The following is a 55,882-nucleotide window of genomic DNA, read 5'->3' on the forward strand; positions in this document are numbered from 1 at the left end:
GGACGCTCGACCTTGATGACGTCGGCGCCGAACCACGCCAGAAGCTGGGTGCAGGTCGGACCCGACTGAACATGGGTAAAGTCCAGAACCCGCACGCCTTCGAGTGCCTTGCCCATGCAGTCTCTCCCTGTTGAGCCGCAGGCATACGGAGCCTGGCGGCGTGGCCAAACCGTTCGTCATTGAAGCGAGCAGGAGTGGAGGGCGCGGACGGTTGATCCCCGCGGGCTTCTGGGCGGCTATCGAAGCCAACCCTTTATTTCCAAAATCCGCTGATCACCTTTTTCCGTTCTCGCATATTGCTTGCCGCATTGTGTTGCATACTCCTGGACAAAACCCAGCCTGACCAATTCGCCGAGTACCGGCCTCACAATGGCCGGCTTCAAGCTTGCCGCCTTCGTGATGGTCAGCAGCGAGACTGGAGGTGTCGTGGCCTCGGGACCCGGCATGGCACGCAGCGTGTTCAGCATGGTCCAATTGACGGATGTCGGAGAGATCACACACGCCTCCCTTGGTGCGCTGGGGATCGCTGCCTTTCGCAGTCCGTGTTGCAATCGGCTCTGGCATGCCAGATCCAATGCGATCAGGCTAAAACCTCAAGCTCACTTGAGGTCAAGAAGAATTTTGGGGCAGCGAATCGGCCTGATCGGGCCTAAGGCGCATCCGGTCCCCGAGGCTCCAATTTCGGCGTTGGTGTGCATGTGGGATCGAGCCGAGTTCAGTCACTCTTGCGCAACGGCAAGCGCTTTCCTTCAGGCTCCCTGTCCGAGGCGCCGGTCACAGGACGATGGAGAGAACTCCGCTTTGAAATGGGAGGGAAAGCGGTTGTCCACTGTTGTGGCAATGGCACTGGGGAGAGCCTGCATGGTTTCATCCGCTTCGATGCCGCATATCGTCCTGCTGGGCGATTCGATCTTCGACAATTCCGCCTATGTGGAAGGCGGACCGGACGTGGCGGCACAGCTTCGCTTGCGTCTGCCGTCAGGCTGGCGCGCGACTCTCCGAGCGGAAGACGGTGCCGTGACCAGCAGCGTAGCGCGACAAGTCCAGCAATGTCCTCCTGACGCAACCCATCTCATCGTGAGCGTGGGCGGCAACGATGCGTTGCGCCACTCCGGACTCCTGGATGAGGGTGCGCGGTCGGTTGCCGCGGTGGTCAACAGGTTGGGCGAGGTACGGGAGCGGTTCCAAAACGACTATCGGGCGATGCTCGACGCCGTCTTGGCTTCGCGCTTGCCGACGGCCGTGTGCACGATCTACGACGCGCGCTACCCCGACCCGCTTCGGCAACGATTGGTCACTACCGGCCTGACCATCTTCAACGATGTCATCACCCGTGAAGCATTCGTACGGGGCTTGCCGCTGATCGACTTGCGCCTGATCTGCGACAAGGCAGAGGACTACGCAAATCCAATTGAGCCGTCCGTCCAAGGTGGTGTGAAAATCGCCGCCGCCATCGCCGCTCTGACCACCTCCCACCATTGGTCACAACGACGATCGACCGTTTTTGCGTCCTGACGGGGGCAACCGCCATCCATGCCGGGATCGACGTTACGGGCTCGAAGGCTCTGTTGCGGCGTTTGCGAATGAGCGGAGATCACGTGGAACGTCAGCCGGATCGGCGTCTGGGGTTGATGCGGTGATGCGCGGTGCAAGGAGCCCGTTCAAGGAACGGCACTTCACGGTCGCGGTGATCTTGTGGGCGGTGCGCCGGTGCCTGCGGTTCGCGATCCGCTACCGCGATCTCGAACGGATGCTGGCCGACCATCCTCGGCCAGACCGGCAACGCCGCCCCCTGGTTCGGCTGAGGCGCCTCGAGTCCATTGCATACCTTGGGGGAGGGTCAGTACAGCGCGCTCAGCCGGCAGCGAACTGGGGGCGCGATGATGTGGCGGGTCATGGTGGAGGTGACGGGCGAGGACGGCGCGAAGGACGTTCGCGCTCCCCGTTGCTGAGTCCATTACAGGGGAAGACGCTCCCCTTCCGCGGCGGTCAAGGCCCCCGCCGTCTTCGCCTGTTTCGCCATGGCGCGGTCCAGAACGCGCCGGAGCTGGCGCGGCGTCACCGGCTTGCGGACCACCTCCAGCCCGTGCGCGGCGGCGTCCGTCTCGCACTCCGGGCCGGCTTCCCCGGTCAGGATCATCGCGGGCACGTCCCATCCGGCCATGGCGCGGACGCGCACCACCGCTTCCGTCCCGACGCGCCCTTCACGCAGGCGGTAATCGACCAGCATCACGTCGGGCATGCGCCCGTCGGCTTCGATCTTCGCCACCGCCTCGTCGGTGGAACCGGCGATCCGTACCTCATAGCCCCATTCGCGGAACATGTCGCGCAACCCCAGCAGGACGATGGCGTCGTCGTCCACCAGCAGGGCGTGCGGAGCCTCGGCGCCGCCGGTGAAGGCGGAGGCGGTCATCGGCGGGGGAGGCGGCGCCGTCTCCACCGCGGCCAGCGGAACGGTGATGGCGAAGACGGAACCGCGATCCGGCTGGGATTTCACCTCCACGGGGTGGTCGAGGATCGTCGACAGCCGCTGCACGATGGCGAGGCCGAGGCCGAGGCCGCGCGCCCGGTCCCGTTCCGGGTTGTTGATCTGATGGAATTCCGCAAAGATCTGAGTCAACTGGTCGGGCGGAATACCGATCCCGGTGTCGCTGACCTCGATCCGCACCCGGCCGTCCTGCGTCTTGCCGTCCTGCGTCTTGCCGTCCTGCGTCTTGCCGCCCTGTGTCCGCACGGCGATCTGCACCGCCCCGCGTTCCGTGTATTTGACGGCGTTCTCCAGCAGGTTTCGCACCATGCGGCCCAGCAGCACGCGGTCGCTGAGCACCGTTGCCGCGCGGTCCTGCACGATGCGGAAGGCCAGCTTCTTGCTCTCGAGGATCGGCGCGTAGGAGGCGGCGATCTCATCGAGCAGGCTGTTCAGGGCGAAGGGCTCCAAACGCGGATCGACCGCCCCGGCGTCCAGCCGCGACACATCCAGCAGGCTGTCCAGCAGCCCCTTCAGCGTGTCCAGGCCGCGCTCCAGCATTTCCAGGCTGCGCTGTCCCCGCTCGTCTTTGATGAAGCGGTGCAGGATGCCGGTGAACAGGAACATGGACTGCATCGGCTGGCGCAGGTCGTGGCTGGCCGCGGCGAGAAACTTCGATTTGGCGCGGTTGGCCTCGTCGGCCTCCTCCTTGGCGCGTTGGAGCGCCAGCTCCATCGCCTTGCGCTCCCCAACGTCGCGCAAGGTGCAGATCGCCAGGGTCACCCGTCCATCGGAGGCGCGGACCGGGGTGGCGCTGACCGACAGGGTCATGGCAGTGCCGTCGGGCCGGGTGTAGGGCATGTCCTCCTGCTCCACCGTCTCGCCTTGCCGCAGGGCGCGGGACAGCGGGCAGCGCCCCTCGCCGAAGCAGGCGCCGCCGTCGCAGGCCCGTTTGTCGTCGCAGCCGCAGCCGACGTTGGGCGGCGGCGTGCCGCCCAGCAGGTGGAGCGCGGTGTCGTTGACCTTGACGATCCGCCCGGTCGGAGCCTCCGCCACCAGCAGCCCCGAGGGCAAATGGTCCAGAATGGCCGTCAGCAGGCTGCGCTCCGCCTCCAACTGCCGGGTCAGGAGCGTGCGTTCGTCCTCCAGGCGCCGGCGCTCCGTGGCGTCCCGGAAGTACAGGGCCAAGCCCTTGCGCGACGGGAAGGCGCGGACGGCGAACCAGACCCCGCTGCGTGGTCCCTGCGTCTCGAACTCCACCGCTTCGCGGTGCTCCATGGCCTGTTGCAGGGTCCGCCCGGACTCGCCGGCCATCAGTTCCGCGAAGGCTTGGCGCCCGTTCCGCCCCACGGCGTCTCCGGAATCGGGCAGGAGGGTCCGCGCCCGTTCGTTGATGAAGACGACGCGCCAGGACCGGTCGAGTTCGGCCACGGCGTCCGTCGTGCTTTCCAAGACCGACGCCTTCTCGACGACGGTCTCCAGCATCCGTTCGCGCACGCGCAAAAACTGCCGCATGCCCCAGGCGGCGCCCAGGCAGGTGAGCAGGAACACCCCGCCGAACAGCGCCAGCGAAGAGAGCATGGCGTCCTCGACCGGGCGCATCGCCGCGTCGCGGTCGATCCCGATGGCGATCATCGATTCGCGGGTGCCGGTGTCCAGGGGGGCGGAGACCACCATCCGTTCCGTTCCACCGGTGTCGAAGACGGCCACCGACCGTGTCCCCCGCGCCGCATGCATGGCCTGAAGCATGGCGGCGGGCAGAGGCTGCCCGATGGCCTCGGGGGCCTCCGGCAGGCGCGCCACCATGTGGCCCTGTCGGTCGGAGACCACCATCTCCATACCTGAAGGCAGGGGGCGGCGACCGAGATTCTCCTCCAGCCAGCGGGCGTCGAGAAGCACCGTCACCACGCCGCCGGGGGGTGCGCCCGGCGTGCCGTCCGCCGACGGGTAGGCCAGGCGGAAAGGCAGGATGGGGCGTTGGTTGGGATCGCGCAGCCCATACTCGCCCGTTGTCAGGGCACCGGTGGCCAGGGCGCTCTGGAAGGTGCGGATGCCGCCGAGATCGACGCCCAGCGAGACCGGGTCGGTCGCGCACCACACCCGGCCCTCCCGGTCGGCCACCTCCACCGACAGATAGGCGGGATAGCGGGCGCGCAGCCGGTCCATGGTCCGCTGGCAGTCCGGCGGTCCCGCCTGCGGCACGCCCGATTCGACGATCGTGGCCAGCACCTGCCGCGCCTCGGCGGCGATGCGCTGCTGCTCGGAGTCCAGCAGGTCGAGAAGGCGCAAGGTGTCGTTCCGCACCTCGTTCTCCCGATCCTGCCGCAGGCTGTGCTGCGTCATAAACTGGAGCGCCGCGAGCGGCACCACGGCGGCCACGATCAAGAGAAACAGACGCAGATAATGGGGCATCGCCAAGGAAATCTGATGAAGGAGAACGGCCATCCTCGCACTCGGGTGGGTCGAACCGTCACGGGTGCAGCCGGAACAGGGCCATCGGCGGTGGATGTTCTTCAAACTCCACAAGGCGTTCATGCCACATGGGAGCGGAGATGCAACGATTAACGGACCGGATAACTCTATTTTGCTTCGGCGCCGGGGCGCTCCTCAGCGGCGTCCCATAAAAAAGCCGGCCAGAGCGCAGCACAGGGCGGTCACGATGACGCGCAAGGGCGTCGGATCATAGGAGACCACCGCCACCAGAAAGGCGAGGGCCGTCACCACCATCAACGCACCGGTCGTGCCCATGCGCACCGCCTCTCCCAAAGCCATCCGCTCCGGCAAACAGCCGTACGCGCGATGCGTCGCGGCGGCGGTGCACGTAACCGTTCCGAGCAGTCCAGGGTCCCGTTCGCAACGAAGAATTTTCATGGCGCCGCTCGCACTCCCGTAATATTTCTCGATTGTAATCGGAGCCCCCGCCACCGTCTTTCCGCGCGAGCCGACCATGCCGTGGAGCCGCAACCCCTCCTACCAAGCCATCATCCTGCTGCGCCGGCACAGCCGGGAGTGCCGCGGGCTGGAAACGCGCGAGTATCTGGTCGCCGTGGAACGCCGGATGGTCCAACTCATCGATTTGGAGCGGCGAGAGGTCCGCGGCGACACCATGCCAGCGATCCGTCGGGCTGCGGAGTGACCTCGACTTTTGTCATATTTCAAAACGGTAACGTCGCAAGCCGCTCCTGAAACACAACCGACACAGATCGGTGTTAAAGGCCAAAGTGTCGTTCATTGACACGAGGCCGCCGCGTTCATGGCTCTCCCGACCGAAATGGCCGGCAACGAGACTGCCGACGGCAGGGAGGGTTGCGACGTCGCCCTTTGCACCGTCCCCGCCGAGTCCATCCACAGCCGCATCCGCCGCGTCCACCAGCGCGCCACCGCGATGCTGAGCGACGCGCTGACCGGCTTCAACCTGACGGCGCCACAATGGGCGGCGCTGGCGGCGCTGCACCAGCATGGGCCGATGTCGCAGATCGACCTGGGGCGCAGCATCGCGATGGACCCCGCCACCATGCAGGGGGTGGTGGTGCGGCTGATCGACCGCGGCTATCTCCTGCGCAGCCCCGACAGCCTGGACCGTCGCCGCAACCTCGTCAGACTGGCCGACAGCGGGCGCCGGGTGGTCGAGACGGCGGGGCCGGCCATCGCGCGGGCGGAGGCCGAACTGACCGGGCGCCTTTCGGCGGATGAACGGAGCCGGCTGGCGGAACTGCTGGGCCGCCTCTGCGGGTGAGCCCCGGCGTTGCGGCTGAAACCGTGGGCTGGGTCAATGGTCCGGGCTAGCCCAAGTTATGCACATTAACCTGAACGGCGTCCTTGACTCTCCGAATGTTGCTTTTTTGTTTTTCCAAACTCGCCGGAGGCCGGCGAAGACCGCAAAAGACGAGCAAATCCGCCACTTCAGTCGTGCCTGAATTTTAGGCAATTCGGTCGGGGCCGCGGATTCACGGCCATGCTCACAGGTTGCCCCCGGATTCGCTCACAGAGTTACCCACAGCTTCTGGGGATATCCCGATATTGCGGGTAGAGTTGCCCGCCCGCATCCCGTCCCGTCAGCCGATCACTCGCCATTGCCCGTCCGGGTCCAGGCACGCGGTTCCGACCAGCGTCACGGGGCGTCCGCCGACGACGCCGGGCATCTGGAAATCGCGGCAGTAGCGCCCACCGGGGCCGAGATAGGTGGGGGAGGTCCGGGTGGCCAACGGGGCCGCCGGCGCCGGCTGGGGGACCGGCACATAGACCACGGGGGGCGGCGGAACGTAGACGGGTGGCGGAAAGCCGAAGGCCAGCGGCAGGGTGATGCTGAAACCGAAGAAGTTGCCCCCGTGCCAGCCGCCGGCGAACACCGGGGCCGGCATCATCAGAAGGGCGGGCAGGAGCAGGGCGCACAGCCGCGCAGAAGCCGGGAAGGGGATCATGGCGCACCTCCGCCGCGGCGCGGGACGGGGCGCCGCCGTAAGAAAGATGGGTACGAAAAAGGCGCCGTCGAGACGGCGCCTTTTCTACGTTTCCCGGAGCATGGTCCTGCGCGACGGCGTCACATCGCCGTGCGGACGGCCTCGGCACCGTTGCGCGTGTCGGCGGCGCGGGCCGGGGTGGCCGTGGACGAGGACTGGGCGGGCGCCGGAGCCGGCTGCGGAGCGGCGGCCGGGGTCGGGCGGACGGGCTTCGGCTCCACCCGGCGCGGGGCCGAGACGGTTCCCGCGGCGGCGGGCGCCTGGGTGGCCGACGGAGCGGACGGGCTGGTCGGCACGTCGTCGTAGATGCCCGGATGCACCCGCACGGTGCCATCCGTCTCCACCGTCGAGGTCCAGTAGACGAAGCGGACCGGCACGGCGTTGGGCAGGGACACCGTCTTGGTCTTGCCGCTGTCCAGCTGCCGCTCGATCGCCGCGGAATCGAGCTTGGCGGGGCGCAGCAGCGTCTCCGCCACCATCCGCGCGTCGGCCAGCCGCACGCAGCCGGAGCTGGCGGCGCGGAGGTCACGCTCGAACAGCCGCGGATCGTTGGTGCCGTGCAGGAAGATGCCGTCGCCGTTGGTCAGGTTGAAGCGGAAGCGGCCGAGGGCGTTGTCGTCGCCCGGCTTCTGGACGATGCGGATGCGCTCTGGCGTCACCTGCCACCAGTTGATGCTCTCCGGCACCACCTCGACCCCATCCAGATAGACGACGGCGTCCTTGATGCCGGTGTTGCCCTTCTTGCGCAGCACCGGCAGCTTGTCCTCGACCAGAACGGTCGGCGGCACAGTCCAGGTGGGGTTGATCGTCACGCTGGTGACGCGGTCCTGGAGCAGCGGGGTCTGGCGCGACGGGCGGCCAACCACGGCGCGCATGGTGAAGTTCAGCTTGCCGCGCTCGATGTAGGACACGGTCTGGCTGGGCAGGTTGACCAGGATCACCGTGTCCGGAACCGACGCCTGGAAGGCGCGCATCGACGCGGTGGCGCCGCGCATCAGCTTGGCGGCCTCCTTGGGCGTGCGGTCGAGCGCCTGGCGCGTGACCTCGCCGACCTTGCCGTCCTGCATCAGCCCTTCGGAAAGCTGGAAGGCGCGGACGGCCAACTCAAGATTGTCGTCGAACGTTTCCGTCCACTGCTCCTGGTTCAGGAAACCCAGCTCGATCAGCCGGGTGGACAGGCGGCCGACGCGGTCGGCGCTGCGCGCCCGCACCTGGATGGTCAGGGCCGGAGGCGGGGGCAGCACCTCCACCACCGTGCCGGGCGTCGCCGATCCGCTGAGCGCGTTGCCGGGCGTCGCGGATGGATCGGCCTGCGGGATCGGTTCGGCGGGCGGGGTCACGACGACCGTCGGAACCGCCCCGGCGGCCGGGGCCGTGCCCTCCGGCACGTCGGACGGGCGCACGGGGCCGGGCGCCACCACGTCCACCATGCCGCCGTCACCCTTCTTCAGGACGGAGCCATAGCCCACGCGCGTTTGCTGCACGCGGGGCATGGTTTCCAGTTCAGCGGCGCGCTGGTCGATCCGCGCGATCCAGGTTCCCACGACATCCCGGCCCGTGGAGGTGCCCGAAGCGGTGGACGGCGCGGCCTGCGCGGGCAGGGCGAGCAGCCCGGCGAGGAGGCAGGCCGCCACCCTCGCTCCGAGGGCGGGCCGAGCGCAGGTGCGAATGGTCGTCAGCATAATCGAAGCATCCCACGCGGCGATGAACAGACGGCTAACGAAAGGCTCTGTCCATACGTGAGGTCGCACGGACGACACGCGGGAACCAGCGCCCTTTCGGCATAAGACATCTGACGCCCACGGCGGCGCGGCACAAGTGACATCGCGCCGGATGATGCTTCTGTGCCACAATGTGCACAGCAGAGTTGCCGCTGCGACACAGGCAATGGCGAAGCCGTGTGTGATCGAATGGTAAATGGCGCCGCTCGCGCTGGGACCGCAAAATCACACAAGGCGCCAGAGATTCGACACATTTTTTGTTAACCGCTTTCAGGGTACAGGAGGCGACCATCTCTCCATCCGGTCGCCATCATGCCGCGTTCGCCGTACGGTTTCGTCCTGCCGCTGCTTCTGTCCCTGGCCATCGCCACGCCCGTCGCCTTCACCCCTGCGGACGCCCTCGCCAAGGCGGCCCAGGAGACGGTGCGCAAGCAAGCGCCCAAGCCCACCACCAAGACGGCCGCCAAGACAGCGCCCCAGAAGGCCGCGGCGAAGCCCGTCGCCGTTCGGACCGTGCACAAGGCAGCCGTCCACAAATCGGCCACCCAGAAGGCCGCCGTCCGCAAGGCCGCCGTCCACCGCACGGGCAAGGCGCGCCGCGCGGGACGCGTCGCCGCCGGGGCTGCCGCCGGCACCGTGGCGGGCGCCGCCGTCTTCCGCCCGGTCCACGCCTATGTGCTGATGGACGCGCAGTCAGGCCGGGTCCTCGATTCGGAAAACGCGGACACGCTGACCTACCCGGCGTCGCTGACCAAGATGATGACCCTGCTCCTGACCTTCGAGGCGCTGGAGCGGGGCACGCTGCGTCTGGACCAGGAACTGCCGGTGTCGCGCCACGCCACCAACCAGAAGCCGTCGCGCCTGAACCTCGCCGTGGGCTCGACCATCCGGGTGGAGGACGCGATTCTCGCCCTGACGGTGAAGTCGGCCAACGACGTAGCCGTCGTGCTGGCGGAGGCGCTGGGCGGCAGCGAGGAGCAGTTCGCCGAGATGATGACCGCGAAAGCGCAGGCGCTGGGCATGACCAGCACCACCTTCCGCAACGCCTCGGGCCTGCCGCACAAGGAGCAGCGCACCACCGCCCGCGACATGGCCCGCCTGTCGCGCGCCATCGTGTCCCGTCCGGCGCGGGAATACGCCTATTTCTCGCGCACGCGCTTCGACTGGAACGGGACCGTGGTGCCCGGCCACAACCGGCTGCTCGGCCGGGTGGAAGGTTACGACGGCATCAAGACAGGCTTCATCAACCTCAGCGGCTTCAACCTCGCCGGCAGCGCCAGCCGCAACGGCCAGCGTCTGGTCGCCGTCGTCCTGGGCGGCACCACCGCCGCCTCCCGCGACCGTGAGGTCGCCGAACTGCTGGAGCAGGGCTTCGGCTCCGCGCCGCCGAAGCAGACGGTGGCCGTCACCGACGTGAAGGCCGTCCGCTAGGCGTTTCCTCTCACGGGTCCGCCGGCCGCTTGCGGTCGGCGTGGCCCAGAGGCTTGTCCGGGGCGATGTGGTCGCGCACCCGCTGCTTCAGTTCGGTGATGTCGGGGAAGCGGCCCTCCTCCTTGCGCGACCAGATCACCGCCGCGCCGCGCCGGACCTCGAAGATGCCCCCCGTGCCGGGCATCAGGGTGACGCCGCCCAGTTCGTCCTCGAAGGTGGTCAGGAGTTCCTGCGCCATCCAGGCGGCGCGCAGCATCCAGCGGCACTGGCGGCAATACTCGATCTGAAGGATGGGCCGGGCGGGGGCGTCGCTGGTCACGGTCCTTGCTCCTGTCGCTTGGGCTATCGCCCGTAAGGGTGCTGCCGAGCGGCCTGTCTTCCAAGCCCTTCGTGCGACTACGTTCGAAGAAGGGGCACCCTGGCCTCCCCACACTGCGGTATTGCCAAAGACGTTTTGCTTCCTGGGCCCTCTCGCGCTTTGCTGGAGTCGGAGCAACGAGGTGGAGCATGCCGGTACACACCGCGAAGCGCTTGTGGCGTCAGGAGACGGGATGCGGATTCTGCATGCGGTCGGAAACCGGTGCCCTGTGGTGCCGCGGCTTGTGCCGCGACATCTCCCTGGCTGAACTGGTCCACCGCGTGCACGCGGTCCGCGACAACGCCATGCGGTTGGAGGTCTCCACCCTGCTGGTGACGAAGCCGACCCCCCTGCACGCCGTACCGGGCGACGAGAACGCGCCCGCCGCCCGCGCCGCCCAACTCCGCGGCGCTGCGGTGGACAGCATGGTCCGCAGCCTGCACCGCCTGCGCAAGAGCGCCAACGCCGTGGCGCGCTCCGCCGACCGGCTGGAGGCCACCCGCAACGCGCTGGCCGTCGGCAAGGACGACCCCGCCTCCTGCGCCGCCTCTCCATGCGCCGCGCATCCCCATACGCCGCCCCATTCCTCGCCTCTTTCCCTGCGCCGTCCCAATCGGGTATGACGCTGAAGACCGTCTGGAACGGTCGCCGTCACGCGGCTGTCATGGTTCTGGCGTAAACAAGGGCCTTCGTCCGCATACCGGGGCACTCCAGTGGGGCTCCGGACCGGCGGAGACGACCAGAGAGGGAAACGGGAGACATGAAGGCCAAGCGCACACACCTCGCCGCGGCGCTCGCCGCCATCGGAACGACCATCGCCGCCGCCGCGAGCGCGCTTCTGCTGGCCTTGCCCGCCCAGGCCGCCGCGGACAAGCCGGCCGGCAAGCTGGTGCTCTACACCTCGCAGCTCGAAGCCGACGCGAAGCAGACGGTGGATGCCTTCAAGGCGAAGAACCCCGGCGTCGAGGTCGAGTGGGTCCGCAGCGGCACGACCGAGCTGATGAACAAGCTCCGCGCCGAAATCGCCGCGGGCAGCCCGCAGGCCGATCTGCTGCTGATCGCCGACGCCGTGACCATGGAGTCGCTGAAGGCGGAGAAGCGCCTGCTGGCCTACAAGGACGCGCCGGTCCAGGGCTACCGCCCCGGCACGCACGATCCGGACGGCACGTGGTTCGCCACCAAGCTGATCACCACCGGCATCGCCTACAACACGGCGGCGCCGATGAAGCCCTCCTCCTGGCTCGACCTGCTGAAGCCGGAGGCCAAGGGCACCACCGTGATGCCCAGCCCCCTCTATTCCGGCGCCGCCGCCATCCACATGGCCGCCGTGAAGGAACAGCCGGATCTCGGCATGGCCTTCTACGAGAAGCTCCAGGCCAACGGGGCCACCGCGGCCAAGGGCAACGGCGGCATCCTGAAGTCGGTGGCCAGCGGCGAGAAGCTGTACGGCGTCATCGTCGACTATCTGCCGATCCGCGAGCAGGCCAAGGGCGCCCCCGTCGCCTTCGTCTTCCCCAAGGAGGGCGTCAGCGCGGTGACCGAGCCGGTCGCCATCCTGAACACCACCAAGAATCCCGACGCCGCCAAGGCTTTCATCGCCTTCCTGCTCAGCAAGGAGGGTCAGGAGCTGGCCTCCCGCCAGGGCTTCCTGCCGGCGCTGCCGGGGGTGGCACCGCCGGCCGGTTTCCCGGACACCTCCTTCATCTCGCTGATGCCCTATGACCCGGCCAAGGCGCTGAAGGACGACGAGGCCAACAAGAAGGACTTCGCCGACCTGTTCGGCGGCTAAGGATGAGTCTCGCTGCTTTTGGCGACCGGCGGCCCTTCCGCGCCGCCGGTCGTTTTTCCGTTTCCGGGGCGCCGCTGCTCTTCGCGCTGGCCGGGCTGATCGTCCTGCTGCCGATCCTGCGGCTGGTGTGGGAGGTCGCCGGGCCGATGGCGGCGGGCGACCTGACGGCGCTGACCCGCGTCCTGAATTCCCCCATGACGTGGCGCGCCACCGGCAACAGCGTCGCCATCGCGGCCGGGGCCACGGTCGTGGCGGCGGCGCTCGGCGTGCCCTTCGCGCTGCTCTGCGGCATGACCGACCTCAGGGGCAAGACGGCGCTGGCCTTCTGCCTGATTCTGCCTTTGATGATTCCGCCGCAGATCGTCGCGCTGTCCTGGATTCACCTCGCCGGGTCGGGCAGCCCGCTGTTGAAGCCGCTGGGCCTCGCCCCGGTGCCGGGCACGCCGAATCCGGTCTATTCCTCCGCCGGGATGATCCTGGTGATGGGAATCGAGCACGCGCCGCTGGTCTTCCTGGCGCTGCGCGCCGCTCTGCGCGCCGTGCCGCGCGACTTGGTGGAGGCGGCGCAGGCCGCGGGCGCCCGGCGCGGGCGGGTGCTGCGCACCATCGTCCTGCCACTCAGCCTGCCGGGTCTGGCCGCCGGGCTGGCCCTGTCCTTCGTCGCGGCACTGGGCAATTTCGGGGTTCCGGCGCTGCTCGGCATCCCGGCGGGCATTCCGGTGCTGCCGACGCTGATCTACCGGCGGCTGGCCGGGTTCGGCCCGTCCGTCCTGCCGGAGGTGGCGGTGCTGGCCGTGCTGATCGGCGCCATCGCCTGCGTCGGCATCGCCGCGCAGATGGCGCTCCAAGCGCGGGTGGACGCGCGGGTGATCGGCGGTTCGGCGCCCGCGGCGGTGCTGCGGCTGGGCCGGGCGCGGCGCCCGCTGGAATTCCTCTGCTGGACCGTGGTGGCGCTGATCCTGGCGGCACCGCTGGCGGCGCTGGCCTCGACCAGCCTGATCCGCGTCTACGGCCTGCCGCTGGGGCCGGAGACGGCGACGCTGGCGCATTACGCCACCGTGCTGGGGCTCGATCAGGTGGGGCGGGCCTTCACCAACTCCTTCGTCCTGTCGGGGGTGGCGGCGCTGCTGCTGGTCCTGCTGGCGATCCCGCTGGCCCACGCCATGGCCGGGCCGGGAAAGGGCGGGCGGCTGGTCCGCGCCATCGGCGTGCTGATCGAGCTGCCGCACGCGGTGCCCGGCGTGGTTCTGGCCATCGGCTGCATCCTGGTCTTCCTGAAGCCGCTGCCGCTGCTGGGCGTCAGCCTCTACGGCACGCTGGGGATCATCCTGGCGGCCTATCTGGCGCGCTTCCTGTCGCTGGCCCTGCGCCCGGCCCAGGCCGCCTGCGCCGCGCTGGACCCGGCGATGGAGGAGGCGGCGCGCGCCTGCGGCGCCGGGCCGCTGCGCCGCCTGCGCACCATCGTGGCGCCGCTGGTGGCGCCCGCGGCGGCGGCGGGCGGGGTGCTGGTGTTCCTGACCGCCTTCAACGAGCTGACCGTGTCGATCCTGCTGTGGTCGCAGGGCCGGGAGACGCTGGGCGTCGTCGTCTACGCGCTGGAGGAGGGCGGCAGCCCGACGCTCGCCGCCGCGCTGAGCGTGGTGACCATCACGGTGGTGGTGGCGGTGCTGCTGGCGGTCGGCTGGCTGGGGCGGCGGTTGCCGGCGGGGATCATTCCCTGGCGGGGGTGAGACGCTCTTGAGACGGGCCCCCACCCAACCCTCCCCCGCTCCGCAGGGGAGGGCTTTTCTCCTTCCCCTGCGAAGCTCTCGCGCAAACCAGAGGTTTGCGCTGACGCGGCAGGCGGACCTTCGGTCCGCCAAGAGCGGGGGGCTTTAGGCCACCACCTCACGCCCCCTCCGGCACCACCCATCCGTCGCGCACCGCGAGGCTCAGCGCCTCGCCCGGCGCGACCTGCGCGTCGCCGGACACCCGCAGCAACAGGCGCACGCCCGGCGCCGCCTGCGGTTCGGCTTCCACCAGCACGAATCCGCCTTTGTAGGCGGCGCGCACCACCGTCGCGGCGACGGGACCGTCCGCCGCCGGCTCCAGATCCTCGGGCCGCAGGCAGACCAGCGCCGGCCCCTGCGACTGGCCGGGGCGGCAGCGGACCAGCGCCTCCGCTCCGAACAGGCGCACCCGCGCGCGGCCGTCCGCAACCGGACCCGTCACAACGCCGTCCACCACCGCGCCCTGGCCGACGAAGCCGGCGACCATGCGGGTCGCCGGTTCCCGGTAGAGCGTGCGGGGGGCCGCCACCTGGGCCAGCCGCCCGCGGTCGAGCACCGCGATGCGCGTCGCCAGAGCCATGGCCTCCGCCTGATCGTGGGTGACGTAGACCATGGTGGCGCCGGTCTTGGCGTGGAAGTCGGCGAACTCCTCTTCCATCGCCGCGCGCAGATGCACGTCGAGGTTGGCGAGCGGCTCGTCCAGCAGCACCAGCTCCGGGCTCATCACGAGGCAGCGGGCCAGCGCGACGCGCTGCCGCTGGCCGCCCGACAGCTCGGCGGGGTGGCGCGCGTCAAAGCCCGACAGCCCCACCGTGTCGAGCGCGGCGCGCACCCGCTGCTCCCGCTCCGCGCGGGGCACGCGGGCGGTTTCCAGCGGGTAGGCGACGTTGCCGGCCACCGTCATGTGCGGCCACAGCGCGTAGGACTGGAAGACGAGGCCGATCCGCCGCTCCTCCGGCGGGACGTGGGTGCCGGGGCCGGACAGGGTGCGCCCGCCGACCGTGATGCGCCCGCCGTCCAGCCGCTCGAAGCCGGCGACCATGCGCAGCAGCGTGCTTTTCCCGCAGCCCGACGGGCCGAGCAGGGCGAGGAACTCCCCCGCCGCCACGTCGATGGTCACGCCGTCCACCGCGGGGGCGGGGGTCCCGGCATAGTGACGGGAGGCGGCGTCGATCAGCAGGGCGGGCGTCTGGATGGTCATGGTGCCGGAAGTTGCGCTATTCAGGAACGTGGCGAGGGATAGGCACAGTGCGGAACGGGGGCGTGATGTCAAGTGACGCTGCTATGACGGGGGCGATGAGGGGGCGTGGGAGCAAGGTCCGGCTGCGCGCCCTGTCGGGTCTGGGGAACAAGGGGCCGGCCTGCTTCCTGGCGATGATCGGCGGGGTGCGGCTGCTGCTCGACCTCGGCGAGGGGCCGGACGCCGGGCGCCTGCCGCCGTTGAGCGGGGCGGGGCGAGTGGACGCCATCCTGGTCACCCACACCCACGGTGACCATGCCGGCGCCCTGGGCCTGCGCCACCGGCTCGGCAGCCCTCCGGTCTACGCCACGCCGCTCGCCGCCCGCCTCCTGCCGCCGACCATCGCGGCGCAACCCTTGCCGGTCCGTGGAACGGTGGAGATCCAAGGCGTGCCGGTGACCACCGGGCGGTCCGGCCACGCGCCGGGCGGGGTGTGGATCCACCTGGGCACGGAGGACGGCGGGATTCTCTACATGGGCGACCATTCCGACGAATCGGCCCTGTTCCCCTTCGACCCGCCGCCGCCGGCGCGGCGGGTGATCCTCGACGCCTCCTACGGGCTGGATGACACCCCGCAATCGGAGCGGCTGGCCGCGCTGGAGCCCTTCCTGCACGCGGGCGGCGCGCTGTTCCCGGTGGCGGCGGACGGGCGCGGGCCGGAAATGGCCCTGTGGGCGCTGGACCATGGCGTCGTCCCGGCCATCGACGACGCCCACCGCACCGCCATCGCCCATCTGCTGGCGGAGGCCGACACCGCCCTGCGGCCCGGCACGGATGAGCGCCTGCGCCGGCTGCTCGACCGCGCCAAGGCGCCGGGCGACCCGCGCGACATCACCTTCGCCGCCGGTCCCAACGCGACCAGCGGCACAGCCGCCGAGCTGGTGGAGCACTGGGCCGGTCCGGGCGGGCCGGACATCGTCTTCACCGGCTACCTCGCGGCGGGCACGCCGTCGCGGACGCTGGTCGACGCCGGCCGCGCGCGGTACCTGCGCTGGAACGTCCACCCCACGCTGCGCCAGTTGACGGCACTGGTGGCCGCGACCGGGGCGGAGCTGGTGCTGCCCGCCTTCGGCGACATTCGGCACCGGGAGGGCTGGCGGACCGCCTTCGCCCCGGCGATCCTGGAGGGGCTGGACGGTCCGGAGGACTGAGCGCGAGAGGATCGCGGCGGGCGTCCTGTTGGCATGGCTTGTCTCTTTGCCGACGGATGTTCATGGGCACGTTCGAGTTGCTGTCCATCCTGCTGACCCTGGCGGCGCTGTTCAGCTTCGCCAGCCGCGGGCTGCTCGGCCTGCCGGCGACGGCGGGGGTGTTCCTGCTGGCCTTCGGCTTCGCCTTCGCGACGGCGGTGGTCGGGACGCTGGTGCCGGCCATCGACATCCGCGCCTGGGAAGAGCGTCTGGTGACCAGCGCCCACCTGCCCGAAGCGCTGCTGGAAGGAATGCTGGCCTTCCTGCTGTTCGCCGGGGCGGTGGAGCAGGACAGCGGCACGCTGTGGCGGCGGCGCTGGGCGGTGGCGCTGCTGGCAACGCTGGGCGTCGTGGTCTCGACCGCCGTCATGGGGATCGGCATGTGGCTGGTCTTCGACGCCATGGGCCAGCCGGTGCCGCTGATCTGGTGTCTGGTGCTGGGGGCGGCGCTGGCGCCGACCGACCCCGTGGCGGTGCTGGCCGTGCTGCGCAAGGCGCCGCTGCCGGAAGGGCTGCGCACCGCCATCGCTGGGGAGAGCCTGTTCAACGACGGCATGGGGGTGGTGCTGTTCGCCCTCCTGCTCGGGCTGGCCACTGGGACCGACACCGACCTGACGGTGCCGGGCGTCGCCTGGGACATCGTGAAGGAGGCGGGCGGCGGCGTCCTTCTGGGGCTGGCGACCGGCTCCCTGGCCTTCTGGGCGAAAAGCCGGGCGGACGACCCGGCGGTGGAACTGTCGATCTCGCTGGCCCTGGCGGCGGCGACCTACAGCCTCGCCCAGCGGCTCGGCCTGTCCGGCCCGATCGCGGTCGTGGTGGCGGGGCTGCTGATCGGGAACACCGCCAAACACCATGTCTCATCAGAGCGGTCGGGCTTCATCATGAGGGCTTTCTGGTCGATGGTCGACGCGATCCTGAACGCCATCCTGTTCATGCTCGTCGGGCTGGAGGCCGCGCTGGTGCTGTCCTGGCAGGCGCCCGTGATGGTCGCGGCGTTCCTTGCGCCATTGCTGGCGCTGGTGGCCCGGCTGGCGAGCGTGCTGCCCGTCGTCGCCGTCCATCTGCGCAGTCAGCGGAAGGCGGCGGCGATCGCCGTACTGACCTGGGGCGGGGTGCGCGGCGGCATCGCGGTGGCGCTGGTCCTGTCGCTGCCCGGCAACCCGCACCGCGACCTGCTGCTGGTCGCCTGCTACGCCGTGGTCGCCTTCACCATCATCGTGCAGAGCCTGACGCTCGGTCGGCTGGCCCGGCGCCTGTTCCCCGAGGGCTGACGGATAAACCCCGCGCAGGACAGGAATGCGCAGAACGGCCTTTCCTGTGGAAAGCATCCCATTATCTACTGCACCCAATCAGGGCAATCGCCTTTATCAACTCATCATTTTTGTTGTTTTGGAGTGTCGGGATGACGGACACGACTCTGGGCCGGGCGGCGGGTTCGGCCACGCTTCTGCCGGGCATCGACTGGCGGGTGGTCACCGTGGCTCTGCTCGCCCTGGTGGGCGGCGGCCTGTGGATCGGCGACGCCGTGTCGGGGCGGCAGGCGGCGCTCTATCTGGTGGGCGGCGCCATGGGCCTCGTGCTCTACCACGCGCTGTTCGGCTTCACCTCCGCCTTCCGCGTCTTCATCGCGGACCGGCGCGGGGCGGGGCTGCGGGCGCAGATGGTCATGCTGGCCGTGGCCTGCGCGCTGTTCTTTCCGGTGCTGGCGGCGGGGACGCTGTTCGGCACCCCGGTGAAGGGGCTGGTGTCGCCGGTCGGCCTGTCGGTGGTGGCCGGCGCCTTCCTGTTCGGCATCGGCATGCAGTTGGGCGGTGGTTGCGCCTCGGGCACGCTGTTCACGGTGGGCGGCGGCAGCACGCGCATGGTCGTGACGCTGGCCTTCTTCATCGTCGGCTCGGTGCTGGGCGCCTATCACCTGCCCTGGTGGCAGGCGCAATGGACCACCGCCCCGGTGTCGGTGGTCGCGGCCTGGGGCTGGCCGGTGGCGCTGGCGGTGAACCTCGTCCTCTTCGCCGCCGTCTATGCCGGCACCCTCGCGCTGGAGAAGCGGCGCCACGGCCGCCTGATCGAGGGCGCTCCGGCGAAGACCGAGGGGCTGCGGCGTTTCCTGCGCGGTCCCTGGCCGCTGGTCTGGGGAGCGGTCGCGCTGGCCGTGCTGAACTTCGCGACGCTGGCGCTGGCCGGGCGTCCGTGGGGCATCACCTCGGCCTTCGCGCTGTGGGGCAGCAAGGGGCTGGCCGCGCTGGGCGTGGACGTCGCCTCCTGGCCCTTCTGGCAGGCGCCGGCCCAGGCCAAGGCGTTGCAGGACAGCGTGCTGGCCGACGTCACCTCGGTGATGGATTTCGGCATCATCCTGGGCGCGCTGCTCGCCGCCGGTCTGGCCGGCAAGTTCGCCCCGGTGTGGAAGCTGCCGCTGCGGTCGCTGGTGGCGGCGGTGGTCGGCGGGCTGCTGCTCGGCTACGGTTCGCGCCTCGCCTACGGCTGCAACATCGGCGCCTATTTCAGCGGGATCGCCTCGGGCAGCCTGCACGGCTGGGTGTGGATCGTCGCGGCGCTGGCCGGCAATTACCTGGGCACCGCGCTGCGTCCGTTCTTCGGCCTGGAGGTCGAGCGCACGCCGCGCCAAACCGCTTGCTGAACGACCGACTGCCGAGCGGTCAGCGATACTCCGGCCGCCGGGCCAGCCCTTCCTTGAGATGCTGGATCAGCAGCCGCACCTTGGGCGACAGGTGGCGCTGCGGCGGGTAGACGGCCCAGACGGCGGTGTTGGGCGGGCGGTGGGCCTCCAGAAGGGAGACCAGCCGCCCGGCCGTCAGATGCTCCATCACATAATAATCGGGCAACTGGCACAGCCCGAAGCCGCGCAAAGCGGCGTCCAGCACCGCCGTGCCGCTGTTGCAGCGCCAGCGCCCCTGCGGCCGGAACAGCCACTCCGGGCCGCCATCCTCCAGCGAGCCCGCGTCGAAGGTCCAGCCGTCCGCGGTGCCGGTCAGGCAGTCGTGTTCGGCGAGGTCGGCCAGCCGGCGCGGTGTCCCGCGCCGCTCCAGATAGGACGGTGCGGCGCACAGATGCATCACCCGCGGCGCAATCCGCGTGGCGACGAGGCTGGAATCCATCAGCCGCCCCAGCCGCACCGCGAGGTCCACCCCCTCATGCACCAGATCCAGACGTCGGTTCGTCAGTTCGATCTCGACGCGGAGCTGGGGGTGGCGCTCCAGGAAATCGTTCACCAGCGGGACGACGAACCGCTCGCCGTAGGCCACCGCGCAGGTCAGGCGCAGCAGGCCCTTGGGCTCCGCCTGGAGGTCGCTGACAGCGAGCAGCGCCTCGTCCCGCTCCTCGATCAGGCGGCGGCACTGGGTGAGCAGGGAGCGGCCGGCCTCGGTCAGAGTCACGCTGCGGGTGGTGCGGTAGAACAGGCGGGCCTGCAGGCGGTCCTCCAGCCGCGCCACCTGCCGGCTGACCTGCGAGGAGGAGATGCGCAGCCGCTCCGCCGCGCGGGAGAAGCCGCCGCACTCGGCGACCGCCACGAACTCGTCGATGCCATCCCAGCGGCTCACCCGTCCGGCCCCCTTCCGCGCTGATTATCCCCATACGGCAACAATCCTCTCCAACATTGCAGCGTTGTCAACGCGCGCGGAATGCTAACGTCGACCATCAAAGAAACGCGAACGCATGGAGACGGTGGGATGGTGAAGTCACGCGCGGCGGTGGCCTGGGAAGCGAAGCGCCCCCTGGAGATCGAAGAGGTCGAGGTCGCGGCGCCCAAACAGGGCGAAGTTCTGGTGCGCATCGTCGCCACCGGCGTCTGCCACACCGACGCCTACACCCTGTCCGGCATGGATTCGGAAGGCGTGTTCCCGGCGATCCTGGGCCATGAGGGCGCCGGCATCGTCGAGGAGGTCGGGCCGGGCGTCACCTCCGTCCAGGTCGGCGACCATGTCATCCCGCTCTACACGCCGGAATGCGGCAAGTGCAAATTCTGCCTGTCCGGCAAGACCAACCTCTGCCAGGCGATCCGCGCCACCCAGGGCAAGGGGCTGATGCCGGACGGCACCACCCGCTTCACGGCGAAGGGCCAGCCGGTGTTCCACTACATGGGCACCTCCACCTTCTCCGAATACACGGTGCTTCCGGAGATCGCGGTCGCCAAGATCAACAAGGCCGCTCCGCTGGAGAAGGTCTGCCTGCTCGGCTGCGGGGTGACCACCGGCATGGGCGCCGTGCGCAACACCGCGAAGGTCGAGCCGGGCTCGACGGTGGCCATTTTCGGCCTGGGCGGCATCGGCCTGTCGGCGATCATCGGCGCCGTCATGGCCAAGGCGTCGCGCATCATCGGCGTCGACATCAACCCGGACAAGTTCGAGATCGCCAAGCAGCTCGGCGCCACCGACGTGGTGAACCCGCAGGACTACGACCGCCCGATCCAGGAGGTTCTGGTCGAGATGACCGACGGCGGCGTCGATTACAGCTTCGAGTGCATCGGCAACGTCAAGGTGATGCGCGCGGCGCTGGAATGCTGCCACAAGGGCTGGGGCGAGTCGGTGATCATCGGCGTCGCCGGGGCCGGGGAGGAGATCAGCACCCGCCCGTTCCAGCTCGTCACCGGGCGCGTCTGGCGCGGCTCCGCCTTCGGCGGCGTGCGCGGCCGGTCGGAGCTGCCGGATTACGTGGAGCGCTACCTGAAGGGCGAGTTCGAGCTGGACACCTTCATCACCCACACCATGGGTCTGGAGGACATCAACAAGGCCTTCGACCTGATGCACGAGGGCAAGAGCATCCGCTCCGTCATCCTCTACAACCCGTGAGGACCGGATGGAGTCGCAACTGACCCAGATCGCGGCGAACCGCTGCTTCGGCGGTTGGCACAAGCGCTTCCGGCACCGCTCCGCGGTGCTGGACTGCGACATGGTCTTCGCCGTCTATCTGCCGCCGCAGGCCGAATCGGGCAAGGTGCCGGTGTTCTACTGGCTGTCCGGCCTAACCTGCACCGATGAGAACTTCATGCAGAAGGCCGGCGCCATGCGGATGGCGGCGGAACTCGGCATCGCCATCGTCGCGCCGGACACCAGCCCGCGCGGCCCCGACGTGCCCGGCGACCCGGAGGGCGCCTGGGACTTCGGGCTGGGCGCCGGCTTCTACGTCAACGCGACGAGGGAACCGTGGGCGAAGCATTACCGCATGCACGACTATGTGGTGCGGGAACTGCCGGAGCTGGTCGAGGCCGAACTGCCGGTGACGGACCGGCGCTCCATCGCCGGCCATTCCATGGGCGGGCACGGCGCGCTGGTCTGCGCGCTGCGCAATCCGGGCCGCTACCGCGCCGTGTCGGCCTTCGCGCCGATCGGCAACCCGGCGAGCGTGCCCTGGGGCGAGAAGGCGTTCGAGCGCTTCTTCGGCACCGATTACGCGGCGTGGCTGGAGTGGGACAGCTGCGCCCTGCTGGGCCGCGCCACGGAGAAGCTGCCGATCCTGGTGGACCAGGGCGACGCCGACAGCTTCCTGGAGAAGCAGTTGAAGCCGGAAAACCTGCAGCGGGCGGCGGAGGCGGCGGGCCACCCGCTGACCCTGCGGATGCAGCCGGGCTACGACCACAGCTACTTCTTCATCGCCAGCTTCATCGACGACCATCTGCGCCACCACGCGGCGGCGCTGCTGGCGGACTGACGCGTTTCGTCGCGTCATACGGCCCACTTAATCACGGAATGGGCCGTATGACGCGACGGGACACCCATTCGTATCGACAAGCCTCCTACCCAAAGGCATCATTTCGTTACGACGCGAAATAATTGGGAGGTTGTCGTGAACGTCTTGTCCAAGACCCGCCGTTTGGCCTTCGCCGCCGTGGCGGGCGTGGTCGCCATCGGCGCCACCATCGCCGTGGCGCAGACCCCGGCCTTCTTCCGCATCGGCACGGGCGGCACCGCCGGCACCTACTACCCGGTGGGCGGGTTGATCGCCAACGTCATCTCCGGCGCCAACGGCGGCGTACCCGATCTGGTGGCGACCGCCGTGGCCTCCAACGGCTCTGTCGCCAACATCAACGCCATCAAGGGTGGTTCGTCCGAGTCGGGCTTCTCGCAGTCGGACGTCGCCTATTGGGCCCACACCGGCACCGGCCTGTTCGAGGGCAAGGGCAAGGTCGAGGACCTGCGCGTCATCGCCACGCTCTACCCGGAAACCATCCATCTGGTCGCCCGCAAGGACGCCAACATCAAGTCGGTCGCCGACCTGAAGGGCAAGCGGGTGTCGCTGGACGAGCCGGGTTCCGGCACGCTGGTCGACTCGCGCATCGTGCTCGGCGCCTTCGGCCTGACCGAGAAGGACGTGAAGGCGGAGTATCTGAAGCCGGGCCCGGCGGGCGACCGTCTGCGCGACGGCGCGCTGGACGCCTACTTCTTCGTCGGCGGCTACCCGACCGGCGCCATCTCCGAACTCGCGACCTCCTCGGGCATCTCGCTGGTTCCGATCACCGGGCCGGAAATCGACAAGATGCTGGCCCAGTACCAGTTCTTCGCCAAGGACACGGTTCCGGCCAACACCTACAAGGACGTTCCGGAGACGCCGACCATCTCCGTCAACGCCCAGTGGCTGACCAGCGCCAAGCAGCCGGACGACCTCGTCTACAACATCGTCAAGACGCTCTACAACGAGAAGAGCCGCGCCGCGCTCGAAGCCGGTCACGCCAAGGGCAAGCTCGTCACGTTGCAGACGGCGACCAACGGCCTGGGCATCCCGCTGCATCCGGGTGCGGAGAAGTTCTACAAGGAACAGGGCGTCCTGAAGTAAGACGCGCTGATCCCGCCGTTTTTAGCCCTCTCCCCTTTGGGGAGAGGGAGGCCCGAAGGGCCTCTCGCGCAAACGATGTTTGCGCTGACGGCGTCAGGCGAAGCTTTGCTTCGCCGAGAGCCGGTGAGGGGGCCGTGCCTTTGCCGGACATATCTCCATGCGCAACCCCCTCACCCTAACCCTCTCCCCAGAGGGGAGCGGGGAACGGAGCATCCATGACCGATACCCATCGCGATCCGCCATCCGACATCCGGCTGGAGTCCGCGTCCATGGAACTCGACGAGGCCAAGGCGCGGGAGTTGGAGGAGAAGTTCGACTCCGAGATCCGCTTCCGGCCGCTGTCGCCGCTGGCGGGAAAGCTGGTCGGCGGATTGCTGATCGTGCTGTCGCTGTTCCATTACTACACCGCCGGCTTCGGCCTTCTGCCGGAGATGGAGCATCGCGGCATCCATCTGTCCTTCGTGCTGGGCCTCGTCTTCCTGGTCTTCCCCTTCACCAAGCGTGGCTACGGCGAGCCGGTGATGGGCACGCTGCTGCGCCCGCTGGGCATCGGCCTTCAGGACTGGGCTTTGGCCATCGGCGCGGTGGTCGCGGTGATGCACGTGCCGCTGATCCCGCTCGACGATCTGGCCTTCCGCGTCGGCAATCCGACCACCACCGACGTCATCCTGGGCTCCATCCTGATCGTCGTGCTGCTGGAGGCGACGCGCCGGTCGGTCGGCTGGCCGCTGCCGATTATCGGGCTGGTCTTCATGGGCTACGCGATCTGGGGGCCGCAGATGCCCGGGCTGCTGAAGCATCCCGGCGCCACGGTCTCGCAGCTCGTCGATCACCTGTACCTGACGACGCAGGGCGTCTACGGCATCGCGCTCGGCGTGGTGGCGACCTACGTCTTCCATTTCGTGCTGTTCGGCGTCTTCGCCACGCGCATCGGGCTGGGGCAGCTCTTCCTCGACTGCGCGGCCTGGGTGGCCGGGCGCTACGCGGGCGGTCCCGCCAAGGTCGCCATCTTCGGGTCGGCGCTGTTCGGCATGATCTCCGGTTCCTCGGTCGCCAACACGGTGACGGTGGGCTCGCTGACCATCCCGGCCATGAAGCGGCTGGGCTACAAGCCGCATTTCGCCGCCGCCGTGGAGTCGACGGCGTCCACCGGCGGCCAGATCACCCCGCCGATCATGGGCGCCGCCGCCTTCCTGATGATCGAGTTCCTGAACCTCCCCTACACGACCATCATCATGGCGGCCATCGTTCCGGCCTTCATGCATTTCTTCGGCGTTCTGGTTCAGGTGCATTTCGAGGCCAAGCGCAACGGCCTGCGCGGTCTGCGCCCCGACGAGATGCCGGATCTGAAGGAAGCCTTCCGCCGCGACTGGCCGACGGTCATCCCGCTGGTCGTGCTGATCGGCATCCTGATCGCCGGCTACACGCCCTACATGGCGGCCTTCTGGGGCATCACGCTGTGCATTGCGGTCGGCCTGCTGAACCCGCGCAAGCGCATGACCATCTGGGAGGTCCTGGACGGTCTGCGTGACGGCGCCAAATACGCGCTGGCGGTGGGTGCCGCCGCCGCCACGGTGGGCATCGTCGTCGGCGTGGTCACGCTGACCGGCGTGGGCTTCAAGATCTCCTACATCGTCACCTCCACCGCGGGGGACATGGCGGCCTGGGCTGGGGCCTTCCTGCCGGGCTGGCTGGCCGACGCCAAGGGGCTGACCCTGCTGTTCACCCTGATCATGACCGGCATCGTCTGCATCCTGATGGGCTGCGGCATCCCGACCACGGCCAATTACATCATCATGGCGACCATCGCCGCCCCGGCGCTCGGCCTGCTGGGCGTGGCGCCGATCGTGGCACACTTCTTCGTCTTCTATTACGGCGTGCTGGCCGACATCACGCCGCCGGTGGCGCTGGCCGCCTACGCGGCGGCGGGCATGGCGGGGGCCGACCCCTTCAAGACCGGCAACACCGCCTTCCGGCTGGGTCTGGCGAAGGCGCTGGTGCCCTTCGTCTTCGTCTTCTCGCCGTCGCTGCTTCTGGTGGCGCCGGGCTTCAACTGGCCGGACTTCTTCATCGCCTTCCTCGGCTGCATCGTCGGCATCGTCTGTCTGGGCGCCACCCTGACCGGCTGGCTGCTGACCCACATGCGGGGGTGGGAGCGGTTGCTGCTGGGCATCGCCGCGATTCTGCTGGTGACGCCGGAGCTGTATTCGTCGCTGCTGGGGCTGGCGCTGATCGTGCCCGTCCTGCTCCGCCAGATGTCCGCCCGCCGCCTGACGCCCGAGGTTGCCTGACCCCCGAAGCCTCCTGATAAGAACAACCGGTCTCTTCGAGAGGACCCGACTATGAACATTCCCCACCCCTACCTGATGTTCCTCGGCGATGTGCAGGACCAGCTCGGCGCCAAGACGGCGCAGGGCATCGTGGACTGGCGGCGCGACTGGTGCCTGGGCCAGATCCGGCTGGAGGGCTGCAAGGCCGACCTCGGCATCCCCGACATGACGATCGCGGAGGCGGCGGGGCAGGGCGCCCGCACGCTGGTGGTCGGCGTGGTCAACGCCGGCGGCGTCCTGCCGGAGCATTGGACGACCGCCATCGTCCAGGCCATCGAGTCCGGCATGGACGTGGCGAGCGGCCTCCACACGCGGCTGGAGAGCATCCCCGCCATCGCCGAAGCGGCGGCGAGCCACGGCCGCCAGCTCTTCAACGTGCGTCATTCCGACCAGCGCTTCGCCACCGGCAAAGGCACCAAGCGTCCGGGCCGACGGCTGCTGACGGTCGGCACCGACTGTTCCGTCGGCAAGAAGTACACGGCGCTGGCCTTGGAGAAGGAAATGCGCGCCCGCGGCATGGACGCGGATTTCCGTGCCACCGGCCAGACCGGCGTCTTCATCTCCGGACGCGGGGTCGCCATCGACGCGGTGGTGGCGGACTTCATCTCCGGCGCGGTGGAGTGGATCGCCCCGGCGGCCGACCCGGCCCATTGGGACCTGATCGAGGGGCAGGGCTCGCTCTACCATCCGTCCTTCGCCGGCGTGTCGCTGGGGCTGCTGCACGGCGCCCAGCCCGACGCCTTCGTCGTCTGCCACGAGCCGACCCGCAGCACCATGCGCGGCGTGCAGCACCCGCTGCCCTCGATCCAGGAGGTCATCGATCTGACCATCCGCTGCGGACGGCTGACCAACCCCGCCATCCGCCCGGTCGGAATCGCCATCAACACCAAGGCCTATGGCGAGGACGAGGCGCGCGCCTGCCTGGAGGCGGCGGCCAAGGCCCATGGCCTTCCGGCCAGTGACCCCATCCGGTTTGGTGTAGGCAAAATTATTGACCGTCTGACGGAAGAATTTGCCACTGAGTAACGTTAATAAGGGATGATCATGGTGCCGACGGGCGGCACGGAGCACAGCCGCCCATCGTCATAAGAATGATCGCCCGCCATCCCATTCAGCCGAATTGGATCACGGGTCAGGCCTTCCCACTTGGACATGATGAGCAGCCGCACTCCCGCCACCCAATACGCCGCCCTTCCATTCCGCCTTCGCAACGGCCGGCCGGAAATCCTGCTGGTCACGTCGCGGGAAACCAAGCGGTGGATCATCCCCAAGGGGTGGGCGGAGGAAGGCGTGAAGCCTTGCGCCATGGCGGCGCGGGAGGCCTACGAGGAAGCCGGCGTGCGGGGCACCGTCGATCACCGGCCCTTCGGCAACTTCCGCTACATGAAGCGGCTGAGCGTCAACAAGTCGGTGCTGTGCGCGGTGACCGTCTTCCTTCTGGAAGTCGATGAGGTGCTGGACGAGTGGCCGGAAAAGGGCCAGCGCGAGCGCCGCTGGCTGACCCCGTCCCAGGCCGCTCTGGCAGTGGGGGAAAGCGGCCTCGTGGAGATGCTGCTGCGGCTGGGCATTCCGCCGGACTGAAACTGTCCGGCGACGACGGCGGCAGGGAAGCCGACCTCCAGCCCAGCCGCCTCGGGCTCCGTCAACCGGTGTTCGTTTGCTCGGGCAGTGCATGCCGCTTGCTTATCCCTTTGGAATGCGATAACAGGGCGCGGCGCGCACGGAAGGGTGCGCGGGCGGGCTGGAAAGGCCTGTCGGCGGCTTGTCCGCAAGATGAGAAAGTTGTTGCATTCCGATGCGGCGCCGCGTAACGTCCCGCGTAGGAAAGCAAAGTAATTCAATGGGTTGGACAGTCATGCCCAGCCCATTCGAACGATGAAGTCGCGGTCGTGGCGGAATTGGTAGACGCGCAGCGTTGAGGTCGCTGTGGCAGAAATGCTGTGGAAGTTCGAGTCTTCTCGACCGCACCATCCTTACCGTCGGCGCGTTGCCGGATGGTTATGAAAACCGGGGCCTTCTCAGGCCCCTTTTTCATGCCCGCAAGGAGCGGGTCCTTCCCATCACTCCTCCCCCATCACTCCTCAAGGGTCCAGTTCCCGGCGGTCCGGCAGGTGCGCAGCGCGGTTCCGGCGTCCCGTCCGGCAGGGGTGGTGACGACATGGGTCAGCGCGAAGCACAGCCGTCCGCGATCCTTCGGGTCGGCGATGCGGCCCGTCACGGTGATCCGCCCCGATCGCAAGCCGTCTCCCGATATCCACTCCTGGCCGGCCGCTCCCCGCTCCGTGCCCGACGCGGCCAGCGCGCCGAGGAAAGCCCCGGCGACCAGCGGCTGGTCATCGCGGTTCATGCGCAGGCGGGTCGCGTTGCTCCAGCCCGGTCCGACCAGCAGTTCCGGCGTCCGGACGTTGACGGCCACCCGGTCGGCGGCGATGGCCACCACGAGATCCAGCGGGTCTTCGGGCGCCACGCCCGGCGGCGTGTCAACCAGCCCGGTCAGGCTGGCGAGCCCCGTCCGCGTGCCCTCGCCCATCTTGCCGTCGATGGCCCCGTCATAACGGCCCAGCCGGGCCAGCGCCCGTTGCGCCGCCATGATCCGTTCCTCCGGCGTCAGGACGCGCGGGGCGGGCAGCGGAGCGCGGCCCTCGGTGATCGCTTCCACGTCGAGCCGGTGGTTCAGCCGGCTGAAGCCCGGCCCGCCGTTCCACCAGGTCAGCAGGCCGAGATGGATCGCCGCCGCGGCGGACAGCAGGACGAGCGGCCACGACCCCTGGTCCGGCGCGCGGACCGGCCCGCCGAAGGCCGCGCCCAGGGCCCCGCGCACCACCCCGCGCACCAGCGCCCAAAGGCCCAGCCCGGCGGCGATGGGAAGCCCGATGTCCCAGCCCAGCCGCAGCCCCGCCGGTGCTGGCTGTTCGGGTGTCGCGCCGGTCAACAGGGCCGGACCGTCCACGCCCGCCACCAGAAGAAGGACCAGGGCGAGCAGCCCCGCCGCGGCGATCCAGCTTCGCGCGACGGCGGTGCGGCTGGTCTCGGCGAACCGTTCCGCCAGCACGGCAGCGGCTTCCTTCACGAAGGCGGGGCTGACGCAGCCCTCATGGTCGGCCACGATCGCCGCGGCGTCCGGTTCCCGGCCCCGCAGGACCGCTTCGGCGATGGAGCGGGTCAGGCGGTAGGCGCCGGCCAGGGCGAAGGCGTCGGCGGGCGGCAACGCCGCGATGCGCGCCAGCACCGGGGCCAGCACGGTGTCCAGGAAGGGAGGGAGGGGGGCGGAATCGCCGTCCGGCCCGACGGTTTCCACCTCGAACGGCACGCCGTCGCAGTCCCAGGACAGCGCGACCACCGTCAGCGTGCCGCTGCGCTGGTAGAGAAGCTGCGTGCCGGAATGGCGCACCGTGGCGGGCGCGGGGTTGGCGAGCGCGGCGAAACCGGCGAAGCCGGCCTCCTCCAGCGCCATCCGCACCGCCGCCGGGGCATCCGGCGGGGCGGTGAGGCTGTAGGACGGGTGGGCGGTCAGGCGGGGGTGATGAATGTGGGTGAACTGCCCGACCCCGCCGCAGGTCTCGCAGGCGACCACCCCGTCGCCCGCGCAGACCGGGCAGCGGTGCTGGCCGCGTCCGCCGCACTCCGGGCAGTCCGGCGTCTCGGCGGTCGCGGAGTGGGTGCAACGGATCTTGCCGCCGCGGCAGCCGTCGCCCCCGCAGGCCCGCACCCCGCCGCCGTTGCAGCCGGTGCAGACCTCGTGCAGGTAGTAGGGGCCGCGCAGCGAGGGCAGGGGCGGCAATGGCTCCTCCGCCGCGGCCATCGCCTCGACCCGCTCGTCCAGCGGGCCGAGCAGCGTGGCGAAGCGGTGGGCCGTTTCCAGCGAGGCGGCCTCGGCGTCCAGGTCGCGGGCCAGCGTCGCGTTCAACTCGGCGGCGTTGCGGCAATAGATGGCGAAGCGCACCATCTCTGCGCCCAGCCGGACCTCCACCTCGGTCGCCCAGTCGATGCTCAGGGTCAGATGGGCGCCGACCATCACCTCGCGCTGCTGGGCTTGGCGAAGCGTCACCCCTTCCGGTGCCGGGACGTTGCCGGACGCCGCCCGGCGCAGCCGCCGGATTAGGGCGGTTTGAGGAACGGTCGGGGCGGCAGCGGGCCGGTGACGATCGTCCGGAGGCGGGTCGCCGGGAGGGAGATCGCTCGGGTCCAGTTGGACTGGACCAAGGCCGTTCCGGTCGAAGTCGAGGCTGTCGGGCATGGGGCGTGCGTGTCCGCGAACAGGGGCGCCGGCACAGGAATAGGCCGCGGACGCCGGAACGGAAGGTCAGGCGGCGACGTCCGGCGCCGGGCCGCCGGTGCTCGGCGCCCGGTCTTCGGATTCACGGTCGCCGAAGTCCTCGTCCTCGGGCGCGTCGCCGGAGGTCGGCGGCGCCGCAAGGCTCTCCGGGGCGGGGGCATGGCGGACCCAGCGGCGGCCCTCCATGGCGAAGCCGTGATCGCGGAACCACAGCCGTTCCGCCTCGTCGGCGGCGCGGAACAGCACCAGTGTCCAGGCGTCGCTGTCCTGCGTCCCGTCGCCCCCGTTGTCGGGCATCGCGTAGGGCTGGAGCGAATAGGGGAAGTCGTCGCGGGTCACTGCATGCCCCCCTTATTGGAGCCGCCGGAGCCGGATGGCCGCGCTGAGGCGGGCGGGGGTTCGGAGCCGTCCCCCTCGATCGGTTCCAGGTCGCTTTCGGCGGCGTATTTGATGAGACGGCCGTCGGCCAGACGGATGTCGTAGGTCGGCTCACCGGCAAGGGTTCGTGCGACGACGAGGGCCTCCTGGCCCGCAAACCTCACCCGTGTTCCCAACCGCAGCATTCCGCCCCCGACTGTGTCTTGCTCGTCGTCGCAGGCTAAGGATTCGGCCGGGGGTGTGCTGTGTCAAAAACCGGACGCCAAAGGAGCAGGGCTGTGCTTGCGGGGTTCTCCCCTTGCGGGGCTTGGTGCGCCGGGCCCTTTGCGCTGTTGATGATGCAAAAGGACAGGTGTGGTGCAACGATGGAGGTGTTCATGCCCGCACAGCAGGACAACGGCAGCCAGAAGCCGTCCGTCATCGATCTGGTGACCGATCCCGAGAAGTTCGATCAGTGGCAGCGCCAGCGGGAACGCGACGAGGCGTCGTCGGACGGCGACCGTGGCCAGGAGCGCGGCCGGGGAGACGATCGTGGCGGTGAGCCTGGTCGGGGCCGGTCGGACAGCCCTGGCGGACGGGACTGACCGCCTGAGACGATGGCTCGGGATTGATCGGGCGGTTACTCGGCGGCCTCACGGGACGGCTGCGCCTCCGCCGGAATGCCGAGCGGGGCGCCGCAATGGAATTGAATGAGCCGGCGCTCGACCCGGATCAGATAGGCGCGCGCGTCCAATCCCACAGGGCCGCGGCTGTGTTCGCGGACAAGCCTGATGGCACGACAGGCATAGCCGCAGTCCGGTGTGGCATACTCGCACAAGGGGATCGTCCGCCTAAGGGTGTCGGTCCCAAAGTCTTACTCCCTTCGATAAGTCTCGTCGAGCTTCGGTTGCGACTCGAACACAATGTCACAACGCAACGTTCGGTTCGTGCATCGGTCTGACGCAAACCGGTAGCATACTATTGTATGCAACGCTGAATTCGCACGTCCTGCCATTGCCGGCCAAGCAATGGTTGAGGGGGTCAGTTCGACCCTGGATTGCTCTCGGTCAGCGCGCCGGGCTGCGCGCCTTCCAGAACCGCGAGATACTCCAAAAGCCGTTCCAGCGTTTCGGTCGGCATCCCGACGGACGGGACGTCGTTGCGTTTGGCGGCCTTCAGCGCGGTGCGGAGCAGGGTGCGGTCGATGTCGGTCAAGCCGGCCATGATGATGACGTGCGTATGAAGCGACGATACGCAACCTGTATCATCAAGACCCGCAACCACGCCATGCCCAATCCGAAGGCAGGCGCACGAAACGGCGGACCCGCAGCCGCGCCTCCGGTTCGCGCAAGCGGATCCGCACTTCCAAACGGCTCTGTCACATCCTGGTGACACGACGTGCCATACTTTTGCCGCGACACCGAAGAGTATAGGTATCCCTTTTCCCGGTTCGCCGGGGCCGCAGTCATTGGCCAAGAAGAGACTTCGAACGGTGATGCAGACCTCCTTCGCCTTCCGTCGCCGGATCGGCCGGCTCCTGGCAGTCCTGATGCTGTGTGGCGCGCTCGCGGCGGGCGCCGTCGTTCCATCGGCCCTGGCCCAGTCCGCCGCTCCGGCGGCGGAAGCGGCGGCGGACTTCAAGACCAAGCTGCCGCAATGGCAGAACGCGTTGGAGAGGGCGGCCAACCGCATCGCCGGCGGCGATCTGGCGAACACCGAATACGAGACCCTGCGCGCCGATCTGGCCAAGATCCAGCAGGAGGTCCGGGAGGCCGGAGCCGCCGCGTCGGCCGCCCGTGACACCGCGCAGCGCATGCTGGACGCTCTGGGTCCGCCGCCGGCCCAGGGCGCTCCGCCGGAGGAGGCGGGGATCGCCGCGGAGCGCAAGCGCCTGAGCCAGACCATCGGCGAGGCGGAAGGGCGGGCCAAGCAGACCGAGCTGATCGTCACCCGCGCCGACATCCTGCTGCGCACCGCCGCCGACCAGCGCATGACCCAACTCACCGAGCAGATCGTCCGGCGTGGCCCGGTGCCGCTGCTGCCCGCCACCTGGGCCGCCCTGCCCGAGCAGACGGCCTATGTGCAGGAGCGCATCGGGCGGGCCTTCGGCATCGTGATGGGCGACGATGAATGGCGTGGCCGTCTGTACGGTCTGGGAGCGCTCGCCGCCATTCTGTTCCTGGTGGCCTGGCCGGTGCGCCGGGTGCTGCTGCGCCGCTATGGCCATCGCGATCTGGAGGAGCGGCCCAGCTACCGCCAGCGGGTGGTGGCGATGGCGGTGGAGGCGCTGGCCCGCTGCCTGGTGCCGCTGGTGCCGACGCTGGTGCTGAGCGGCGCCCTGGTCGGGCTGCTGCGCGACGCGGCGGACGCCGGGCCGCTGACCGCTCTGGTGGTCGGGGTGTCGGGCGGCCTGACCGCCTATTTCCTGGTCACCGGCGTCGCCCGCGCCACCCTGGCGCCCGACTACCCGTCCTGGCAGTTGGCCAACCTCGACCCGGAGAGCGCGCGGCGTCTGGTCCGCCGCGTCCCGCTCGTCATGATCGGGCTGGCGCTGGCCGGCACCGGCATCGCCCTGTCGGAAGGGATGTTCACCCCGCCGGAACTGCGGTCGATCACCGGCTTCGGCACCATGGCGCTGATCGCCGTGTCGCTGCTGTTCCTCTACCCCGATCACCTCTGGCTCGCCGCCCCGCCGCCGGACGCCGAGGAGACCGACGATTGCGGGTGCCCCGAGCCCACGCCCGCGGCCGGAATCGACGTCACCCTGCCGCCTCCGGCCGCGACTCCCGCCGTGGCGGAGGCCGAGGACGTGCCGCCCGTCCGCCCGCGGGTCGTCGGGCTGCGTCTGCGGCTGCTGATCGGGGCGGTGGCGCTCGCCTCGCTGGTCGCCTCGGGCGCCGGTTACCTGGTGGGCGCGATCTACGCCTCGAAGCTGATGCTGACCACCCTCATCCTCGGCGGCGTCCTGCTGGTGGCGCGCGGCGTCCTTCGCGAACTGCTGTGCGTCCTGCTGGAACGCGGCGGCGGGCAGGTGGCGGAGGTGCGCGACATCGTGATCGCCACCGATCGCGGCCGGCGGATGCTCGGGCAGGCCGGGCGGACGGTGATCGACGGGCTGCTGCTGACCGTGGCGGCCTTCTTCCTGCTGCCGCTGACCGGCATGACCCTGTCGGAGATGAAGGGGCTGGCCGACGGCTTCCTCAGCGGCGTCACGGTGGGCGGCGTGCGCATCGCGCCGGGCGACATCATGTCGGCGCTGATGGTGCTGGGCGTCGTCGTCGCGGTGACCCGCTTCATCCAGCGTCAGTTGGACGAGCGCATCCTCGGTCGCGTCAACATGGACGACGGGGTGCGCAACTCCATCCGTATGGGCGTCGGCTATCTCGGAACCACCATGGCGGTGCTGATGTCGGTCGGCACGCTGGGGCTCGACCTGTCCAGCCTTGCCATGATCGCGTCGGCCTTGTCGGTCGGTATCGGTTTCGGCCTCCAGAATGTCGTCAGCAACTTCATCTCCGGCCTGATCATGCTCGTGGAACGCCCGGTGAAGGTGGGCGACTGGGTGGTCGTGAACGGGCTGGAGGGCACGGTGCGCCGCATCAGCGTCCGCGCGACGGAAATCCAGACCTTCCAGCGCGCCTCCGTCATCATCCCCAACTCGGAGTTCATCTCCAAGGCGGTGGTGAATTGGACGCTGAAGGACAAGACCACCCGCATCGAGATCAAGGTCCGCGTCACCTACGACACCGACGCGCGGCAGGTCTACGCGCTGCTGCTGAGGATCGGCTACGGCCACGCGCAGGTGCTGCACAACCCGGAACCGATCGTGATGTTCCGCGACTTCGGGCCGAGCGGGCCGGAGTTCGAACTGCGCTGCTTCGTCGCCAACACCGAACACATCATCCCGGTCCGCAACGAGCTGCGCATGCGCATCCTGGAGCAGTTCCGCGAGCAGGGCATCCAGATGCCCTTCGACCAGCAGACCGTTCACATGCCGAAGGTCGAGGCGATGCTGGAGGTTCTCCTGGCCGAGCGCCGTGCCCAGACCGGCGTGCCGGAGCTTCAGGTGGTGGCCGACGGCGGTGGCAAGGTCGTGCCGCTGGCCGACACGCTGGCCAATACGCTCAACGACCGTGGACCGCGCACCGCTACGTAAGTCTTAGGCGCGGTGTCCAGAACCCCAGCACGGCGCTGAGGCGTCCTCCTCGGGCGCTTGGGAGCGCAGGAGAAACTCATCAACGCTCTCCTGCGGCTAATCAGGGGGTGATGCGCGGCATCCCGTTCAGCGCATTTCATCCTACGCAAGAAGGGTGATGTTTCGCTACCTTGGCGGGTAATTTCCCGGCTTGGAGAGAAGACGGCGCTGAAATCCGAAGATCGGCTTCAGAAGCCTAAGCCTATAGACTAGGATGGGGCTGGACGGCGAATTTCTTTGTCATACTTCTGATTATGCAGGGCTCAGCTTGCCCAGCTACATGACGTTGGAGGTGTGTCATGAAGATCTTGCGCAATGCATGCGTGCTGATCGCTGTCTCATCCCTTGCGATGGGAGCTGCCGCTCAAGCCCAAGACTTCAAGAATACTGTCCAATCGGCTGCCTCAAAGTGGGACGAAGCGTTCAACAAAGGTGATGCCGAACAACTCGCAAAGATGTATGGCCCCAAGGGGGCTCTCCTGCCTCCTGGCAGTCCTGCCGTGGCCGGTGACTCAAACATCCAGCAATTCTGGAAGACGACAATCGGCAAGGGCTTCGGCCAGCACAAGGTCACTGTTCAGCAAGCCGAGACCAAAGGAGACATGGGCTACGCTTATGGACGGTGGCAGGCGATTGGTCCTGGTGAGGGCGGCGCCAAGAAGCAGTATGAGGGCAATTGGTCCAACGTGCTGGAGCGTCAAGGCGGTGAGTGGAAAACCGTGCTCCATGCCTGGAACTGACAAAGCGATGGGAGGACGTCATGCAGCACGTCTTGCGCTGTGGCTTGCCCATAACTGCCCTACTGATCGCCTGCTCAAGTCCGACTTGGGCTGAGCAAGGTGGCCCGTGGCGCGGCCGAGCCGTGCTTGTGGTCACCTCGGAGAAATCGGTGCCGGTGGCCGATAAGGAGAAGCATACCGTGTCCGTCACCGAATACGATGGGGCGGTGTTTACGGAAGTGGGGGGAGCGTTCCTGGCAAATGCTCGATATCAGGTCACGGATCTGACCGACACAAGCGGCATGGTTAGCGGTGGCTATAAGACGTTCACCGATGCCGATGGGTCGAAAGTGTTTGCGAGATACGCCCTGAAGCAGATGGCCCTCCCTGTGCTAAAGGGGGAGTGGGAGTTCCTCGACGGCACAGGAAAGTACAAAGGTATTTCCGGCAGAGGGCGATACGAAGTTCATGTCGTATCGAACACTGTGCTGTGGGATCTGTTGGAAGGCGAGTACAAGCTCCCGTAAGATCCGTGCGTGGGCGCCGGTGCATATCGGCGCCCGCCTTTATTGCACCGCTGCCAGTATGGGCCATGGACGTGAGGGGAGCCTCGTAAACAGAATTTTCCGGGAAACAACATTGTTGCTCCGGCATTTGATGATCTCGCACAGTTCCCCTGCCTCTGGCATGGGGAGGCCGGTATGGGATCGACGCCGGTGGACTTGGTGGCAGGTGTTATTGACCAGATGGTGTGGGCCGACACGGGAACGGGTCGACCTCCGGTGCCGACCAACACCGTCCTTGAGACGCTCCGCTTCTTCCCGCGCAAAGGCGTGCAGTGGCGGGAATTTCGGGCCTCACCGGCTCGCGCCTCCGGATCAACGTTGCGCCGTCGGCTGACGGAATGGGGCGCAACGGCCCTGACGCCGCCGCCCAGACATGGGACGTTGTTGTGGACAGTCGCTCGGTGTGCGCAAAACGGGGCGGTGCCTTGATCGGTCCGAACCCCACCGGCCGCGGCAAACCGGGAACCAAGTACCACTCGGTCGTTTCGACGGACGGGGTTCCGCTGGCGGCGTTGCCCTCCGCGGCGAACGTTCACGACACCAAGCTCTTCCCCGACCTGCTCCGGCTGGCCATGGTGGTCTGCGCCAGCATCGCGCGCCTGTATGCGGACGCCGGATACGTCAGCGCCGACAATCGGTGGCTCTGCCTGCGTGAGGGCATCCAACCCAGCAAGATTGGCCAACCGCACGGCTCCAGTCTCGGTCAAGTCCGCTGTATCGTTGAGCACGCCAATGCCCGGTTGCTCGCCAACAAACGCTTGTGTCGTCGCCATGACCGGTTGGGTGCCATCGTCGATGCGCTGCTCACCGCAGCCTGCATCTTCGTCATCGCGACTCGCCTCGTTCAGTTCTGAAAACCGTGCTTTAGGGTTGCGGCTCCGTCGGCTTGCGGCGTCGCAGCGGAGTCACTTTGGGTGAAGCCGCTGCGGGGTCGGGGAGGGGCTGCCAGCCGGCGATGGCGCGCACGCAGCGCAGCGCCTCCGGGTTGTTGGCGAAGACCGGGAACAGCCGGCGCAGTTCCACCACGGCGGACCATTCCCCGCGTTCGTGGAAGGCCCGGCGGATCGTTTCGGCTTCGTTTTCGCTGACGGTGAACATGGCGCCAGAGTGCCCCGCGGACCGGTGGCGCGCAAGTCGTCTCGGCGCCGGGAGCAGCCCTTTGCCGTGGCCCATAGACCCTGTCAAGGAAAGTTGTTCACAGGTGGCCACATCCTTCGCTTGACTCCCGTTGCGGGGCGGGGCAGCCGCCGGGCCAGGGCTGGAGAGGCGAGGAGCGCGCGAAAAACCCTTTGTTGGCGCCGTTTTCTAATGTGCCTAAAAACAAGGCATTTCCATTGGAACCCTTGAGGGGCCGCCTGTCCGTTCGGTTACCCCTCGATTCGCCAACAGAGTTATCCACAGAATCTGGGGATATCCGAAATATCGAAATATCAGTCAGCCCGATTCATCTGGCCCATCCATCATGTTGGCCGACGGATCACCCGCACGGCCCCGACACCCAGCAGCATGGTCAGCACGCCGCCGAACAGGAACAGGGCGGGCAGGCCGACCCGGTCGGCGACCGCGCCATAGACCACCGGTCCGATCCCCTGTCCCAGAAAGAAGGAGGAAGCGAAGAGGGCGAGCGCCGACCCGCGCGCCGTCGCCGACAGCTCCGTCGCCTGCGTCTGCATGGTGTTGTGCAGCATGTAGAAACCGAATCCGGCGATCAGGAACAGCAGGGACACCACCGGCCAGGGCACCGGGGCGAGCATGGCCAGATAGGACCCACCGGCCACCAGACCGCCGGCCCCCATCATCCCCCATTGGCCAAGCGTGCCGAGCAGCCGCCGCACCACGAAGCTGTAGACGACTCCGCCGATGGCGAAGGCGGCGAGCGTCAGTCCGGCTTCGAAGGCACCCTCCGCCCCGTGGCGGGACAGCATGGGGGCGACGAAGGGGAAAACGCCGAAGATCAGCAGCCCTTCCGCCGCCACCGTGGCGAAGACCCAGAGCGACACCGGATTCGCCAGGACGGAGGCGTAGCGCGCCCGCGCGTCGGCCACCGACAGGGGGTGCCGCTCCTCCCGCTGGCCCCGCAGGACCAGGAAGGCGGTCAGCGCGATCAGGCCGGTCACCGCCGCCGCCAGGGCGAAGACGGTGCGCCAGCCCGCCACCTCCGACAGGGCGCCGGCCACGGCGGAGCCGGACATCTGGCCGAGGATGACCGCCAGCAGGAAGCGGCTGATGGCGAACTGCCGCTCCGTGTAGACCACCCGGTCGCCGATCAGCGCCATGGAGGCCGGGATGATCCCCCCGGCGAAGGCGCCGGCCAGCATCCGGGACGCCAGAACGGTGTAGTAGCCGGGCGCCACCGCGGACAGCGCCACACCGACGGTCAGGACGACCAGCGACAGCCGGATCAGCCGCGTCTTGCCGATGGCGTCACCGACCGGCCCCAGGATGAGCTGCATCGCCGCGTAGGGCAGCGTGTAGGCGGAAGAGAGCAGGGCCGCCTCGGCCACGCCGATGCCCAGATCCGACGCGATGACGGTCAGCATCGGGTCGGTGGTCCGCAGGGAGAAGGCGCTCGCGAAACCGGCGAGGCCGAGCATCAGGATGAGGAGGCGCATGGGAGGGCGTCGGCCGGTCTATCGTCTGGGGCGTGCGGGGAACACAACCCTAAAGCAGTGGCGCCCGTCCGACGCACGGCAACATGGCCATGGCACCCATGCGCGTGCATGGTCCGGCGGCGATTCGCGCCGGGATGCATGATCCGACGCGCCTCGGCCGCCGTATAGAACAGGGCCCTATAGACCAGCGCCGCGAGCGCGGCCATGGGCCGCGCCATGCTCCATGCCGCCGACCGGGAGACCTTCATGCCGACGATCCGCGATGCCGCCCGATCCACCGCCGTGATGCTGTCCGCCGTCCTGATGCTGTCCACGGCCGTACCCGGCGCGGCGGTGGCGGATGGCAGCCGGGCGGCGCCCGGCGCGCTCGATTGGGCGTCGCTGCCCCTGCCGTCCATCGACGGCGGCACGCTCGCGCCCGATGCCTTCCGGGGCAAGGCGGTGCTGGTGGTCAACACGGCGTCGCAATGCGGCTACACCGGCCAGTACGAAGGGCTGCAAAAGCTTTGGGCCGGACGGCGGGACCGCGGGCTGGTCGTGCTGGGCGTGCCGAGCAACGATTTCGGCGCACAGGAGCCCGGCAGCAACGCTCAGGTCGCGTCCTTCTGCGAACTCAACTACGGCGTGGACTTTCCCCTGATGGAAAAGCAGTCCGTCACCGGACCGCAGGCCCATCCGCTCTACCGCTGGGCAGCGGAGATTACCGGGCCGCAGGGCGTGCCGCGCTGGAACTTCCACAAGATCCTGATCGGCCGGGACGGACGGCTGCTGGAATGGTTCGGCAGCCCGGTCACGCCGGAGTCCGCCACGTTGACCGCGGCCGTGGACAAGGCGCTGGCCCAACCCTCTCCGGAACCGTAAGCGCATGGACGCGCGGTCCTTCGACGGGCGCCGGGCCTCGGTCGTCCGGCTGCTGTCCTACGGCGGGTTGGTCCCCTTCGTCGGCGGCACCGCGCTGGCCTGGATGGCGGAGGGCGACGGGCAGGCCGCCGTGGTGCGGGCGGTGGTCGTCTACGCGGTGTCGATCCTGTCCTTCATCGGCGCCATCCACTGGGGCCGCATCCTCTCGGGGCGGGACGGCGAGACGGGCGGGCCGGCGTGGCTGGTGTGGGGAGTTGCGCCGTCGCTTCTGGGGTGGGGCGCGACCCTGCTGCCGTCCGGCCTGACGATACCGGCGCTGATCCTGTCCTTCCTCCTCGCCTGGGCGGTGGACCGCAGCGCGGCGGCGGACGGGCGCTATCCCCGCTGGTTCGGCACGCTTCGGACCCGCCTGACCATCGTCGTCTGCCTGACGCTCGCCGCGCTCATCCCGCTCGCTGCATGACCGCGTCGCGGTGGGGCACCAGCGCCGCGGCCTTCAGCAGCACCTCCGGCCCGGCGCCGGGAAGATGCGCGTTCTCGCTGATGTGGCGCCGCCACGCGCGGGCGCCGGGCAAGCCCTGGAACAGCCCCAGCATGTGCCGGGTGATCGCCGACAGCGGCGTCCCCTGGCGCATCCGTTTCTCGGCGTAGGCCGCCATCGCCTCGACCACCGCATAGCGGTCGGGGCCGGGTTCCCCGCCGAACAGGCGGCGGTCGGCGTCGGCCAGGATGTAGGGGGTCTCGTAGGCGGCGCGCCCGATCATCACGCTGTCCAGCGTCGCGAGATGCCCTTCCGCCTCGTCCAAGGTGCGGATGCCGCCGTTGATGGCGATGGTGAGCTGCGGGTTCTCCTGCTTCAGCCGGTGCACGAGGTCGTAGCGCAGCGGCGGGATGTCCCGGTTCTCCTTGGGGCTGAGGCCCTTCAGCCACGCCTTGCGGGCGTGCACGATGAAATGGGTGCAGCCGGCGGCGGACACGGTGCGGACGAAATGGTCCAGCGTCGGCCATTCCTCCATCTCGTCGATGGCGATCCGCGACTTCACGGTGACGGGAATTGACACCGCCTCGCGCATGGCGCCGACCAGCCGGGCAACCAGATCGGGCTCGGCCATCAGGCAGGCGCCGAAACGGCCCGACTGCACGCGGTCGCTGGGGCAGCCGACGTTCAGGTTGACCTCGTCATAGCCCCATTCCTCGGCGATGCGGGCGCAGGCCGCCAGCTCCGCCGGGTCCGACCCGCCGAGCTGGAGCGCCACCGGATGCTCCGCCGCGTCGTAGCCGAGCAGCCGCTCGCGGTCGCCGTGCAGAATGGCGCCGGTGGTAACCATCTCGGTGTAGAGCAGCGTGTTCTTCGACAACAGGCGATGGAAGGTCCGGCAATGGCGGTCCGTCCAGTCCATCATCGGGGCGACGCTGAGGGCAATGGCGGGCATGGGCAGGAACTGTCTGTGAATCGGGAACGGCGGCGCATCAATTGGACGAAGCGGGCGCGAATGGCAAGGGCGGACCCACCCCGGAGACGGAAGGGAGGTTGCGCCAAAAAAATGTAACGTTATAACGTAACGCGCGCTTGTGGGGCGCCACCCGCCTGCCCCTGCCGCGGCGGGCGGGTGTGCCGCGCCTCCCAAACCGCACCGCTAGGGTCTGAAAACGAGGTTGCACATGAATCGCCTGCCCATTCTCTCGACGCTGCTGTGGATCGGCGCCACGGCCGGGGGCCTCGCCGCCGGCGCGGCTCTGGCCGACGACCACAAGCACGCCGGGAGCACGACGCATCACCGCCTGTTCATCGGCGATCACGCCGACGGGGTCGTCCGTGCCGTCGATCTCAAGGACGGAGCGAGCGCGGGAGCCTTCCGGCTCGACCAATCGCCGGCCCTCGCGCGCAGCGCCAGCGGCCGCACCGTCTTCGCCGTTCAGGGCGATGCCGGAAAGGTCGCGGTCATCAGCACCGGACTGTCGTTCGAGGACCATGGGGACCACGCCGACATCGCGATCGACGGCGCCAAGCTCCTGCCCACCGTGATCACGGGGACCAAGCCGGCCCACGTCGTGGACGGCTCCGGCACCATCGCGCTGTTCGACGACGGCACGGGCGAGGTTGCCCTGTTCCGGGAGAGCGACCTGCTGGAAGGGACGGTCAAGGCCCGCAACCTGAAGCCGGGCGCCGCCCACCATGGTCTTGCCGCGCCGATGGGCGAGTTCCTTGTCGTTTCGGTCCCGCACGACGATCCCGAAAAGCCGCGCGTCGGCCTCAAGGTCATCGACTCGCAGGGCAGGCCGGTCGGTGGGGTGGTGAATTGCCCGGCAGTGCACGGACAGGCCCAGTCGGCCGGAGTGTTCGCCTTCGGCTGCAAGGACGGGGTTGTCTTCGCCCACCCGGCCGGCGGCTCGAAGCCGCCGACGCTGCACCATGTTTCGACCGCGACGCTTGGGGACGGCAACGTCTCGACGCTCAAGGGCGGAGCGGCGATGCAGTTCTTCCTCGGCAATTACGGTCCGCGCGCCGTCGTCATCATCGAGCCGGGCGCCGAGCCGAGCTTCCGCAAAATCGACCTGCCGTCACGCCGCGTGGACTTCGCCCTGGACGACGCCAAGGCCAACCACGCCTACGTTCTGACTGAGGACGGCAGGCTGCATCGGCTCAACGTCGTGTCCGGCGAGATCGAGACGAGCGTCCAGCTGACCGCCCCCTATTCCATGGACGGTCACTGGCGCAACCCGCGGCCGCGATTGGCGGTGGCTGGTGACCATGTGGTGGTGACCGATCCGCTCAAGGGTCTGCTGCGGGTCGTCTCCACCGAGACGTTGCAGGAGGAGCGCACGATCGCGGTGGCCGGCACGCCCTACACCATCGTTGCCGTCGGCGGGTCCGGGGCGCAGCACTGACGACGGTCCGGGAGCAGCCTGTCGAAGGCTTAAGGCTGCTCCCCCGTCCGATCAGACTCGGGAGATCATCGGGCCGGGCCGATCATGCCCGCTGGCGTCCCCTGGCGGGCTTGCCGTGGGAGGAGCGGGTGCCGGACAGCACGGCCTTGACCTTGGCCAGATGGTGCCGGGCCTCGGCGCCGAGCTTCAGCGCGACGCCGGTGGACAGCACGTCGATGATCGCCAGATGGACGAGGCGGGAGGCCATCGGCGTGTAGATCTCCGCGTCCTCGACCGGCGTGTGGCCGATGGCGACCGACGACACCGCGGCCAGCGGCGACTCCGGCGCGGTGATCGCGATGACCGGGATGCCCAGATCGCGGGCCATCTGCGCCAACTCCGTCACCATGATGGTGCGCCCGGTGTTGGAGATCGCCAGCAGGACCCCGCGCGCTCCCAGATTGACCGCCAGCATGCGGACCATCATCGGGTCGGCGCTGGCCTGCGCCGCCATGCCGAAGCGCATGAACTTGTGCGCCGCGTCCTCCGCCACCACCGCCGAGGCGCCGGTGCCGATGCACAGGATGCTGGAGGCGTCGGCCAGCAACTCCACGGCGCGGGAGACGGCCGCCATGTCCAGCGCACCCGCCGCGTCGTTCAGGGCGGCGGCGGCGGATGAAAAGATTTTTCGCGCGACGGTCGGGGTTTCGTCGTCCGGCGCCACGTCCTGGCTGACGAAGGGGGTGCCGCGGGCCTGCCCCTCGGCCAGCCGCAGCTTGAAATCCGGGAAGCCGGCGCAGCCGATGCTGCGGCAGAAGCGGACGACGGTCGCCTCGCTGACCCCGGCGGCCTGGGCCAGCACGGTGATGCTCTGCCCGAGCACCTTCTGCGGTTCGGCCAACACGATCTCGGCGACCTGGGCTTCGGAACGCTTCAGCTCCGGCAGGCGGCCGCGGATGTGATCGAGGATGTTCACCGGCTGGAGCATCGAAACGGACCATCCATCCCTAAAAGCGTTCTTGCTCCCAGGCGTTCTTCGCGCCGGGGCGTCTTTGGGCGGCGGACCGTACCACCGCCGGCGCGAACGGCACAGCTCTCCCTCGCCTTTCGGCGGGGTTCGTCGGGCCGCTACCCATGGTCCCCAAGCTATGCGGAGCAGGGTGGTCTGTGAAGATAATTTTCGTCGCTATGCCTATTGTCCGGCGGTTTTGGCACCGTTATGAAGAAAATCTTCTTCACTCGGATGCGGGACTCCTCTATTTTCCGCAACAGAAAATTCAAGGTCCCGGCAAGAGACCGCGAGGGAGGAACTCCGACCCGCCGCCCGGCCCCGCTGCCGGTGCGTCGCGCCGCCCGTGTCCTCCCGCGCTGTCCCCTCGCTGCCGCCCTTTCGATCAGGTGAGCCCCGCCGAGAGGCAGGCCGAGGAGTGTGCATGAAGCGCATGGTGGAAGCGCTGGAGATGGTCACCGAATGGATCATGGCGCTGATGCTCGCCGTGATGGTGGCGCTGGTCTTCGGCAACGTGGTTCTGCGGTACGGCTTCAACAGCGGCATCGTCGCCGCCGAGGAGCTGGCCCGCCTGATGTTCGTCTGGCTGGTCTTCCTGGGCGCCACGCTGGCGCTGCGCCGTCACCAGCATTTGGGGCTGGACATCGTCCAGGCCCGCCTGCCGGCCCGTGCCCGCCGGGCCTGCGCGGTGATCAGTCATCTGCTGATGATCTACGCGTTGTGGCTGTTCATCGAGGGAAGCTGGTTCCAGCTTCTGATCGGGATGGAGACGCGCTCCACGGTGCTCAGCTTCCCCATGGCCTTCTACGCCGCCGCGGGCTTCTTCCCGGCGATCGCCATGGCGCTGACGATCATCACCAACCTCTGGAAAATCCTGTCGGGCGACGCGACGGCGCACATCCCCGGCAACGGCGACCCCCACGGCGTCACCGCCCCGCAGGGCGGCGCCATCGCCGAGCATTGATTCCGTCCGGCCTTCTGAAAGCGGAGCCCGTTCCATGGCCCTTGCGGTCTTCCTCTCCTCGCTGTTCGGCCTGATGCTGCTCGGCATGCCCATCGCCTTCGCCCTGATGCTGACGGGCGTGGCGCTGATGGTGCATCTCGACTTCTTCGACGCCCAGCTCGTCGCCCAGAACATGCTGAGCGGCGCCGACAACTACCCGCTGATGGCGGTGCCCTTCTTCATCCTGGCCGGCGAGCTGATGAACGCCGGCGGCATCTCGCAGCGGATCATCAACCTCGCGGTCAGCCTCGTCGGGCACATCCGCGGCGGCCTGGGCTACGTGACCATCGGCGCGTCGGTGATGCTGGCCAGCTTGTCCGGCTCGGCCATCGCCGACACGGCGGCGCTCGCCACGCTGCTGATCCCGATGATGCGCGACAACGGCTACCCGGTGCCGCGCTCCGCCGGCCTGATCGCGTCGGGCGGCATCATCGCCCCGATCATCCCGCCCAGCATGCCCTTCATCATCTTCGGCGTGACCACCAACACCTCGATCAGCGGCCTGTTCATGGCCGGCATCGTGCCCGGCCTGCTGATGGGCGCCGGTCTGGTCATCACCTGGATGTTCGTGGTGCGCGGCATGACCGTGAAGCTGCAGCCCAAGGCGAGCTGGGGCGAGCGCCGCACCGCGCTGGTCGAGGGCGTCTGGGCGCTGGCTCTGCCGGTCATCATCATCGGCGGCCTGCGCGGCGGCATCTTTACCCCGACCGAGGCCGCGGTGGTCGCCGCCGTCTACTCGCTGGTCGTTGCGCTGTTCGTCTACCGGCAGGTGACGCTGAAGGATCTGGTGCCGCTGCTGGTCCAGGCCGCGCGCACCACCAGCACGGTGATGTTCCTGTGCGCGGCGGCGCTGGTGTCGTCCTACATGGTGACCCTGGCCGACCTGCCGCAGCAGATGAACGAGATGCTGGCCCCGCTGCTGCACGAGCCGAAGCTGCTGATGGTCGCCATCACGCTGCTGCTGCTCGCCGTGGGCACGGTGATGGACCTGACGCCGACGATCCTGGTGCTCGGCCCCGTACTGACCCCGCTGGCCGCGGCGGCGGGCATCGACCCGACCTATTTCGGCGTGATGTTCGTCCTGACCGGCACGCTGGGCCTGATCCATCCGCCGGTCTGCACAGTGTTGAATGTGGTGTGCGGCGTCGCCCGCATCTCGCTGGAAAGCGCCACGCGCGGCATCTGGCCGTTCCTGCTGACCTATCTGCTTCTGCTGTGCCTGCTGATCGCCGTTCCGGAGATCGTCACGGCCCCGCTGAGCCTGTTCCACCGCTAACCACAAACGCTACAGGGAAGAACCGACCCATGAAGCTGCTCCGTTCCGTCCTTCTGGCGACCGGCCTCGCCGCCGCCATCCTCGCACCCGTCGCCGCCTCCGCCCAGGACATCAAGCCGCGCCTGATCCGCTTCGGCTACGGACTGTCGGAGAGCAGCAACCAGGGCCGCGCCGTGAAGTTCTTCGTCGAGGAGCTGTCCAAGCGCTCCGGCGGCAAGCTGAAGGTCAAGGGCTTCGCCGACGCCAGCCTGGGCAGCGACATCCAGATGCAGAACGCCCTGATCGGCGGCGCGCAGGAGATGATGGTCGGCTCGACCGCCACGCTGGTCGGCATCGTCAAGGACTTCGCCGTCTTCGACCTGCCCTTCCTGTTCAACAACGAGCAGGAGGCCGACGCCGTGTTCGACGGCCCGTTCGGTCAGAAGCTGGCGGCCAAGCTGAACGACAAGGGCCTCGTCGGCCTCGTCTATTGGGAGAACGGCTTCCGCAACCTGACCAACAGCAAGCGCCCGGTCGAGAAGGTCGAGGACCTGAAGGGCATCAAGCTGCGCGTCATGCAGAACCCGGTCTACATCGACATGTTCAACGGCTTCGGCGCCAACGCCGTGCCGCTGTCCTTCTCCGAGCTGTTCACCGCCATGGAGACGGGCACCGTGGACGGCCAGGAGAACCCGGTCACCACCATCCAGTCCTCGAAGTTCTACGAGGTCCAGAAGTACCTGACCATTTCCAAGCACGTCTACAGCCCGTGGATCGTTCTGGCCTCCAAGCGCTGGTACGACGGCCTGTCCAACGACGAGCGCAAGATCATCAACGAGGCCGCCGTCGCCTCGCGCGACTTCGAGCGCAAGGACAGCCGCGAGGCGTCGAAGCAGAGCATCGCCTACCTGAAGGACAAGGGCATGCAGATCAACGAGCTGAGCGACGCCGAGCTGGGCCGCATGCGCGAGATGGTCAAGCCGGCCATGGACAAGTTCGCCGCCGACGGCGGCGCCGACCTGCTGAACGAGCTGCAGGGCGAAATCAACAAGGTCCGCAAGTAAGCCTCGAGTTTTCCCCTCTCCCCACTGGGGAGAGGGTCAGGGAGAGGGGGCGGCCGTAGGCCGGAAACGCAACCTCAATGCGGTGCGTATCCGCCCTGCGGGCGCCTTCTCATCCCAACCTTCTCCCCGGAGGGGAGAAGGAGTTTCTTTACTTCACCCGTTCGCCGGTGAACGGGTTCCAGCCCACGGCGGCCAGGACCGTCCAGGCCGTCGCCGCCAGATGGGGGCGGCGGTAGTAGCGGAAATCGTCCGTGGTGCTGTCCGGGCCGATGGCGAGGCCGGTGGTGATGCTGTCCTCGCGCGTCGCCCAGACATGGCCGCCGCGGCTGACCTCCTTGCCGACCTCAGCCAGAAGCCGCTGCGCGTCGTCGGACCGCCCCAGGAGCCGGTAAACCAGCGCGGCCTGCGCCGTGCCCTCCACCCACATCCCGTCGCGGTCGTCGTTGAAGTCGAAACCGCCGTCGACCCCGTGGGCCTTCTCCGCATAACCCAGCGCCGCCCGCCACGCCTCCGGCGCGCCGCGCAGCAGCAGCGGCCAGAGCTGGGCGTCCAGACCGGACGTGGCCCGGTTCACCGTCACCCCGTCCGGCGCCGTGCCGGTTGGGAAATGCCCGCCGCCGTCCACCCACATGCGGTCGAGGAAGCCGCGCGCCGCCTTCTCCGGACCGGCCCAATCCCCGGCCGTGCCGCTGCGCTCCAGCCAGCCGAACAGGGCGGCGAGGTCGGTGTTGTGCTCCGTCGCCTTCCAGGTCAGGGCCTGCGGCTTGTCGTCGAAGCCCTGGACACCGCCGTTGAAACCGCCCGGCCCGCGCGGGTCGGCGGTGTTCGCCACCACCCAGCGGGCCAGCTCCGCGGCGCCGTTGCGGAATCGCTCCTCGCCCGTCGCCTCGCCCAGCGTCATCAGGGCCAGGCCCGCCCAGGCGACGTTGCCGGTGGCGGAGCCGACCTGATAGGCATCCTCGAACCAGCGGTTCGCGGTGACGTCCCACCAGCCCATGGGCGGGATCGGCTTCTGGGTCTGGGCACCCGCGCGGTAGGTGTTGCGCAGCCGGCCCTGGCGCCGCGCACGGTCCAGCGTGGCGGCGGAGAGCAGCGACTCCCCGATGCGAAGCGCCGGCTCCGTCTTGCCGCAGGCGACCAGGGCGATGACGGCCAGCGCGTTGTCGTAGGTGAAGGCGGCCTCGCGCAGCGGCAGCTCCGACGTCTGGCCGACGCCGAAGCTGCTGTCGTAGCTGCGCAGGAACACCGGGCCTGAACCGGGGATCTCCGCCACGCGCGCCTCCAGCGTGCCGCAGGTCTTCCCGGCCAGCGCCGCGGCGCCATCCTCGGCCCGTGCTGCGCCAGATGCCGCCGCCAGGGTGCCGACACCGGCGGCAAGCAGCCACGCGGCCAGACGGCTTTTTCGCTTCATCGAAGACACTCCCATTCCCGTCCCGGCGCCGCTCAGCCTTCGAAGGCGCGGACGGACTGGCGCTGCTCGCCCAGCCCTTCGACGCCCAGGCGCATGGTCTGACCGGGCTGCAGCCAGGGGTGGTTCGGGCCGCGGCCGAGCGCCACGCCCTGCGGCGTGCCGGTGGCGATGACGTCGCCCGGCAGAAGGGTCATGAAGCGGCTGATGTAGGACACGATCTCGGCGACGCCGAAGATCATGTCGGCGGTCGTGCTGTCCTGCATCGGCTGGCCGTCCACCTCCAGCCACAGGCGCAGCGCCTGCGGGTCGGGCACCTCGTCGCGGGTGACCATCCAGGGACCGATCGGGCAGAAGCTGTCGGCGCTCTTGCCCTTCACCCACTGGCCGGTGCTCTCGATCTGGAAGGCGCGCTCCGACACGTCGTTGAGGACGCAGTAGCCGGCGATGTGGTCGAAGGCGTCGGCCTGATCGACGTAGCGGGCGGTGCGGCCGATGACGATGCCGAGTTCCACCTCCCAATCGAGCTTGGTGGCACCCCTCGGCATCTGGACCGGGTCGTTGGGGCCGCAGATGGAGGTGGTCGCCTTCATGAACAGCACCGGCTCGGCCGGTTCGGGCAGGCCGGATTCGGCGGCGTGGGCGCGGTAGTTCAGCCCGACGCAGACCACCTTGGACACGCCGGCGACGCAGGGGCCGAGCCGGGTCCCGTCCGGCACCTGGGCCAGCCGGTCGGTGTCGAGCGTGCGCAGATGGGCCAGACCGTCCTCGGTCAGGGTGGCCGGGCCGATGTCCGACACCACGCCCGACAGGTCGCGGATCACGCCGTTGCGGTCAAGAAGACCCGGACGCTCATGGCCCGGCGGGCCGAATCGCAGAAGTTTCATCAGGCTAAACCCTTCCCGTTCCCGAAGGTTGAGCCGCGCCTCTCCTCCGGTGAGTGCTGTCCGGTTCCGGCCGAAGCCGGAAAGGGGCTGTTCCGTCGCGGTCCGGTCTGGTGTACCCTTTTTTCAGCCCATGGGGAAACCAGACGGGAGGCGGAGATGCCGGTGTGGCGCCGTTACCTCGTGAAGGAACCGACCGGGCGGCTGGTCGAGCTGCCGAGCCGCCAGTACGACCGCGCCGACGACGGCACGGCGCCGATCCCCGATTACGCCGGCCGTTGCGTTGAGCTGGTGTCGGCGGTGCTGGTCGGCAAGCAGGGCGCGACGCCCACGGTGACCGAGGTCGCCTTCACCAAGCTGTATTTCGACCAGTCGGGATTCGTGGACGCCGCCAAGCGGGAGCGGATGATCCGCCTGATGCTGGAAAGCTGCGCCGACCGGCGCGGCCGCAAGCCGGTCCGGCGAACCGGCGGCACCGACGGCAAGGCCCTGGCGGAGCGCGCCGACGCCGCCCGCAGCGAGTTGATGCGCGACTTCGAATGGGCCCCGGCCCCGGCGGAGGTCACCGCCGCGCTGTTCGTCCTGGGACCGCCCGGCAGCGCTGCCGCGTTGCATTGACGCTCCCCTTTTCCCCACCCACTCCCCCGAAAAGTCACATCCCCCGGCCTCTTTCCCTGTGCCCGTATGCCCCCATATGGCTTCCAGCACAGGAGGAGGAGCCCCGATGCATCGTCGCGCCACCATCTCCCGCTCGCTTCTCGCCCGGCCCACGCTGGCGCGTGTCCGGCAACTCGCGTTGATCGGTGCGGGGTGGAGCCTGATCGGCCTGGGCGCCCTGATGTCGCCGTTGCCGGGGCCGTTCGGCTTCCCGGTGGCCCTTGCCGGCGGGGTGATCCTGTTGCGCAACTCCGCGGACGCCCGCCGCCTGTTCGTGCGGCTGAAGCGCCGCCACCCCCGGCTGCTCAGCCCCGTCGAGCGCATCCGCGTCAAGTTGCGCCACCGCCGCAACGCCGCCAGGGCCAAGGCCGCCGCCACCGCCTGACCGCCCGGCATCCACCGTCCCCGCCGGGCCGCTCTGCAGACGGGACGCTGGACAGCGCATGGCCGCTGCGGCATTCCTGTCCGCTTCGGTGGTCAGGAGGCTCAAGGTGAAGTCCGGCAACGCAATCCTGTCGAGCTACGGCACGACGATCTTCGAGGTGATGTCCCGCCTGTCGGAAGAGCACAAGGCGATCAATCTCGGCCAGGGCTTCCCCGACGAGCGCGGCCCCGCCGACGTGCTGGACGTGGCGGCCAAGGCCATCCTGGAAGGCTGGAACCAGTATCCGCCGATGATGGGCACCCCGGAGCTGCGGCAGGCGGTGGCCGCGCACGGCAAGCGCTTCTACGGGCTGGACATCGACTGGAGGACCGAGGTGATGGTGACCTCCGGCGCCACCGAGGCGCTGACCGCCAGCCTGCTCGGCCTCATCAATCCGGGCGACGAGGTCGTGCTGTTCCAGCCCATGTACGACAGCTACCTGCCGATCGTCCGGCTGGCCGGCGGCGTGCCGCGTTTCGTCAGCCTGAAGGCCCCGGACTGGAGCTTCACGCGGGCCGACCTGAAGGCGGTCTTCTCGTCCAAGACCAAGCTCGTCCTCATCAACGACCCGCTGAATCCCGCCGCCAAGGTCTTCACCCGCGCGGAGCTGGAACTGCTGGCGGAGTTCGTCCAGCGCTTTGACGCCTTCGCCGTCTGCGACGAGGTGTACGAGCACATCATCTTCGACGGGCTTGCGCACATCCCGCTGATGACCCTGCCGGGCATGCGCGACCGCTGCCTGAAGATCGGCTCCGCCGGCAAGACCTTCTCGCTGACCGGCTGGAAGGTCGGCTACGTCACCGGCGCGCCGCACCTGCTCCAGCCCGTCGCCAAGGCGCACCAGTACATCACCTTCACCACGCCGCCCAACCTCCAGGCGGCGGTCGCCTTCGGGCTGGGCAAGGACGACGCCTACTTCACCGGGCTGGCCAAGGGGCTTCAGGCCAAGCGCGACCGGCTGGCCGACGGGTTGCGCGCCGTGGGGTTCGAGGTGCTGCCGTCCGCCGGCACCTATTTCGTTGTCGCCGACGTGTCGCCCTTCGGCTTCGACGGAAACGACGAGGATTTCTGCCGCCGCCTGACCGCCGAGGCCGGAGTGACGGCCATCCCCGTCGGCGCCTTCTTCGTCGAGGACGCGCCGCGCAGCTTCATCCGCTTCTGCTTTTCCAAGAGGGACGAGATCCTCGACGGGGCGGTTGAGCGCCTCTCCGCCCACTTCGCGCGGCGATGATCGGGGGGCGGTTCGTATCAACGCCGGATGGAGAGGCTTGCCCGGCGCTTCCATAGCGTGATACCCCTTGTGCTCTAGGGTCGATGCCGGGCCGGAACGGATCATGGTCCGGACTGGCCGCGGTGGACCGCCTGTGGAAGAGCCGGGATGCGCCTGCCGATCTCGTTCCGCTGGTGTGTGTTCGCCATCGCCGCCGTCGCGATCACGGTGGTCTGGGGAGCCTACGCGCAGGTGGTGCGGGAGCTGCTCGACGCCCAGACACGGGAGGCGGTGGCAAGGGCCGGGATCATGGTCCGGGCCTTCGCCAAGAGCACTCACCGCGCGGTGCACGAGGTCGACATCACGCTGCGCTCCCTGGCGCTGGAGTTCGGGGAGAGCGGCCTGCCCGGTGTCCGCAACTTCCTCGACCAGACGCTCTACGATCCGACGCTGATCCATCACTTCACCGTGCTCGACGCCGACGGGACCGTGCTGCTGCGCAGCGAAGGGCCGGGCGGTCGGGCGAACGAGCGGGACGAGACGGCATTCGCCTTCCACCAGGGCACCGGCCGCGACCTGATGCACATCGGCACGCCCTTTCCCGGAACGACCGGCGGCGGGCCGCTTCTGCGCCTCAGCCGGCGGCTGACCGATGGGGATGGCGGCTTCGCGGGCATCGTGATCGCCAACATCGACCCCGACATCCTGGGGGAGTTCTACCAGCAGGCCAATCTGGGGCCGCAGGGGGCGGTGACCTTGATCGGGATGGACAAGGTGATCCGTGCCCGAGGCGCGTCGCGAGGAGTCGAGGCGGTCGGACTCGCCATTCCCCAGTCCCGCCTGTGGGAGGAGCTGGGCCGGTCGCTCTCCGGGGTCTACTGGCAAAAGTCGCAAACCGACGGCGTCCTGCGCGCCTTCGCCTACCGCGTGGTGGAAAATTACCCGCTGGTTGCCACGGTCGGCGTCGCGCAGGCGGACATCGAGGCGGCGGTGGCCGACCTGCGCAACACGCTGTTCCTCCTGGCGGCGATCCTGACCGTGTCCATCCTGCTGGTGACGCTGTTCCTTCTGGTGCAGCACCGCACGGCGGAGCGGTTGCGCGCCGCTCTGGCGCTGAACCGCAACTTCCTGGCCCGCGTCAGCCACGAGCTGCGCACCCCGCTGAACGCCATCCTCGGCTTTTCGGAGATCATCCGCGATCAGATGCTGGGGCCGCAGGCGGGGGTGCGCTACGCCGACTACGCCCGCGACATCCATGAATCGGGGCGGCATCTCCTGGGGCTGATCAACGACATCATGGATCTGTCGCGGCTCCAGGCGGGGACGTTGCCTCTTCATCCGGAAGATCTGGATGTCGCTCCGATCGTCGAATGGGCGTTCCGCATGGTGGCGCCGCAGGCCGATGCCAAGTGCATCCGGCTGGACATGAACGTCGAGCCGGGACAGCACAGCGTCTCGGCGGACGAGCGCGCCCTGAAGCAGATGCTCCTGAACCTGCTGGCCAACGCCATCACCTTCACGCCGGACGGCGGGCGCATCCTGGTGACGGTCGGCGGCGGAACGGACGGCGGATGCCGCGTGCGGGTGGCGGACAACGGCATCGGCATGACGCCGGAACAGCTCCATCAGGCCGCGGAGCCCTTCGGGCAGGTCGAGGTGCATGTGGCGCTTCCGGGGCAGGGAAGCGGGCTGGGGCTGTCCATCGTCAAATCGCTGATGGAGGCCCATGGTGGGCGTCTGCGCATCGACAGCCGGCCCGGCGAGGGCAGCCAGTTCACGCTGGAATTCGTCGCCTGATCCACACCCAATCCATCCTGCGGGATTTTCCGGCCGGCGGCGCAAAGCCGTGGCGAAACCAGGGGCGCTTCGGCATACTCCGCGCCGGTTTGCCGAAAGCGGTGCTTTCGCAGACCCGGAGTTTTCGTCGATGCCCGCGCGCCCCGCGCCGGGCGGCTGGTCCAGGGAAGATCGAATGTTGCGTGCAGTGGCGCGTGTCTGTGCCGTCCTCGTCGCGTCCTCAACCCCCGTCATCGCCGCCGACGCGCCGCCCGAGCCGGTGCCCTTCGGCGTCTCCTCCGCCGAGGTGGTGGCGGAGCGCGACGTGCCGCAGGCCTGCTTCACCTTCACCGACCGGCTGGAGAAGTCGCGCGCGGTGAACTACCGCGATTACGTGGAGGTGACGCCGACGGGCGATGGGGCAACCGGTGGGGCGGCCTTCGACGGGACCGCCGTCGCCCGCGACCGCACGCTCTGCGTCGAGGGGTTGAAGCACGGGCAGAGCTATCGCATCACCTTGCGCGACGGGCTGCCGGGCAGCGACGGGAAGCGCCTGCCCAACCCCGACGCGCGCGACGTCGAGGTGCCAAACCGCAAGCCGGCGCTGGCCTTCCGCGGGGCGGGCTACATCCTGCCGCGCATCGGCGCGGACGGGCTGCCGCTGCGCTCCATCAACCTCGACCGGGCGAAGCTCCAGGTGCTGCGGATCAACGACCGCAGCCTGGTCGAGAAGATCTATTTCGGCCGCATCGGCCAGCAGATGTCCGACCATGAGGTGGGGGAGATCCTCGACCGCTCCGGCCAGGAGGTGTGGCGCGGGGAGATGGCGATCAGCAACAGCCGCAACCAGGCGGTGGTGACGCCCTTTCCCATCGACGCCGTCTTGGGCCGGCTGGAGCCCGGCGTCTACATCGCCGTGGCCAGCACCGAGGACATCAAGCCCGGCGGCTGGGACCACAAGGCGACCCAGTGGTTCGTCGTCTCCGACCTCGGCCTGAACGCCATCACCGGGGAGGACGCCCTGGTCGTCTTCGCCCGCTCCGTGAAGGGCGCGACCCCGGAGGCCGGCGTCGAGCTGCGCCTGCTCGCCCGCAACAACGAGGAGCTTGGCAAGGCGTTGACCGGCGCGGACGGGCTGGCGCGATTCGACCTCGCCGCCCTGCGCGCCGCCGGGCGGGAGCCGGTGCAGGCGCTGTTCGCCTACCGCGGGGCGGGGGATTTCGGCTTCCTCGACCTCGTGACGCCGACGCTGGCCAGCGCGCCGCCGCCGGGCGGGGCGCCGAACGCGGCGCCGGGCGGTGTCGCGGCGGTGGTCCCGGCGCGTCCGGTCCCCGGCCAGCCCGACGCCTTCCTCTACACCGAGCGCGGCATCTACCGCCCGGGCGAGACGGTGCATCTGGCGATGCTGCTGCGCGACGCCGACGCCAAGCCGGTCACCGGCCGTCCCGTCACGCTGAAGATCCAGCGTCCGGACGGCTTCGAGGTGGACCGCCGTCCGCTCTCCGAATCCGGCGGCGGCAGCTTCGCCGCCCGCGTCGAAATCCCGGCCAACGCCATGACCGGCACCTGGGCCGTCACCGCCCACGGCGAGCCGGAGGCCGGCGCGCAATCAAGCACGACGGGGCCGAACACGATGGGGCCGGTGCTGGGCCGCGCCGAGTTCCTGGTCGAGGACTTCGTGCCGCCGCGGCTCGAGGTCGCCCTCGCCGCCGAGGCGGCGGAGCTTCCGGCGGACGGCAAGACGACCCTGACCATCGACGGGCATTTCCTCTATGGCGCCCCGGCGGCGGGCCTGCCGGGCGAGCTGGCGGTGACGCTGCGCGGCGCGGCGAACCCCTATCCAAACCTGCCCAGCTACCGCTTCGGCCTCGCCCAGGAGGAGGTGAAGCCGCTGCGGACGGACCTGCCGGGCTTCACCACCAACCGCAACGGGCAGGCCAAGGCCGACCTCGCCCTGCCCAAGGCGCCGGAGAGCACCAAGCCGCTGGAGGCGGTGGTCCGCGCCACCCTGCTCGACATCGGGGGACGCTCGGTCAGCCGCGATCTGGTCCTGCCGGTGCGCCACCAGCCCTACGCCGTCGGCATCCGCCCGCGCTTCGAGGGGGACGGGGTGCCGGAAGGCGCCACCGCCGGATTCGACGTGGTGGCGGTCGGGCCGGACGGCCAGCCGATGGACAAGGAGGACCTCTCCTACGAGCTGTTCGAGGAGGAGTACGACTACGCCTGGTTCGAGGCCAACGGGCGCTGGGACTACAAGGTCACGGTGCGCGACCAGCGGGTGACCGGCGGCACGCTCGCCGCCCAGGCGGCCAAGCCGGCTTCGGTGGAAGCTCCGGTGACCGCCGGCCGCTACCGGCTGGAGGTGTTCGATCCCAAGACCGGCGTGGCGAGCAGCCTGCGTTTCGCCGCCGGCTGGTGGATGACCCCGACCGCCGGCGAGCGTCCCGATCAGGTGGACGTGACCGTCATGCTGCCCGCCTACAAGGGTGGCGAAACGGCGTGGGTCTATGTCAAGCCGCCCTACGACAGCGAGGTGCTGATCGCCGTCGCCGACCGCAAGATCCGTCACGCCTCCACCCGCCGCATCGGGCCGGAGGGCGCTTTCCTGGAAATCCCCGTCGATCCGACCTGGACCGGCGGCGTCTATGTGCTGGCGACCGCCTTCGGCGCTCCGGACGCGGCGGGCGGCCCGTCGAAGGGCGTGGCGCGGCGCGCCGTCGGGCTGTCCTGGCTGGCGGTGGACGGGGACGAACGGGCGCTGGACGTGCGCGTCGCCGCCCCGGCGCAGACCGAACCCCGCCGCTCCGTCACCGCGGAGGTGGTGGTGGAAGGCGCGCCGGAGGGCCAGCCCGCCTATGTGACGGTCGCCGCGGTGGACGACGCCGTGCTCCAGCTCACCGACCAGCATTCGCCGAATCCGATCGACCATTATCTGGGCAAGCGGCGCCTGGGCGTGGAACTGCGCGATTCCTTCGGGCGGCTGATCGATCCGGCGGTCCTGGACGCCACGCGGACGCGCCCCGGCGCCGCTCCGCGGCTGCGTCAGGTCGGCGTCACCGTTCCGCAGAAGTCGGAGCGCGTCGTCTCCCTGTTCTCCGGCGTGCTGACCGTGGGGCCGGAGGGCAAGGTGGCGGTGCCGCTGGACGTTCCCGATTTCCAGGGCCGGCTGCGCCTGATGGCCGTGGCCTGGAGCG

51 protein-coding genes and 1 tRNA gene (1 of these 52 cut by a window edge) are annotated in these 55,882 nt (G+C 69.1%); 33 read left to right on the forward strand and 19 right to left on the reverse strand.

What is annotated here, in order from left to right; translation table 11 throughout:
• Both H0B54_RS17345 and H0B54_RS17350 read right to left on the reverse strand, forming a co-directional pair.
• Positions 1 to 116 (reverse strand): CoA transferase (locus tag H0B54_RS17345; protein ID WP_188261363.1); only part of this gene is annotated, 116 nt, incomplete at its 3' end.
• A gap of 120 nt (positions 117 to 236) precedes the next feature.
• Positions 237 to 467 carry a hypothetical protein gene (locus tag H0B54_RS17350; protein ID WP_211109426.1) on the reverse strand — a complete coding sequence of 77 codons (231 nt, stop codon included), beginning with the start codon at positions 465 to 467 and terminating at the stop codon, positions 237 to 239.
• 394 nt (positions 468 to 861) lie between these two features.
• Between H0B54_RS17350 and H0B54_RS17355 the strand changes: the two genes are divergently transcribed.
• The gene (locus H0B54_RS17355; RefSeq protein ID WP_211109427.1) at positions 862 to 1,515 is read left to right on the forward strand and encodes an SGNH/GDSL hydrolase family protein; all 654 of its coding nucleotides are present in this window, start codon (positions 862 to 864) and stop codon (positions 1,513 to 1,515) included.
• Positions 1,516 to 1,957: 442 nt separating this feature from the next.
• Here H0B54_RS17355 and H0B54_RS17360 read toward each other — a convergent pair whose 3' ends face one another.
• Both H0B54_RS17360 and H0B54_RS29515 read right to left on the reverse strand, forming a co-directional pair.
• Positions 1,958 to 4,912 carry a hybrid sensor histidine kinase/response regulator gene (locus tag H0B54_RS17360; protein ID WP_246472575.1) on the reverse strand — a complete coding sequence of 985 codons (2,955 nt, stop codon included), beginning with the start codon at positions 4,910 to 4,912 and terminating at the stop codon, positions 1,958 to 1,960.
• A gap of 162 nt (positions 4,913 to 5,074) precedes the next feature.
• Entirely contained in the window at positions 5,075 to 5,416 is a 342-nt protein-coding gene (locus H0B54_RS29515) for a hypothetical protein (RefSeq protein WP_211109428.1), read from the reverse strand.
• On the opposite strand from H0B54_RS29515, the gene H0B54_RS17370 reads away from it, so the two are divergent.
• Both H0B54_RS17370 and H0B54_RS17375 read left to right on the forward strand, forming a co-directional pair.
• Positions 5,415 to 5,603, forward strand: coding sequence for a hypothetical protein (locus H0B54_RS17370; protein ID WP_188261366.1), 189 nt, complete (start codon positions 5,415 to 5,417; stop codon positions 5,601 to 5,603). The two genes, H0B54_RS29515 and H0B54_RS17370, sit on opposite strands and share 2 nt — an antisense overlap.
• 117 nt (positions 5,604 to 5,720) lie before the next feature.
• Positions 5,721 to 6,203: a MarR family winged helix-turn-helix transcriptional regulator gene (locus tag H0B54_RS17375; protein ID WP_188261367.1), complete on the forward strand. Its 483-nt coding sequence runs from the start codon at positions 5,721 to 5,723 to the stop codon at positions 6,201 to 6,203.
• 319 nt (positions 6,204 to 6,522) lie between these two features.
• On the opposite strand, the gene H0B54_RS17380 is transcribed toward H0B54_RS17375, so the two are convergent.
• Positions 6,523 to 6,888 (reverse strand): hypothetical protein, encoded by a 366-nt coding sequence (locus H0B54_RS17380; RefSeq protein WP_188261368.1) that lies wholly within the window; start codon positions 6,886 to 6,888, stop codon positions 6,523 to 6,525.
• 119 nt (positions 6,889 to 7,007) lie between these two features.
• Positions 7,008 to 8,609, reverse strand: coding sequence for a L,D-transpeptidase family protein (locus H0B54_RS17385; protein WP_188261369.1), 1,602 nt, complete (start codon positions 8,607 to 8,609; stop codon positions 7,008 to 7,010).
• A gap of 351 nt (positions 8,610 to 8,960) precedes the next feature.
• Here H0B54_RS17385 and H0B54_RS17390 point away from each other — a divergent pair, with 351 nt between their 5' ends.
• On the forward strand, positions 8,961 to 10,079 hold the full coding sequence (locus H0B54_RS17390; protein WP_188261370.1) for a D-alanyl-D-alanine carboxypeptidase family protein: 1,119 nt from the start codon (positions 8,961 to 8,963) through the stop codon (positions 10,077 to 10,079).
• 10 nt (positions 10,080 to 10,089) lie between these two features.
• On the opposite strand, the gene H0B54_RS17395 is transcribed toward H0B54_RS17390, so the two are convergent.
• Complete coding sequence (locus H0B54_RS17395; RefSeq protein ID WP_188261371.1) at positions 10,090 to 10,398, reverse strand: SelT/SelW/SelH family protein; 309 nt, start codon at positions 10,396 to 10,398, stop codon at positions 10,090 to 10,092.
• Positions 10,399 to 10,643: 245 nt separating this feature from the next.
• Between H0B54_RS17395 and H0B54_RS17400 the strand changes: the two genes are divergently transcribed.
• The 3 genes from H0B54_RS17400 (at position 10,644) to H0B54_RS17410 (ending at position 13,956) form a co-directional block, all read left to right on the forward strand.
• A complete protein-coding gene (locus H0B54_RS17400) occupies positions 10,644 to 11,060 on the forward strand; it encodes a hypothetical protein (protein WP_188261372.1) in 417 nt (138 codons plus the stop codon).
• A 137-nt stretch (positions 11,061 to 11,197) separates the two neighbouring features.
• Positions 11,198 to 12,226 (forward strand): ABC transporter substrate-binding protein, encoded by a 1,029-nt coding sequence (locus tag H0B54_RS17405; RefSeq protein ID WP_094304887.1) that lies wholly within the window; start codon positions 11,198 to 11,200, stop codon positions 12,224 to 12,226.
• 2 nt (positions 12,227 to 12,228) lie between these two features.
• Positions 12,229 to 13,956, forward strand: coding sequence for an ABC transporter permease (locus H0B54_RS17410; RefSeq protein ID WP_188261373.1), 1,728 nt, complete (start codon positions 12,229 to 12,231; stop codon positions 13,954 to 13,956).
• Between the two features lie 157 nt (positions 13,957 to 14,113).
• Here the strand turns inward: H0B54_RS17410 and H0B54_RS17415 are convergent, their stop codons facing one another.
• A complete protein-coding gene (locus H0B54_RS17415) occupies positions 14,114 to 15,196 on the reverse strand; it encodes an ABC transporter ATP-binding protein (RefSeq protein ID WP_188261374.1) in 1,083 nt (360 codons plus the stop codon).
• 65 nt (positions 15,197 to 15,261) lie between these two features.
• Between H0B54_RS17415 and H0B54_RS17420 the strand changes: the two genes are divergently transcribed.
• The 3 genes from H0B54_RS17420 to H0B54_RS17430 all read left to right on the forward strand — a co-directional run bounded on the left by H0B54_RS17420 (position 15,262) and on the right by H0B54_RS17430 (position 19,063).
• A complete protein-coding gene (locus tag H0B54_RS17420; RefSeq protein ID WP_246472576.1) occupies positions 15,262 to 16,386 on the forward strand; it encodes an MBL fold metallo-hydrolase in 1,125 nt (374 codons plus the stop codon).
• Positions 16,387 to 16,448: 62 nt separating this feature from the next.
• Positions 16,449 to 17,696, forward strand: a complete 1,248-nt coding sequence (locus tag H0B54_RS17425; RefSeq protein WP_188261375.1) for a cation:proton antiporter — start codon at positions 16,449 to 16,451, stop codon at positions 17,694 to 17,696.
• Between the two features lie 131 nt (positions 17,697 to 17,827).
• Positions 17,828 to 19,063, forward strand: coding sequence for a YeeE/YedE family protein (locus H0B54_RS17430; protein ID WP_188261376.1), 1,236 nt, complete (start codon positions 17,828 to 17,830; stop codon positions 19,061 to 19,063).
• 19 nt (positions 19,064 to 19,082) lie between these two features.
• Here the strand turns inward: H0B54_RS17430 and H0B54_RS17435 are convergent, their stop codons facing one another.
• Complete coding sequence (locus H0B54_RS17435) at positions 19,083 to 19,985, reverse strand: LysR substrate-binding domain-containing protein (protein WP_188261377.1); 903 nt, start codon at positions 19,983 to 19,985, stop codon at positions 19,083 to 19,085.
• A 132-nt stretch (positions 19,986 to 20,117) separates the two neighbouring features.
• On the opposite strand from H0B54_RS17435, the gene H0B54_RS17440 reads away from it, so the two are divergent.
• The 7 genes from H0B54_RS17440 to H0B54_RS17470 all read left to right on the forward strand — a co-directional run bounded on the left by H0B54_RS17440 (position 20,118) and on the right by H0B54_RS17470 (position 27,514).
• Positions 20,118 to 21,233, forward strand: a complete 1,116-nt coding sequence (locus H0B54_RS17440) for an S-(hydroxymethyl)glutathione dehydrogenase/class III alcohol dehydrogenase (RefSeq protein WP_188261464.1) — start codon at positions 20,118 to 20,120, stop codon at positions 21,231 to 21,233.
• Positions 21,234 to 21,240: 7 nt separating this feature from the next.
• Positions 21,241 to 22,092 carry an S-formylglutathione hydrolase gene (fghA, locus tag H0B54_RS17445; RefSeq protein WP_188261378.1) on the forward strand — a complete coding sequence of 284 codons (852 nt, stop codon included), beginning with the start codon at positions 21,241 to 21,243 and terminating at the stop codon, positions 22,090 to 22,092.
• A gap of 135 nt (positions 22,093 to 22,227) precedes the next feature.
• Positions 22,228 to 23,214, forward strand: a complete 987-nt coding sequence (locus tag H0B54_RS17450) for a TAXI family TRAP transporter solute-binding subunit (protein WP_094304879.1) — start codon at positions 22,228 to 22,230, stop codon at positions 23,212 to 23,214.
• 215 nt (positions 23,215 to 23,429) lie between these two features.
• Complete coding sequence (locus tag H0B54_RS17455) at positions 23,430 to 25,505, forward strand: TRAP transporter permease (RefSeq protein WP_094304878.1); 2,076 nt, start codon at positions 23,430 to 23,432, stop codon at positions 25,503 to 25,505.
• Between the two features lie 51 nt (positions 25,506 to 25,556).
• Positions 25,557 to 26,570: an N-acetyltransferase DgcN gene (gene dgcN / locus H0B54_RS17460; RefSeq protein WP_188261379.1), complete on the forward strand. Its 1,014-nt coding sequence runs from the start codon at positions 25,557 to 25,559 to the stop codon at positions 26,568 to 26,570.
• A 126-nt stretch (positions 26,571 to 26,696) separates the two neighbouring features.
• Positions 26,697 to 27,125, forward strand: coding sequence for an NUDIX hydrolase (locus H0B54_RS17465; protein WP_246472577.1), 429 nt, complete (start codon positions 26,697 to 26,699; stop codon positions 27,123 to 27,125).
• A gap of 302 nt (positions 27,126 to 27,427) precedes the next feature.
• A tRNA-Leu gene (locus H0B54_RS17470) sits at positions 27,428 to 27,514 on the forward strand.
• A gap of 104 nt (positions 27,515 to 27,618) precedes the next feature.
• Here the strand turns inward: H0B54_RS17470 and H0B54_RS29875 are convergent.
• The 3 genes from H0B54_RS29875 to H0B54_RS17485 all read right to left on the reverse strand — a co-directional run bounded on the left by H0B54_RS29875 (position 27,619) and on the right by H0B54_RS17485 (position 30,362).
• The gene (locus H0B54_RS29875) at positions 27,619 to 29,781 is read right to left on the reverse strand and encodes a hypothetical protein (protein ID WP_246472578.1); all 2,163 of its coding nucleotides are present in this window, start codon (positions 29,779 to 29,781) and stop codon (positions 27,619 to 27,621) included.
• A gap of 66 nt (positions 29,782 to 29,847) precedes the next feature.
• Positions 29,848 to 30,159: a hypothetical protein gene (locus H0B54_RS17480; protein ID WP_188261380.1), complete on the reverse strand. Its 312-nt coding sequence runs from the start codon at positions 30,157 to 30,159 to the stop codon at positions 29,848 to 29,850.
• Entirely contained in the window at positions 30,156 to 30,362 is a 207-nt protein-coding gene (locus H0B54_RS17485) for a hypothetical protein (protein ID WP_343068965.1), read from the reverse strand. The genes H0B54_RS17480 and H0B54_RS17485 overlap by 4 nt, the downstream gene beginning before the upstream one ends.
• A gap of 213 nt (positions 30,363 to 30,575) precedes the next feature.
• Here H0B54_RS17485 and H0B54_RS17490 point away from each other — a divergent pair, with 213 nt between their 5' ends.
• Positions 30,576 to 30,782: a hypothetical protein gene (locus H0B54_RS17490; RefSeq protein ID WP_246472579.1), complete on the forward strand. Its 207-nt coding sequence runs from the start codon at positions 30,576 to 30,578 to the stop codon at positions 30,780 to 30,782.
• A gap of 436 nt (positions 30,783 to 31,218) precedes the next feature.
• Here the strand turns inward: H0B54_RS17490 and H0B54_RS17495 are convergent, their stop codons facing one another.
• On the reverse strand, positions 31,219 to 31,401 hold the full coding sequence (locus H0B54_RS17495; protein ID WP_188261382.1) for a hypothetical protein: 183 nt from the start codon (positions 31,399 to 31,401) through the stop codon (positions 31,219 to 31,221).
• Positions 31,402 to 31,672: 271 nt separating this feature from the next.
• Here H0B54_RS17495 and H0B54_RS17500 point away from each other — a divergent pair, with 271 nt between their 5' ends.
• The 4 genes from H0B54_RS17500 to H0B54_RS17515 all read left to right on the forward strand — a co-directional run bounded on the left by H0B54_RS17500 (position 31,673) and on the right by H0B54_RS17515 (position 36,511).
• Positions 31,673 to 34,333: a DUF3772 domain-containing protein gene (locus tag H0B54_RS17500; protein WP_246472594.1), complete on the forward strand. Its 2,661-nt coding sequence runs from the start codon at positions 31,673 to 31,675 to the stop codon at positions 34,331 to 34,333.
• 338 nt (positions 34,334 to 34,671) lie between these two features.
• Positions 34,672 to 35,112, forward strand: a complete 441-nt coding sequence (locus H0B54_RS17505; protein WP_211109430.1) for a YybH family protein — start codon at positions 34,672 to 34,674, stop codon at positions 35,110 to 35,112.
• Positions 35,113 to 35,132: 20 nt separating this feature from the next.
• Entirely contained in the window at positions 35,133 to 35,618 is a 486-nt protein-coding gene (locus H0B54_RS17510) for a hypothetical protein (protein ID WP_188261383.1), read from the forward strand.
• Positions 35,619 to 35,995: 377 nt separating this feature from the next.
• Entirely contained in the window at positions 35,996 to 36,511 is a 516-nt protein-coding gene (locus H0B54_RS17515; RefSeq protein ID WP_425490048.1) for a transposase, read from the forward strand.
• 10 nt (positions 36,512 to 36,521) lie between these two features.
• Here the strand turns inward: H0B54_RS17515 and H0B54_RS17520 are convergent, their stop codons facing one another.
• Positions 36,522 to 36,755 (reverse strand): hypothetical protein, encoded by a 234-nt coding sequence (locus H0B54_RS17520; protein WP_188261385.1) that lies wholly within the window; start codon positions 36,753 to 36,755, stop codon positions 36,522 to 36,524.
• A 362-nt stretch (positions 36,756 to 37,117) separates the two neighbouring features.
• The gene (locus tag H0B54_RS17525) at positions 37,118 to 38,269 is read right to left on the reverse strand and encodes an MFS transporter (RefSeq protein WP_188261386.1); all 1,152 of its coding nucleotides are present in this window, start codon (positions 38,267 to 38,269) and stop codon (positions 37,118 to 37,120) included.
• A 204-nt stretch (positions 38,270 to 38,473) separates the two neighbouring features.
• Here H0B54_RS17525 and H0B54_RS17530 point away from each other — a divergent pair, with 204 nt between their 5' ends.
• A complete protein-coding gene (locus H0B54_RS17530) occupies positions 38,474 to 39,130 on the forward strand; it encodes a glutathione peroxidase (RefSeq protein ID WP_246472580.1) in 657 nt (218 codons plus the stop codon).
• A 4-nt stretch (positions 39,131 to 39,134) separates the two neighbouring features.
• Entirely contained in the window at positions 39,135 to 39,593 is a 459-nt protein-coding gene (locus H0B54_RS17535; protein ID WP_188261388.1) for a DUF3429 domain-containing protein, read from the forward strand.
• Here the strand turns inward: H0B54_RS17535 and dusA are convergent.
• Positions 39,574 to 40,563: a tRNA dihydrouridine(20/20a) synthase DusA gene (gene dusA / locus H0B54_RS17540; RefSeq protein WP_188261389.1), complete on the reverse strand. Its 990-nt coding sequence runs from the start codon at positions 40,561 to 40,563 to the stop codon at positions 39,574 to 39,576. The genes H0B54_RS17535 and dusA overlap by 20 nt on opposite strands.
• A gap of 229 nt (positions 40,564 to 40,792) precedes the next feature.
• Here dusA and H0B54_RS17545 point away from each other — a divergent pair, with 229 nt between their 5' ends.
• Positions 40,793 to 42,019 carry a metallochaperone AztD gene (locus H0B54_RS17545; protein WP_188261390.1) on the forward strand — a complete coding sequence of 409 codons (1,227 nt, stop codon included), beginning with the start codon at positions 40,793 to 40,795 and terminating at the stop codon, positions 42,017 to 42,019.
• Positions 42,020 to 42,101: 82 nt separating this feature from the next.
• On the opposite strand, the gene hexR is transcribed toward H0B54_RS17545, so the two are convergent.
• Positions 42,102 to 42,986 carry a transcriptional regulator HexR gene (gene hexR / locus H0B54_RS17550; protein ID WP_188261391.1) on the reverse strand — a complete coding sequence of 295 codons (885 nt, stop codon included), beginning with the start codon at positions 42,984 to 42,986 and terminating at the stop codon, positions 42,102 to 42,104.
• Positions 42,987 to 43,431: 445 nt separating this feature from the next.
• Here hexR and H0B54_RS17555 point away from each other — a divergent pair, with 445 nt between their 5' ends.
• Genes H0B54_RS17555 through H0B54_RS17565 form a run of 3 tightly spaced genes read left to right on the forward strand, consistent with a single transcriptional unit; the run spans position 43,432 to position 46,329 of the window.
• Positions 43,432 to 43,971, forward strand: a complete 540-nt coding sequence (locus H0B54_RS17555; protein ID WP_188261392.1) for a TRAP transporter small permease — start codon at positions 43,432 to 43,434, stop codon at positions 43,969 to 43,971.
• A gap of 34 nt (positions 43,972 to 44,005) precedes the next feature.
• Positions 44,006 to 45,286, forward strand: coding sequence for a TRAP transporter large permease (locus H0B54_RS17560; protein WP_188261393.1), 1,281 nt, complete (start codon positions 44,006 to 44,008; stop codon positions 45,284 to 45,286).
• A 29-nt stretch (positions 45,287 to 45,315) separates the two neighbouring features.
• On the forward strand, positions 45,316 to 46,329 hold the full coding sequence (locus tag H0B54_RS17565) for a TRAP transporter substrate-binding protein (RefSeq protein ID WP_094304861.1): 1,014 nt from the start codon (positions 45,316 to 45,318) through the stop codon (positions 46,327 to 46,329).
• Positions 46,330 to 46,477: 148 nt separating this feature from the next.
• Here H0B54_RS17565 and H0B54_RS17570 read toward each other — a convergent pair whose 3' ends face one another.
• Together H0B54_RS17570 and H0B54_RS17575 are read right to left on the reverse strand one after the other, a co-directional pair.
• Positions 46,478 to 47,740: a hypothetical protein gene (locus tag H0B54_RS17570; RefSeq protein WP_188261394.1), complete on the reverse strand. Its 1,263-nt coding sequence runs from the start codon at positions 47,738 to 47,740 to the stop codon at positions 46,478 to 46,480.
• Between the two features lie 32 nt (positions 47,741 to 47,772).
• Positions 47,773 to 48,624 carry a fumarylacetoacetate hydrolase family protein gene (locus H0B54_RS17575; protein ID WP_188261395.1) on the reverse strand — a complete coding sequence of 284 codons (852 nt, stop codon included), beginning with the start codon at positions 48,622 to 48,624 and terminating at the stop codon, positions 47,773 to 47,775.
• A 156-nt stretch (positions 48,625 to 48,780) separates the two neighbouring features.
• Here H0B54_RS17575 and H0B54_RS17580 point away from each other — a divergent pair, with 156 nt between their 5' ends.
• The 5 genes from H0B54_RS17580 to H0B54_RS17600 all read left to right on the forward strand — a co-directional run.
• Positions 48,781 to 49,239, forward strand: coding sequence for a hypothetical protein (locus H0B54_RS17580; RefSeq protein WP_188261396.1), 459 nt, complete (start codon positions 48,781 to 48,783; stop codon positions 49,237 to 49,239).
• 106 nt (positions 49,240 to 49,345) lie between these two features.
• Positions 49,346 to 49,663, forward strand: coding sequence for a hypothetical protein (locus H0B54_RS17585; protein ID WP_188261397.1), 318 nt, complete (start codon positions 49,346 to 49,348; stop codon positions 49,661 to 49,663).
• A 106-nt stretch (positions 49,664 to 49,769) separates the two neighbouring features.
• Positions 49,770 to 50,933: an aminotransferase gene (locus H0B54_RS17590; protein ID WP_188261468.1), complete on the forward strand. Its 1,164-nt coding sequence runs from the start codon at positions 49,770 to 49,772 to the stop codon at positions 50,931 to 50,933.
• A gap of 147 nt (positions 50,934 to 51,080) precedes the next feature.
• A complete protein-coding gene (locus tag H0B54_RS17595; RefSeq protein WP_188261398.1) occupies positions 51,081 to 52,709 on the forward strand; it encodes a sensor histidine kinase in 1,629 nt (542 codons plus the stop codon).
• Between the two features lie 175 nt (positions 52,710 to 52,884).
• Positions 52,885 to 55,882: the 5' portion of an alpha-2-macroglobulin family protein gene (locus H0B54_RS17600; protein ID WP_188261399.1), read on the forward strand. 1,880 nt of this gene lie beyond the right edge of the window; only the first 2,998 of its 4,878 coding nucleotides appear in the window; its start codon is at positions 52,885 to 52,887; its stop codon lies beyond the right edge, outside the window.

The sequence above is a fragment of the Azospirillum tabaci genome (assembly GCF_014596085.1).
GTDB classification, from domain to species: Bacteria; Pseudomonadota; Alphaproteobacteria; order Azospirillales; family Azospirillaceae; genus Azospirillum; species Azospirillum tabaci.

Excerpts from the sequence above, each read along its gene's own strand:
- H0B54_RS17350 (WP_211109426.1), bottom strand. The coding sequence starts at position 467 with ATGCTGAACACGCTGCGTGCCATGCCGGGTCCCGAGGCCACGACACCT.
- H0B54_RS17355 (WP_211109427.1), top strand. The coding sequence starts at position 862 with ATGGTTTCATCCGCTTCGATGCCGCATATCGTCCTGCTGGGCGATTCG.
- H0B54_RS17360 (WP_246472575.1), bottom strand. The coding sequence starts at position 4,912 with ATGGCCGTTCTCCTTCATCAGATTTCCTTGGCGATGCCCCATTATCTG.
- H0B54_RS17370 (WP_188261366.1), top strand. The coding sequence starts at position 5,415 with ATGCCGTGGAGCCGCAACCCCTCCTACCAAGCCATCATCCTGCTGCGC.
- H0B54_RS29515 (WP_211109428.1), bottom strand. The coding sequence starts at position 5,416 with ATGGTCGGCTCGCGCGGAAAGACGGTGGCGGGGGCTCCGATTACAATC.
- H0B54_RS17375 (WP_188261367.1), top strand. The coding sequence starts at position 5,721 with ATGGCTCTCCCGACCGAAATGGCCGGCAACGAGACTGCCGACGGCAGG.
- H0B54_RS17380 (WP_188261368.1), bottom strand. The coding sequence starts at position 6,888 with ATGATCCCCTTCCCGGCTTCTGCGCGGCTGTGCGCCCTGCTCCTGCCC.
- H0B54_RS17385 (WP_188261369.1), bottom strand. The coding sequence starts at position 8,609 with ATGCTGACGACCATTCGCACCTGCGCTCGGCCCGCCCTCGGAGCGAGG.
- H0B54_RS17390 (WP_188261370.1), top strand. The coding sequence starts at position 8,961 with ATGCCGCGTTCGCCGTACGGTTTCGTCCTGCCGCTGCTTCTGTCCCTG.
- H0B54_RS17400 (WP_188261372.1), top strand. The coding sequence starts at position 10,644 with ATGCGGTCGGAAACCGGTGCCCTGTGGTGCCGCGGCTTGTGCCGCGAC.
- H0B54_RS17405 (WP_094304887.1), top strand. The coding sequence starts at position 11,198 with ATGAAGGCCAAGCGCACACACCTCGCCGCGGCGCTCGCCGCCATCGGA.
- H0B54_RS17410 (WP_188261373.1), top strand. The coding sequence starts at position 12,229 with ATGAGTCTCGCTGCTTTTGGCGACCGGCGGCCCTTCCGCGCCGCCGGT.
- H0B54_RS17415 (WP_188261374.1), bottom strand. The coding sequence starts at position 15,196 with ATGACCATCCAGACGCCCGCCCTGCTGATCGACGCCGCCTCCCGTCAC.
- H0B54_RS17420 (WP_246472576.1), top strand. The coding sequence starts at position 15,262 with ATGTCAAGTGACGCTGCTATGACGGGGGCGATGAGGGGGCGTGGGAGC.
- H0B54_RS17425 (WP_188261375.1), top strand. The coding sequence starts at position 16,449 with ATGGGCACGTTCGAGTTGCTGTCCATCCTGCTGACCCTGGCGGCGCTG.
- H0B54_RS17430 (WP_188261376.1), top strand. The coding sequence starts at position 17,828 with ATGACGGACACGACTCTGGGCCGGGCGGCGGGTTCGGCCACGCTTCTG.
- fghA (WP_188261378.1), top strand. The coding sequence starts at position 21,241 with ATGGAGTCGCAACTGACCCAGATCGCGGCGAACCGCTGCTTCGGCGGT.
- H0B54_RS17455 (WP_094304878.1), top strand. The coding sequence starts at position 23,430 with ATGACCGATACCCATCGCGATCCGCCATCCGACATCCGGCTGGAGTCC.
- dgcN (WP_188261379.1), top strand. The coding sequence starts at position 25,557 with ATGAACATTCCCCACCCCTACCTGATGTTCCTCGGCGATGTGCAGGAC.
- H0B54_RS17465 (WP_246472577.1), top strand. The coding sequence starts at position 26,697 with ATGATGAGCAGCCGCACTCCCGCCACCCAATACGCCGCCCTTCCATTC.
- H0B54_RS29875 (WP_246472578.1), bottom strand. The coding sequence starts at position 29,781 with ATGCCCGACAGCCTCGACTTCGACCGGAACGGCCTTGGTCCAGTCCAA.
- H0B54_RS17490 (WP_246472579.1), top strand. The coding sequence starts at position 30,576 with ATGCCCGCACAGCAGGACAACGGCAGCCAGAAGCCGTCCGTCATCGAT.
- H0B54_RS17495 (WP_188261382.1), bottom strand. The coding sequence starts at position 31,401 with ATGGCCGGCTTGACCGACATCGACCGCACCCTGCTCCGCACCGCGCTG.
- H0B54_RS17500 (WP_246472594.1), top strand. The coding sequence starts at position 31,673 with ATGCAGACCTCCTTCGCCTTCCGTCGCCGGATCGGCCGGCTCCTGGCA.
- H0B54_RS17505 (WP_211109430.1), top strand. The coding sequence starts at position 34,672 with ATGAAGATCTTGCGCAATGCATGCGTGCTGATCGCTGTCTCATCCCTT.
- H0B54_RS17510 (WP_188261383.1), top strand. The coding sequence starts at position 35,133 with ATGCAGCACGTCTTGCGCTGTGGCTTGCCCATAACTGCCCTACTGATC.
- H0B54_RS17515 (WP_425490048.1), top strand. The coding sequence starts at position 35,996 with ATGGGGCGCAACGGCCCTGACGCCGCCGCCCAGACATGGGACGTTGTT.
- H0B54_RS17520 (WP_188261385.1), bottom strand. The coding sequence starts at position 36,755 with ATGTTCACCGTCAGCGAAAACGAAGCCGAAACGATCCGCCGGGCCTTC.
- H0B54_RS17525 (WP_188261386.1), bottom strand. The coding sequence starts at position 38,269 with ATGCGCCTCCTCATCCTGATGCTCGGCCTCGCCGGTTTCGCGAGCGCC.
- H0B54_RS17530 (WP_246472580.1), top strand. The coding sequence starts at position 38,474 with ATGGGCCGCGCCATGCTCCATGCCGCCGACCGGGAGACCTTCATGCCG.
- H0B54_RS17535 (WP_188261388.1), top strand. The coding sequence starts at position 39,135 with ATGGACGCGCGGTCCTTCGACGGGCGCCGGGCCTCGGTCGTCCGGCTG.
- dusA (WP_188261389.1), bottom strand. The coding sequence starts at position 40,563 with ATGCCCGCCATTGCCCTCAGCGTCGCCCCGATGATGGACTGGACGGAC.
- H0B54_RS17545 (WP_188261390.1), top strand. The coding sequence starts at position 40,793 with ATGAATCGCCTGCCCATTCTCTCGACGCTGCTGTGGATCGGCGCCACG.
- hexR (WP_188261391.1), bottom strand. The coding sequence starts at position 42,986 with ATGCTCCAGCCGGTGAACATCCTCGATCACATCCGCGGCCGCCTGCCG.
- H0B54_RS17555 (WP_188261392.1), top strand. The coding sequence starts at position 43,432 with ATGAAGCGCATGGTGGAAGCGCTGGAGATGGTCACCGAATGGATCATG.
- H0B54_RS17560 (WP_188261393.1), top strand. The coding sequence starts at position 44,006 with ATGGCCCTTGCGGTCTTCCTCTCCTCGCTGTTCGGCCTGATGCTGCTC.
- H0B54_RS17565 (WP_094304861.1), top strand. The coding sequence starts at position 45,316 with ATGAAGCTGCTCCGTTCCGTCCTTCTGGCGACCGGCCTCGCCGCCGCC.
- H0B54_RS17570 (WP_188261394.1), bottom strand. The coding sequence starts at position 47,740 with ATGAAGCGAAAAAGCCGTCTGGCCGCGTGGCTGCTTGCCGCCGGTGTC.
- H0B54_RS17575 (WP_188261395.1), bottom strand. The coding sequence starts at position 48,624 with ATGAAACTTCTGCGATTCGGCCCGCCGGGCCATGAGCGTCCGGGTCTT.
- H0B54_RS17580 (WP_188261396.1), top strand. The coding sequence starts at position 48,781 with ATGCCGGTGTGGCGCCGTTACCTCGTGAAGGAACCGACCGGGCGGCTG.
- H0B54_RS17585 (WP_188261397.1), top strand. The coding sequence starts at position 49,346 with ATGCATCGTCGCGCCACCATCTCCCGCTCGCTTCTCGCCCGGCCCACG.
- H0B54_RS17595 (WP_188261398.1), top strand. The coding sequence starts at position 51,081 with ATGCGCCTGCCGATCTCGTTCCGCTGGTGTGTGTTCGCCATCGCCGCC.